Annotated in this window: 53 protein-coding genes and 1 tRNA gene (1 of these 54 only partly in view); 24 read left to right on the forward strand and 30 right to left on the reverse strand. The window is 63.8% G+C overall.

The window, feature by feature from the left end; all coding sequences use genetic code 11:
* Positions 1–1029: the 5' portion of an acetyl-CoA carboxylase biotin carboxylase subunit gene (locus HXS66_RS02600; RefSeq protein ID WP_176502790.1), read on the reverse strand. Its footprint begins 387 nt before the window's first position; 1029 of the gene's 1416 nt are visible here — the first part of the coding sequence; its start codon is at positions 1027–1029; the stop codon falls past the left edge of the window.
* Between the two features lie 186 nt (positions 1030–1215).
* Here HXS66_RS02600 and HXS66_RS02605 point away from each other — a divergent pair, with 186 nt between their 5' ends.
* The gene (locus HXS66_RS02605; RefSeq protein ID WP_077371939.1) at positions 1216–2205 is read left to right on the forward strand and encodes a LysR family transcriptional regulator; all 990 of its coding nucleotides are present in this window, start codon (positions 1216–1218) and stop codon (positions 2203–2205) included.
* Between the two features lie 87 nt (positions 2206–2292).
* On the opposite strand, the gene lipA is transcribed toward HXS66_RS02605, so the two are convergent.
* The 12 genes from lipA to HXS66_RS02665 form a co-directional block, all read right to left on the reverse strand.
* Positions 2293–3285, reverse strand: coding sequence for a lipoyl synthase (gene lipA, locus HXS66_RS02610; protein WP_077371936.1), 993 nt, complete (start codon positions 3283–3285; stop codon positions 2293–2295).
* Entirely contained in the window at positions 3285–4010 is a 726-nt protein-coding gene (gene lipB / locus HXS66_RS02615; protein WP_084209158.1) for a lipoyl(octanoyl) transferase LipB, read from the reverse strand. The genes lipA and lipB overlap by 1 nt, the downstream gene beginning before the upstream one ends.
* Positions 4011–4067: 57 nt before the next feature.
* Positions 4068–4355 (reverse strand): YbeD family protein, encoded by a 288-nt coding sequence (locus tag HXS66_RS02620; RefSeq protein WP_077371930.1) that lies wholly within the window; start codon positions 4353–4355, stop codon positions 4068–4070.
* A gap of 163 nt (positions 4356–4518) precedes the next feature.
* Positions 4519–5721 carry a D-alanyl-D-alanine carboxypeptidase family protein gene (locus HXS66_RS02625; RefSeq protein WP_084209159.1) on the reverse strand — a complete coding sequence of 401 codons (1203 nt, stop codon included), beginning with the start codon at positions 5719–5721 and terminating at the stop codon, positions 4519–4521.
* A 98-nt stretch (positions 5722–5819) separates the two neighbouring features.
* A complete protein-coding gene (locus tag HXS66_RS02630) occupies positions 5820–6848 on the reverse strand; it encodes a septal ring lytic transglycosylase RlpA family protein (RefSeq protein WP_176502791.1) in 1029 nt (342 codons plus the stop codon).
* Positions 6845–7885, reverse strand: coding sequence for a lytic murein transglycosylase B (gene mltB / locus HXS66_RS02635; protein WP_077371920.1), 1041 nt, complete (start codon positions 7883–7885; stop codon positions 6845–6847). Before mltB ends, HXS66_RS02630 begins: the two co-directional genes overlap by 4 nt.
* Before the next feature lie 73 nt (positions 7886–7958).
* Positions 7959–9110: a rod shape-determining protein RodA gene (rodA, locus tag HXS66_RS02640; RefSeq protein ID WP_371861119.1), complete on the reverse strand. Its 1152-nt coding sequence runs from the start codon at positions 9108–9110 to the stop codon at positions 7959–7961.
* Positions 9097–11049: a penicillin-binding protein 2 gene (gene mrdA, locus HXS66_RS02645; protein WP_084209161.1), complete on the reverse strand. Its 1953-nt coding sequence runs from the start codon at positions 11047–11049 to the stop codon at positions 9097–9099. The genes rodA and mrdA overlap by 14 nt, the downstream gene beginning before the upstream one ends.
* A 42-nt stretch (positions 11050–11091) precedes the next feature.
* Entirely contained in the window at positions 11092–11559 is a 468-nt protein-coding gene (rlmH, locus tag HXS66_RS02650) for a 23S rRNA (pseudouridine(1915)-N(3))-methyltransferase RlmH (RefSeq protein ID WP_077371912.1), read from the reverse strand.
* 159 nt (positions 11560–11718) lie between these two features.
* Positions 11719–12078: a ribosome silencing factor gene (gene rsfS, locus HXS66_RS02655; protein WP_077371908.1), complete on the reverse strand. Its 360-nt coding sequence runs from the start codon at positions 12076–12078 to the stop codon at positions 11719–11721.
* A gap of 92 nt (positions 12079–12170) precedes the next feature.
* Positions 12171–12806, reverse strand: a complete 636-nt coding sequence (gene nadD, locus HXS66_RS02660) for a nicotinate-nucleotide adenylyltransferase (RefSeq protein ID WP_077371905.1) — start codon at positions 12804–12806, stop codon at positions 12171–12173.
* A gap of 194 nt (positions 12807–13000) precedes the next feature.
* Positions 13001–14284 (reverse strand): glutamate-5-semialdehyde dehydrogenase, encoded by a 1284-nt coding sequence (locus tag HXS66_RS02665; protein WP_136938286.1) that lies wholly within the window; start codon positions 14282–14284, stop codon positions 13001–13003.
* Positions 14285–14575: 291 nt separating this feature from the next.
* Here HXS66_RS02665 and HXS66_RS02670 point away from each other — a divergent pair, with 291 nt between their 5' ends.
* From HXS66_RS02670 to HXS66_RS02685, 4 genes are all read left to right on the forward strand, one after another.
* Entirely contained in the window at positions 14576–15517 is a 942-nt protein-coding gene (locus HXS66_RS02670) for a hypothetical protein (RefSeq protein WP_136938287.1), read from the forward strand.
* The gene (locus HXS66_RS02675) at positions 15517–16479 is read left to right on the forward strand and encodes a diguanylate cyclase domain-containing protein (RefSeq protein ID WP_077371896.1); all 963 of its coding nucleotides are present in this window, start codon (positions 15517–15519) and stop codon (positions 16477–16479) included. The genes HXS66_RS02670 and HXS66_RS02675 overlap by 1 nt, the downstream gene beginning before the upstream one ends.
* Positions 16476–17930 carry a bifunctional DedA family/phosphatase PAP2 family protein gene (locus HXS66_RS02680; RefSeq protein WP_255303066.1) on the forward strand — a complete coding sequence of 485 codons (1455 nt, stop codon included), beginning with the start codon at positions 16476–16478 and terminating at the stop codon, positions 17928–17930. Before HXS66_RS02675 ends, HXS66_RS02680 begins: the two co-directional genes overlap by 4 nt.
* A gap of 83 nt (positions 17931–18013) precedes the next feature.
* Positions 18014–18892: a DMT family transporter gene (locus HXS66_RS02685; protein WP_176502792.1), complete on the forward strand. Its 879-nt coding sequence runs from the start codon at positions 18014–18016 to the stop codon at positions 18890–18892.
* Positions 18893–19049: 157 nt separating this feature from the next.
* On the opposite strand, the gene HXS66_RS02690 is transcribed toward HXS66_RS02685, so the two are convergent.
* The 3 genes from HXS66_RS02690 to mpl are packed head-to-tail and all read right to left on the reverse strand — an operon-like array spanning position 19050 to position 21814.
* Complete coding sequence (locus HXS66_RS02690) at positions 19050–19679, reverse strand: LysE family translocator (RefSeq protein ID WP_077371890.1); 630 nt, start codon at positions 19677–19679, stop codon at positions 19050–19052.
* Positions 19680–19721: 42 nt separating this feature from the next.
* Positions 19722–20375 (reverse strand): flavin prenyltransferase UbiX, encoded by a 654-nt coding sequence (locus HXS66_RS02695; protein ID WP_077371887.1) that lies wholly within the window; start codon positions 20373–20375, stop codon positions 19722–19724.
* Complete coding sequence (gene mpl / locus HXS66_RS02700) at positions 20372–21814, reverse strand: UDP-N-acetylmuramate:L-alanyl-gamma-D-glutamyl-meso-diaminopimelate ligase (protein WP_176502793.1); 1443 nt, start codon at positions 21812–21814, stop codon at positions 20372–20374. Before mpl ends, HXS66_RS02695 begins: the two co-directional genes overlap by 4 nt.
* Positions 21815–22006: 192 nt before the next feature.
* Between mpl and HXS66_RS02705 the strand changes: the two genes are divergently transcribed.
* On the forward strand, positions 22007–23269 hold the full coding sequence (locus tag HXS66_RS02705) for a 6-phosphofructokinase (protein WP_077371881.1): 1263 nt from the start codon (positions 22007–22009) through the stop codon (positions 23267–23269).
* 148 nt (positions 23270–23417) lie between these two features.
* Here HXS66_RS02705 and HXS66_RS02710 read toward each other — a convergent pair whose 3' ends face one another.
* On the reverse strand, positions 23418–25145 hold the full coding sequence (locus tag HXS66_RS02710) for a bifunctional protein-serine/threonine kinase/phosphatase (RefSeq protein WP_077371878.1): 1728 nt from the start codon (positions 25143–25145) through the stop codon (positions 23418–23420).
* Between the two features lie 329 nt (positions 25146–25474).
* Between HXS66_RS02710 and ppa the strand changes: the two genes are divergently transcribed.
* Positions 25475–26005, forward strand: a complete 531-nt coding sequence (gene ppa, locus HXS66_RS02715) for an inorganic diphosphatase (RefSeq protein ID WP_043331979.1) — start codon at positions 25475–25477, stop codon at positions 26003–26005.
* Between the two features lie 167 nt (positions 26006–26172).
* Here ppa and HXS66_RS02720 read toward each other — a convergent pair whose 3' ends face one another.
* Complete coding sequence (locus HXS66_RS02720; protein WP_077371875.1) at positions 26173–27276, reverse strand: DUF2333 family protein; 1104 nt, start codon at positions 27274–27276, stop codon at positions 26173–26175.
* A gap of 355 nt (positions 27277–27631) precedes the next feature.
* On the opposite strand from HXS66_RS02720, the gene dsbD reads away from it, so the two are divergent.
* From dsbD to purH, 8 genes are all read left to right on the forward strand, one after another.
* Positions 27632–29662: a protein-disulfide reductase DsbD gene (gene dsbD / locus HXS66_RS02725; RefSeq protein ID WP_255303067.1), complete on the forward strand. Its 2031-nt coding sequence runs from the start codon at positions 27632–27634 to the stop codon at positions 29660–29662.
* A 284-nt stretch (positions 29663–29946) separates the two neighbouring features.
* Positions 29947–30384: a type II 3-dehydroquinate dehydratase gene (gene aroQ, locus HXS66_RS02730; protein ID WP_077371872.1), complete on the forward strand. Its 438-nt coding sequence runs from the start codon at positions 29947–29949 to the stop codon at positions 30382–30384.
* 166 nt (positions 30385–30550) lie between these two features.
* Complete coding sequence (gene accB / locus HXS66_RS02735) at positions 30551–31021, forward strand: acetyl-CoA carboxylase biotin carboxyl carrier protein (protein WP_077371869.1); 471 nt, start codon at positions 30551–30553, stop codon at positions 31019–31021.
* Positions 31022–31040: 19 nt separating this feature from the next.
* Positions 31041–32381, forward strand: a complete 1341-nt coding sequence (accC, locus tag HXS66_RS02740) for an acetyl-CoA carboxylase biotin carboxylase subunit (protein WP_077371866.1) — start codon at positions 31041–31043, stop codon at positions 32379–32381.
* A 184-nt stretch (positions 32382–32565) separates the two neighbouring features.
* Positions 32566–33480, forward strand: coding sequence for a 50S ribosomal protein L11 methyltransferase (gene prmA / locus HXS66_RS02745; protein ID WP_077371862.1), 915 nt, complete (start codon positions 32566–32568; stop codon positions 33478–33480).
* A 168-nt stretch (positions 33481–33648) separates the two neighbouring features.
* On the forward strand, positions 33649–34683 hold the full coding sequence (gene dusB / locus HXS66_RS02750; protein WP_077373125.1) for a tRNA dihydrouridine synthase DusB: 1035 nt from the start codon (positions 33649–33651) through the stop codon (positions 34681–34683).
* Positions 34680–34976 carry a DNA-binding transcriptional regulator Fis gene (gene fis, locus HXS66_RS02755; RefSeq protein ID WP_043331993.1) on the forward strand — a complete coding sequence of 99 codons (297 nt, stop codon included), beginning with the start codon at positions 34680–34682 and terminating at the stop codon, positions 34974–34976. Before dusB ends, fis begins: the two co-directional genes overlap by 4 nt.
* A gap of 62 nt (positions 34977–35038) precedes the next feature.
* Entirely contained in the window at positions 35039–36616 is a 1578-nt protein-coding gene (gene purH, locus HXS66_RS02760; RefSeq protein ID WP_176502794.1) for a bifunctional phosphoribosylaminoimidazolecarboxamide formyltransferase/IMP cyclohydrolase, read from the forward strand.
* A 110-nt stretch (positions 36617–36726) separates the two neighbouring features.
* Here the strand turns inward: purH and HXS66_RS02765 are convergent, their stop codons facing one another.
* Positions 36727–37818: an amidohydrolase family protein gene (locus HXS66_RS02765; RefSeq protein WP_176492920.1), complete on the reverse strand. Its 1092-nt coding sequence runs from the start codon at positions 37816–37818 to the stop codon at positions 36727–36729.
* A 62-nt stretch (positions 37819–37880) separates the two neighbouring features.
* Positions 37881–38120 carry a DUF2061 domain-containing protein gene (locus HXS66_RS02770; protein ID WP_176502795.1) on the reverse strand — a complete coding sequence of 80 codons (240 nt, stop codon included), beginning with the start codon at positions 38118–38120 and terminating at the stop codon, positions 37881–37883.
* A 211-nt stretch (positions 38121–38331) separates the two neighbouring features.
* Between HXS66_RS02770 and glsB the strand changes: the two genes are divergently transcribed.
* A complete protein-coding gene (gene glsB / locus HXS66_RS02775; protein WP_240499580.1) occupies positions 38332–39330 on the forward strand; it encodes a glutaminase B in 999 nt (332 codons plus the stop codon).
* 606 nt (positions 39331–39936) lie between these two features.
* Here the strand turns inward: glsB and HXS66_RS02780 are convergent.
* The 6 genes from HXS66_RS02780 to HXS66_RS02805 form a co-directional block, all read right to left on the reverse strand.
* Entirely contained in the window at positions 39937–41394 is a 1458-nt protein-coding gene (locus tag HXS66_RS02780) for an NAD-dependent succinate-semialdehyde dehydrogenase (protein WP_084209170.1), read from the reverse strand.
* A gap of 91 nt (positions 41395–41485) precedes the next feature.
* Complete coding sequence (locus HXS66_RS02785) at positions 41486–41851, reverse strand: hypothetical protein (protein WP_176502796.1); 366 nt, start codon at positions 41849–41851, stop codon at positions 41486–41488.
* Positions 41852–41886: 35 nt separating this feature from the next.
* On the reverse strand, positions 41887–42312 hold the full coding sequence (gene folX / locus HXS66_RS02790) for a dihydroneopterin triphosphate 2'-epimerase (protein ID WP_176492918.1): 426 nt from the start codon (positions 42310–42312) through the stop codon (positions 41887–41889).
* An 86-nt stretch (positions 42313–42398) separates the two neighbouring features.
* A complete protein-coding gene (gene folE / locus HXS66_RS02795; protein ID WP_077371842.1) occupies positions 42399–42950 on the reverse strand; it encodes a GTP cyclohydrolase I FolE in 552 nt (183 codons plus the stop codon).
* 269 nt (positions 42951–43219) lie between these two features.
* The gene (locus HXS66_RS02800; RefSeq protein WP_373996117.1) at positions 43220–44203 is read right to left on the reverse strand and encodes a serine/threonine protein kinase; all 984 of its coding nucleotides are present in this window, start codon (positions 44201–44203) and stop codon (positions 43220–43222) included.
* A 215-nt stretch (positions 44204–44418) separates the two neighbouring features.
* Positions 44419–45036 carry a ComF family protein gene (locus HXS66_RS02805; RefSeq protein WP_139345415.1) on the reverse strand — a complete coding sequence of 206 codons (618 nt, stop codon included), beginning with the start codon at positions 45034–45036 and terminating at the stop codon, positions 44419–44421.
* A gap of 328 nt (positions 45037–45364) precedes the next feature.
* On the opposite strand from HXS66_RS02805, the gene bioB reads away from it, so the two are divergent.
* The 6 genes from bioB to HXS66_RS02835 all read left to right on the forward strand — a co-directional run bounded on the left by bioB (position 45365) and on the right by HXS66_RS02835 (position 50539).
* Positions 45365–46543 carry a biotin synthase BioB gene (gene bioB, locus HXS66_RS02810; protein WP_077371834.1) on the forward strand — a complete coding sequence of 393 codons (1179 nt, stop codon included), beginning with the start codon at positions 45365–45367 and terminating at the stop codon, positions 46541–46543.
* Between the two features lie 18 nt (positions 46544–46561).
* Positions 46562–47887, forward strand: coding sequence for an 8-amino-7-oxononanoate synthase (locus HXS66_RS02815; RefSeq protein ID WP_176502902.1), 1326 nt, complete (start codon positions 46562–46564; stop codon positions 47885–47887).
* Positions 47884–48705, forward strand: a complete 822-nt coding sequence (locus HXS66_RS02820; protein WP_176502797.1) for a hypothetical protein — start codon at positions 47884–47886, stop codon at positions 48703–48705. Before HXS66_RS02815 ends, HXS66_RS02820 begins: the two co-directional genes overlap by 4 nt.
* A 1-nt stretch (position 48706) precedes the next feature.
* Positions 48707–49534, forward strand: coding sequence for a methyltransferase domain-containing protein (locus HXS66_RS02825; protein WP_176502798.1), 828 nt, complete (start codon positions 48707–48709; stop codon positions 49532–49534).
* Positions 49535–49572: 38 nt separating this feature from the next.
* Positions 49573–50364, forward strand: coding sequence for a dethiobiotin synthase (gene bioD, locus HXS66_RS02830; RefSeq protein ID WP_176502799.1), 792 nt, complete (start codon positions 49573–49575; stop codon positions 50362–50364).
* 90 nt (positions 50365–50454) lie between these two features.
* A tRNA-Leu gene (locus HXS66_RS02835) sits at positions 50455–50539 on the forward strand.
* A gap of 391 nt (positions 50540–50930) precedes the next feature.
* On the opposite strand, the gene HXS66_RS02840 is transcribed toward HXS66_RS02835, so the two are convergent.
* Both HXS66_RS02840 and HXS66_RS02845 read right to left on the reverse strand, forming a co-directional pair.
* Entirely contained in the window at positions 50931–51197 is a 267-nt protein-coding gene (locus HXS66_RS02840) for a hypothetical protein (RefSeq protein WP_176502800.1), read from the reverse strand.
* 332 nt (positions 51198–51529) lie between these two features.
* On the reverse strand, positions 51530–51856 hold the full coding sequence (locus tag HXS66_RS02845) for a YnfA family protein (protein WP_077371819.1): 327 nt from the start codon (positions 51854–51856) through the stop codon (positions 51530–51532).
* A gap of 216 nt (positions 51857–52072) precedes the next feature.
* Here HXS66_RS02845 and HXS66_RS02850 point away from each other — a divergent pair, with 216 nt between their 5' ends.
* Positions 52073–52525: a nucleoside diphosphate kinase regulator gene (locus tag HXS66_RS02850; protein ID WP_176502801.1), complete on the forward strand. Its 453-nt coding sequence runs from the start codon at positions 52073–52075 to the stop codon at positions 52523–52525.
* A 232-nt stretch (positions 52526–52757) separates the two neighbouring features.
* Positions 52758–53303, forward strand: coding sequence for a DUF962 domain-containing protein (locus tag HXS66_RS02855; protein ID WP_205632710.1), 546 nt, complete (start codon positions 52758–52760; stop codon positions 53301–53303).
* A 150-nt stretch (positions 53304–53453) separates the two neighbouring features.
* Here the strand turns inward: HXS66_RS02855 and HXS66_RS02860 are convergent, their stop codons facing one another.
* Together HXS66_RS02860 and cobA are read right to left on the reverse strand one after the other, a co-directional pair.
* Entirely contained in the window at positions 53454–55283 is a 1830-nt protein-coding gene (locus HXS66_RS02860; protein WP_176502802.1) for an acyl-CoA dehydrogenase C-terminal domain-containing protein, read from the reverse strand.
* Between the two features lie 328 nt (positions 55284–55611).
* A complete protein-coding gene (gene cobA / locus HXS66_RS02865; protein ID WP_255303086.1) occupies positions 55612–56409 on the reverse strand; it encodes a uroporphyrinogen-III C-methyltransferase in 798 nt (265 codons plus the stop codon).
* Between the last annotated feature and the right edge of the window lie 590 nt (positions 56410–56999).

Below are 56999 nucleotides of genomic sequence, written 5' to 3' on the forward strand. Positions count from 1 at the left end.
CTTGGGGTCCTCGGCATTGATGCGGAACTGGATGGCATAGCCGTGATGGCGGATGTCTTCCTGACGGAAGGCCAGCTTGTGGCCCCAGGCGATGCGGATCTGCTCGCGCACGATGTCCACGCCGGTGATCGCCTCGCTGATGGTGTGCTCCACCTGGACGCGGGTGTTCATCTCCATGAAGTAGATCTCGTTGCCCTTGACCAGGAACTCCACGGTACCGGCATTGCGATAGCCCACGGCCCGCGCGGCGCGCACCGCCATCTCTCCGACGTAGGAGCGCTGCTCCGGCGTCAGCTGAGGGCTGGGGGCAATCTCGATCAGCTTCTGGTTGCGGCGCTGGATGGAGCAGTCACGCTCGAACAGATGGATCACGTTGTCGTGACTGTCGGCCAGAATCTGGACCTCGATGTGATGCGGGTCGACCACGCAGCGCTCCAGGAAGACATCCGCACTGCCGAAGGCCTTGGTAGCCTCCGAGATCACGCGACCCCAGGCCTGCTTGAGCTGCTGGGCATCATCACAACGCCGGATACCCCGCCCCCCACCACCTGAGGTAGCCTTGAGCATCACCGGATACCCCACCTGCTCCGCCACGCTCAAGGCTTCCTCGATATCGGCCAGATTGCCCTTCGAGCCCGGCGTGACCGGCACGCCAGCCGCTTTCATGGCGGCGCGGGCTTCGGTCTTGTCTCCCATGCGTGCGATGACATCACTGGACGGGCCCACGAAGGCAATGCCCGCCGCTTCGCAGATTCTCGCGAACTCAGCATTCTCGGAAAGGAAACCATAGCCCGGATGAATGGCATCACAGCCTGTCTCGCGGGCCAGATCCACCAGGCGACGGGGGTCCAGGTAGCCGGCCAGCGGGTCTTCGCCGATGAAATGCGCTTCATCGGCACGCTTGACGTGAAGCGAGAAACGATCGGCTTCGGTGTAGACCGCGACAGAGCGGATGTCCATCTCGGCACAGGCGCGTACAATGCGCACTGCGATTTCCCCTCGGTTGGCGATCAGCAACTTGCGGAACATGGTGACTCTCCCTGACGGAACGCGGTGATCTTGTTGTTGACGGCTTGCGTCTGACTCTCCTGCAACCCTGGAGGCTTGCGAGGGCAGTCATGTTCTCAGGCTTTCCACGCTACCCAGCGAGAGACCAATAGAAAAGTTGATATTTTTTTGCCAATCTATAAGTAAAACCTTATGACTGGGTGTGTCATGTCGCGTCCAAATCTGCTAAACCGATTAACTTTCAGACAGTTACAGGTATTTCAGGCCGTCCATCGCCAGCAGTCCTACTCGCGTGCGGCTGAGCAACTCGGACTGACACAGCCCGCCGTCAGTGCCCAGATTCGCCAATTGGAGCAGGCGCTCGAGCAATCGCTGTTCAAATATGCCGGCAAGACGCTGCATATCCTGCCGGCGGCGGATGCGCTGGCAAGCTCGGTACAGTCGATCTTCGGGGAAGTCTCGAGCCTGCAGATGGAGCTGTCGGAAATCGCCGGCACCATCCGTGGCGAGCTGAATCTGGCGGCCGTGTCCACGGCCCAGTATGTGGTGCCCCACATTCTGGCGCGCTTTCGTGCCCGCTACCCGGAAGTCTCGGTGCGCCTGCGCGTCTGCAATCGCGGCCAGGCACTGGAACGCCTCGCCGAGCGACGCGATGACCTGGTGATCATGGGCATGGTGCCCGATGACGCCAACCTGGCCTTCATGCCGATCCTGGACAACGAGCTGATCCCCATCGTCTGGCCCGGCCACCCGCTGCTGGACGTCAAGGGCGTCACGCTGGAGGATCTCGCCCAGTACTACATGCTGATGCGCGAGCCTGGCTCCGGCACGCGTACCGCCTTCGAGGAATTCGCCGCCCGCGAGCGCGTCTCGCTGCGCCATACGCTGGAGCTGGGCTCCAACGAGGCCATCAAGCAGGGCGTGATGGCGCATCTGGGCGTGGCGATCCTGCCGCGGCTGGCCGTCCAGCTGGAGCTGGCCTCCGGCCTGCTGGCCTCGCCGTCCCTGCCGGGCTTCCCGCTCAGACGCTCCTGGTGCACGGTCTATCCCAAGGATCGCTACCCCACGCCGGTCACCGAGCTGTTCCTGCGTTTCGTGCGCGAGCTGCTGCCGGAGCTCAACGCACACTTCAGCGCGCCGATGGAGCCGATTCCCGGGCACAGCGTCGCCTGCCTGCCGCTGGCCACGGAGCAATGACGCTCCACCACACGCCCCTGTGCTCATGAACCAAAAAAACCGCCGCGGAGATGATCTCCGCGGCGGTTTTTTTTGGGCCAGTCCGGCTTATTTCACTTCCACACCATGCGCCTGCTTGTCGGCGTGATAGGAAGAGCGCACCAGCGGACCGGAGGCGACATGCGAGAAGCCCATCTCGCGCGCCTTCTGACCGAGCCAGTCGAAGGTATCCGGGTGGACCCAACGATCGATCGGCAGGTGGCTGCGTGACGGCTGCATGTACTGCCCGAGGGTCAGCATGTCGACGCCGTGATTGCGCAGGTCCTGCATGACCTCGAGCACCTGCTCGTCAGTCTCGCCCACCCCCAGCATCAGACCGGATTTGGTCTTCACTTCCGGGCGGCGCTCCTTGTAGCCCTTGAGCAGATCCAGCGACCACTGATAGTCGGCACCCGGACGCACGCGGCGGTACAGGCTCGGCACGGTCTCCAGATTGTGGTTGAAGACATCCGGCGGTGTCTGCTCGAGCACGTCCAGCGCGACCTGCATGCGGCCACGGAAGTCCGGCACCAGCACTTCGATCTCGGTACCTTCACACTTCTCGCGGATCTCACGGATGCACTCGGCGATGTGGTTGGAGCCACCGTCACGCAGGTCATCACGGTCAACGGAGGTCACGACGACGTAATTCAGGCGCATCTCGGCGATGGCTTCGGCCAGCTCACGCGGCTCGTCGGCATTCAGCGCATTGGGACGACCGTGGGCCACGTCACAGAACGGGCAGCGACGGGTACAGATATCGCCCATGATCATGAAGGTCGCGGTGCCGCCGCTGAAGCACTCGCCCAGGTTCGGGCAGGAGGCTTCTTCACACACCGTGTGCAGGCCGTGCTTGCGCAGAGTCTGCTTGATGCGGCTCACCTCAGGGGAGGCAGGCATGCGCACGCGCAGCCAGTCCGGCTTCTTCGGCAAGGTCTCGGTGGGAATCACCTTGACCGGAATGCGAGCGACCTTCTCGGCGCCACGCAGCTTCACGCCACGCTCCTTGCGAGCAGGAGCAGCGGAGGGAGCGGGCTTCGGGGTAGCGGTGGTCTCGGTCATCAGTTCTGTCCTGCTGTTCGAGAAATGTCAGCCAGTGCCGCGGGCAGCCCGCTCACCGGAGTCAGGGTCACGTCCCCCAGGCTTGCGCCCAGACAACGCACCAGGCGGTCACGCTCAGCGGCAAGATCCACCGGCTCGCGCGTCAGGTCGCGTAGCTGGGTCATCGCCATGCCGGCATAGCCGCAGGGATTGATGCGCCCGAAAGGCGCAAGGTCCATGTCCAGATTGATCGCCACGCCATGGAAACTGCATCCACGTCGGATGCGCAACCCCAGCGAGGCAATCTTGGCCTCTTCCATCGAGCGGCGCGGATCATCCATGCGCTGCGCCGATTTCTTCACGTAGACCCCCGGGGCATCGGGGCGTGGATACGCCTCGATGCCGTGCTCGGCCAACGCCGCCACCACCGTCTCTTCCAGCGCAGTCACCAGCTGGCGAACACCGATGCCGCCACGCTTGACGTTGAGCAACGGGTAGAGCACCAGCTGGCCGGGGCCGTGATAGGTCACCTGGCCACCCCGGTCGGTCTGCACCACCGGGATATCACCCGGCATCAGCAGATGTTCCGGCTTGCCAGCCTGTCCCTGGGTAAAGACGGGGGCGTGCTCCACTACCCACAGCTCATCCGGGGCCTCCGGCGAGCGGGTATCGGTGAAGTCACGCATCGCCGACCACACTTCCTCATACGGCAGCACGCCGAGGTGGTGGACGTGAATCGTGTTCATGCATGCGCTCCTGTGCTCATGGCGCAAGCCAGTGAAGTCGCTCGTCTCACGCGAACGTCACAATACCATGTGGATGCGACCGGTGGCCTTGAGGTCACGGTGCAAGGCATCCAGCTGGTCGGTTCCGGTGGCTCGGATCACCACGCGGATGCTGCGATAGTTGCCATTCTTGCTGTCCTGCCAGGTGATGGCCGTGGCGTCGAAGCCGGGCGCATGCACTTCCAGGACATTGCAGACCACTTCGACGAGATCTTCGGCGGCATTGCCGACGATCTTGAGGGAGAAATCGCAGGGGAATTCGATCTTGGGGGGTGTCTTCTCACCCGCTTTTGGCGTGTTGGCCATGGGAAAGCCCTTCCAGTGATTCTATTTCCGACCATTCTACTCAACGAAGGGCGATCCGTCAGCCGGATCGCCCTTCGTGAAAGACGCATCCCCGGGTTTCAGGGGCGCGTGGCGGGCACCGTCGCATCATCTTGCTCGCTGGCAAGGGCGGACGGCACCAGCCTCAGTTGAACAGGCCGTGGAAGAACAGCATCAGGGCGTCCCACAGACGCTTGAAGAGACCGCCCTGCTCGACTGATTCCAGGGCGACCAGCGGCTCTTCCGCCAGCACCTTGTCCTCGAGCTTGATCTGCAGGGTGCCGTACTGCTCGCCGACCTGCACCGGTGCCTTGATGGTGTCCTTCAGATCAAGACGGGCGGTCAGCTTGTCGGCCTGGCCACTCGGCAGGGTCAGATAGACTTCCTTGGCCATGCCAAGACGCACCTGATCCTTCTCGCCGCCCCAGACACGGGCCTGATTGAGCACGGCACCCTTGTCATAGAGCTTCTTGCTCTCGAAGTAGCGGAAGCCGTAGGTCAGGAGCTTCTGGGATTCCTGGGCACGCGCCTCTTCGGAGCTGGTGCCCATCACCACGCTGATCAGACGTGTGTCTTCCTTCTTGGCAGACGCCACCAGGCAGTAACCCGCTTCATCGGTATGACCGGTCTTCAGGCCGTCGACGTCCTTGTCACGCCACAGCAGCTTGTTGCGATTGGGCTGCTTGATGCCATTCCAGGTGAAGTACTTCTGGGAATAGATCTGATAGTGATCCGGATAGTCGCGGATGATGTGACGCGCCAGAATCGCGAGATCATGTGCCGTGGAGTAGTGCTCCGCGTGCGGCAGACCGGTGGCGTTCATGTAATGGGTATTGTTCATGCCCAGACGCTTGGCGTGCTGGTTCATCAGGTCGGCGAAGGAGCCCTCGCTGCCGCCGATGTGCTCGGCAAGCGCGACGCTGGCGTCATTGCCTGACTGGATGATCACGCCGTGCAGCAGATCATCGACCGAGACACTGGTGCCCTCGCGGATGAACATGCGCGAGCCGCCGGTCTTCCAGGCGTTGACGCTGATACGCACGTTCTCGTCCGGCGTCAGCTTGCCGTCATCGATTTCATTCTCGACCAGATAGGCCGTCATCATCTTGGTCAGACTTGCCGGCGGCAGACGCTTGTCGGCATTGTGCTCGACCAGGATGCGACCGGAATTGGCATCCATCAGAATCCAGGAGGACGCGGCCAGTTGCGGCGCCGCCGGAATCAGGGTGTCGGCCTCGATGGCCCGGGCCGGCGTGGAGGTGACGCTGGTCAGCAGCGCGATACCGCTGGCCGCCATCAGCCCGGCAAGACGGCGCCGCAATGGAAGAAGTCTGGCTTTCAGGGACATGTTGAAATCTCTTTGACACTCATGCGTTAGCCGGGGCACAAGCCCCGGCCATGTTGCACCCTCGTGGGATGCATGATGGATGCGCCAGATCACCGCCGCTAGCGCGGTGCCTGTACGCTGAAGGCGCCGGAGAAGCCGGCATCGGCGATCGCGGACTTGAGCGACTCGATACGCACGCTTTCTTCAAGCGGGCCCACCTGCACCTTGTAAAGATTGCCACTGCCCAGCACTCGGACCGGGCGATCAAGCGCCGCGCTGACGCGCTTGCTGATGCGGTCTGCCGTTTGCAGGTCACTGACCGCCGCCACCTGCAGGAAGCTGGCATCAGCGCCGCTGGCCGTAGTGTCGGTCGCGCGCGCCGCAGAGGCTACCACGGGCTTGGCGGCAACGCTCGTGCTGGACGTCTTCGCCGCCACGGAATCGCCGGTTGCGCCCATTTCCTCAAGCCCTGCGATGCCCTGCTCGCGACGCACCGCCTGACTGCGTGCCAGCAGGCGCTCGGACTCGGCCGTGCCCTGGGTCGGGCTCGGCCCCGGCCGCCAGGTGCTGGCATCCAGCGTCTCGACGCGCACATGACCGGTACCATGGCCAAGCATGTCGAGACGCCACGCCGCACTGTAGGACAGGTCAATCAGGCGATCATCATGGAAGGGCCCACGATCGTTGACCTTGACGATGACCTGCTTGCCGTTGTCCAGATTGGTGATTCGCGCGTAGGTCGGCAGCGGCAGCGACTTGTGGGCCGCCGTCATGGTGTACATGTCATAGATCTCGCCGCTGGCGGTGGCGTAGCCATGGAACTTCTTGCCATACCAGGAGGCGGTACCTTCCGCCACGTAGCCGCGCGGGTCATCCATCACATGATAGGTCTTGCCCCACACTTCATACTCGCTGCGGTTGCCGCTGCGCGTATAGGGCTCGGGCTTCGGCACGGCATCCGGCACCGCGGAGACGTCCGGCGCGTCGTCGGGATAGGCGTCCGAATCCATCTCGTAACGCCCATTCTTGCCCGCCTTCTTGCCCGTGCTCGGCGAAGCACCGTCGCTGACCGTGGTGCCACCACTGCTGGCACAACCGGCCAGCAGGGCAAGCGCCAACGTCAACGGCAGCGCGCGTGACCAGCTCATCCGGCACCCCCATCCTCGAGACGGCGCTTGATCGCCTGGGACAGCTCATTCACGGCCATCGCATACAGATGGCTGTGGTTGTAGCGAGTGATGACGTAGAAGTTGTCATAGCCCACGGCGTAGCGATACCCCTGCTTGAGGTCCAGCGCCAGCGGGATGATCTGGGTATTGCCTGCCACGCCACCCGCGACCTCGACCCCTGCCGCCTCAAGTGCCGAGACGCTCATGTAGGGCTTCTTGGTCTTGTTGAAGGTGACGGAAGACGGCGGAGTACCGGGGCCATCGGCTGCGCTGACGACCGGTGCACCGGCCTTCCAGCCGTGACGGGCGAAATAGTTGCCGACACTGCCGATGGCATCGACGGGGTTGTGCCACAGGTCCCGCACGCCATCGCCATCGAAATCGACGGCATAGGCCTGATAGCTGGTAGGGATGAACTGTGGGTAGCCCATCGCACCGGCATAGGATCCCTTGATGGAGAGCGGGTCGATGCCCTGCTCCAACGTCAGCTGCAGGAAGGCGGACAGCTCACCACGGAAGAACTTGCCACGACGCGGATGATCGAAGGCCAGCGTGGAGAGTGAGTCGATCACGCGGTGGGTGCCGGTGTGCTTGCCGAAGAAGGTCTCGACGCCAATGATGGCGGCGATGACTTCCGGCGGCACGCCATATTCGGCCTGGGCGCGATCGAAGGTCTCGCGATGCTCGGCGATGAACTTCACGCCGGCTTCGATGCGAGATTCCTTCATGAAGATGGCGCGGTACTGGTCCCAGCGCAGGTGCCCTTCCGCCGGGCGCGACATGGCATCCAGCACTTTCTGGCTGTAATCGGCCTGATTCATCAGCTCGGTCACGCGAGCGCGATCCAGCCCCTTGGCCACCAGCTCATCCACCAGCTTGGCCGTCTCCGGGTGAGTTGCGGGAGCAAAGCCATCCGGCGCCGCCATGGCCGCCCCTGACATGCCCAGCAACGGCGCGATCATCAGGGCTGCGCCCCAGTGCTTCAGACGCCGCCCACGTGCGTTAATCACCGTCATCGACTCTCTCCTTGCCTGTCTGCGGGCGTCGGCCCGCGAATGTCCTTGCCATCCGGTAGCTGCAAAGGCCGCGTCAACGCGACAGCAGGCGCCGGTGGGTATGAATGCTCATGAGAATACCGAAGCCCGCCAGCAAGGTCACGCTGGAGGTCCCACCATAACTGACCAGCGGCAGCGGAACGCCCACCACCGGGAGAATGCCTGACACCATGCCGATGTTGACGAACACATAGACGAAGAAGGTCAGGATGATGGCTCCCCCTGTCAGGCGCGCGAAGCTGTCCTGACCATGGTTGGCCATCACCAGCCCGCGCAGCACGATCAACACGTAGAGGGCGAGGAAGAAACTCATGCCCAGAAGCCCGAGTTCCTCCCCGATCACCGCGACGATGAAGTCGGTATGCCGCTCAGGCAGAAATTCCAGCTGCGATTGGGTCCCCAGGGTATAGCCCTTGCCCAGCAAGCCTCCGGAGCCGATGGCGGTCTTGGACTGGATGATGTTCCAGCCGGCACCCAGCGGGTCGGACTCCGGATTCAGGAAGGTCAGCACACGCCGGCGTTGATAGTCATGCATCACCATCCACAGAAGCGGCAGCGCCGAGGCGATCAACGCCCCGAAGAAGGCGATCAGTTTCCAGGAGAGTCCCGCCAGCAGGATGACGAAGACCCCGGCCGCCGCGACCAGCAGCGAGGTTCCCAGGTCCGGCTGCCGAGCGATCAGCAGCACCGGCGTGACGATGATCACCCCACAGATGACCAGATCGCGCCAGCGTGGCGGCAGCGGCCGCTGCCCCAGCCAGCAGGCGACCATCATCGGCATCGCCAGCTTCATGAGCTCCGACGGCTGGAAGCGCACGACGCCGGGAATCACCAGCCAGCGCTGGGCCCCCATGCCGACATCCCCCAGCACCTCCACCGCCACCAGCATCAGGAAACCGCCGCCATAGGCGACAGGTGCCCAGCGATACAGCGTGCTCGGAGAGAGCTGCGCAAGGCCGATCATGACCCCCAGCGCCAACGCCTGACGTGACGCCTGGCGCAGCGTGAAATCGATATCCTGACCGCTGGCGCTGTAGAGCACGATCAGACCGCACCCCAGCACGATCAGCAGCAACAGCAGCAGCCAGGGGTCCAGATGGATCCGCTCCCACAGACTGGTGCGACGCCGGCGATTGAGCTCGCCTCCCACGCTGCGCATCGAGCGCTGATAATCAGTCGGCATCATTGACTCCTGCAGGGGTTTCGCTCTGCTCGGCCTGCGCCGCCGTCTCTTCCAGGGCCGCCGCCAGCGTCAGGGCGGCATCACGGGCGACAGGATCAATGCGCGGCAACAACCAGTAATCCGTGATGGCACGTGCCATGGGGCCGGCCACCGAGCTTCCGCCCTGACCGTTCTCCACCACCACGGACACGGCGATCTCGGGATTCTCGACCGGCGCGAACGCCGCAAACAGGGCATGGTCGCGCAGACGCTCCGCCAGCTCGTGACCGTTGTACTTCTGGTCCTGCCCCAGGGTGAAGACCTGCGCCGTACCGGACTTGCCGGCCATGCGATATTTGAGCCCGGGACCGACGTACTTGCGCGCCGTGCCCTCGCGGCCATTGACCACGTCCTCAAGCGCGCCGATGACCTCGTCCCACCAGGCAGGATTCTCCACCACCACGTCAGGCTTCTCTTCGCTGCGCGGCAACAGCACCGTCTCATCGCCGATGCGCTTGGCCAGATGAGGCGTCACATGCCGGCCACGATTGGCCAGCACCGCCTCGGCGGAGGCGAGCTGCAGGGGCGTCGTCAACCAGTAGCCCTGGCCGATCCCGATGGAGATGGTCTCGCCGGGATACCAGGGCTTGTCGTAGCGATTGCGCTTCCATTCCTTGGACGGCATCAACCCCGGCAAGGCACCCTGCACGTCCAGCGCGGTCTGCTCACCGAACCCGAACTTGTGCATGTACTCGCTGATGCGATCGATGCCCAGTCGATAGGCGACATTGTAGAAGTAGGTGTCATTGGAGACGGCGATACCGCGCCGCATGTTGACCCGTCCATGCCCCCAACGCAGCCAGTTGCGATACTTGTGGCTGTCATTGGGCAGCTGGAAATACCCCGGGTCGAAGAAGGTGGTCTGCGGCGTGATGACGCCATTGTCCAGCCCCGCCAGCGACATGAAGGGCTTGACCGTCGAGGCAGGCGGATACTGTCCACGTATCGCCCGATTGAACAGCGGCAGGTCGATGTCGGACTGCAACGCACGGTAACTCTTGACGCTGATGCCGGTGACGAACTCGTTGGAATCAAAGCCCGGCACCGAGGCCATGGCGAGGATCTCGCCGCTCTCCGGCTCGATGGCCACGATCGCCCCACGGCGCCCCTTGAGCAGACGATAGGCCAGATCCTGCAGGCCACGGTCGATGGTCAGCGTCAAGTCCTTGCCGGGCTGCGGGTCGATACGCGACAGCTCACGCAGCACGCGGCCGCGCGCATTGGTTTCCACCTTGCGCAGCCCGGCCTGACCATGCAGCGCCTCTTCATAGAAGCGCTCGATCCCGGTCTTGCCGATGAAGTGCGTTCCCGAATAGTTGCCCTTGTCGAGGGTCTTGAGCTCCGCCTGGTTGATGCGCCCGACATAGCCCAGCGTATGCGAGAGCGGCTTGGCATCCGGGTAGTAACGCAGCAGCTGGGCCTCGACCTCAACACCCGGCAGGCGATAGCGATTGACCGCCAGACGCGCGATCTGCTCCTGGCTCAGTTCACTCATCAACAGGGCTGGCTGATAGGGGCGCTGTCGCTGACGCGAGCGTTCCTTGAAGTCTTCGATTTCATCAGGGGGGAGATCGAGAATCTCGACCAGACGCTCAAGCGTCGTCTCCAGATCACCGGCGCGTTCGCGCACGATGGTCAGGTTGTAATTGGGACGATTCTCGGCAAGCAGGCGACCGTTGCGGTCATAGATCAGGCCGCGCGTCGGCGGCAGGGGTTCGACACGCACACGGTTCTTGTCCGAGCGCGTGGTATAGATATCGTGTTCCACGACCTGAAGAAAGACCAACCGTGCCAGCAGGCAACCGGCCAGCACCAGCACCAGGCCGGCGGCCACGATACTGCGAAGGCGAAAGATCCGCACTTCCTGTTGGGGATTCTTGATCGTCGCCCGGCGTTGGCGCATGGCGGGTCTCGCAACTCGTGTCTTGTCGCAAGCGGCAGGCGCTTAACGGTGATAAGGATGCCCGACCAGCAGTGTCCAGGCGCGGTAGAGCTGCTCCGCCAATACGATGCGCACCAGCGGGTGCGGCAGGGTCAGCGCGGAGAGCGACCAGCGCTGATCCGCGCGGGCCAGCAGGCGTGGATCGAGCCCGTCAGGACCGCCGATCAGGATGGCCACATCGCGACCGCCCAGGCGCCAGTCATCGGCGTGCTGAGCCAGCTGCTCCGTGCTCCACGACTTCCCTAGGACATCAAGGGCGACAACATGTTCATTTCCCTTGAGTTTTTCCAGCATCCGATCACCTTCACTGGCCATGGCACGGGCAATATCCGCGTTCTTGCCACGGTTTCCGGGCGCCAGTTCGATGAATTCGAGGGAAAAGTCTCTTGGCATGCGCTTGAGATATTCCCGGCTACCCTTCTCCACCCAGTCAGGCATCTTCTGCCCGACCGCCAGTACTCGGATCTTCATGTCCTGTCCCGTGTCGTCAGTGGCCAACGGGCATGCCCGCTGACCCTCTCCTTCCGTCCAACCACCACGGGCCCGCCCTGTCAGCATGCTGCCCGCAACCGGCGCCGGTGGCACCGCCGTGCCGCATCACTCCGCCTCTTGAGGCAGGCAAGAGCGGAATCAGCTGCGCTGTTCGAACTCTTCGCTCGTCTCGCGGGGCAGATCGCTCCACAGGCGCTCGAGGTCATATAGGGCACGGGTTTCGGCCAGCATGACGTGGACGACGACATCGCCCAGATCCAGCAACACCCAGTCGGAACCGTTGTCGCCTTCGCAACCCAGCGGCTTGACGCCGGCTTCTTTCACCGTGACCTGCACATTGTTGGCCAGAGCGGCGATATGACGGCTGGAAGTCCCCGTCGCGATCACCATGACATCGGTGACGCTGGTCAGCTTGGAGACATCGATCTCGCTGATTTCCTGGGCCTTGAGGTCGTCAAGGGCGTCGATCACCAGGTTTTTAAGAGCTTCGGTCTGCATGATTCCTCGGAAGTTTGTTCGGCAGGGGGCGCATTCTACCCGTTGGTGATGCGCTCGCCTATGGGCATCGTCAATCTACGCGTCACGAACCCTCACTCACAGGGCGGGCAGTAAAGCGACCGGGCCTCGATATGGCGGATGACCGTCTCGGGCAGCAGGTAGCGCACGCTATCCCCCAGCGCGAGCCGCTCGCGCACGAAGGTCGCGCTGATCGCCATGCGGGTCGGCAATGACAACCGCAGCAACAGGCCGCCGGGACGCGCCATCAGCTCGGCCACCGTCTGCACTTCCCGCCCCTCGATCAAGGCCTTCAACGCCTCTGGCAGAGGAGCATCATGATCAGGCCGCTCGATCACCACGACATGGGCATCATCGAACAATCGCTCGGCGGCATGCCATTCGCCAAGCTTGAGAAAGGCATCATGGCCGATGGCCATCACCAGCCGCGCCTGAGGGCCATATTCGCCGCGCAGGCTCGCCAGGGTGTCGGCACTGTAGGACGGCCCATCCCGGAAAAGCTCGCGGGCGTCCGCCTTGAGCCCCGGCTCACCGGCAATCGCGGCCTCCAGCATGGCCAGACGCTCCTCGCTGCTCACCCCGGGTGCGGCACGATGTGGCGGCTGATGGCAGGGAATCATCAACACATGATCCAGACCCAGCGCCTCACGCAGTTCGATGGCGCTGCGAAGGTGCCCGTGGTGTACCGGGTCGAAGGTGCCCCCGAGCATCGCCACCCGGGGGACCGGCCCGAGACAGCCCTCGAAGCCGGGCTGTGGCTTCTCGTCAGGCAGAGTGTCGCAGGCCTCCCCACCCGGCTGTGCGGCAGGTTCGCGCTGCGCGGCGTCGCCGTCGACATTCAGCGGGCGCTGGCTATCGTCCAGCGCCCGTGGCGATGCGCTGACCGAGGAAGGGTCTGGAGATCTCACTGACGAATCTGCCCATCGCCGAACACGACATACTTACGTGTGGTGAGCCCTTCCAGCCCCACGGGCCCGCGAGCGTGCAGCTTGTCGGTGGAAATGCCGATCTCGGCACCCAATCCGTATTCGAAGCCATCGGCAAAGCGGGTGGAGGCATTGACCATCACGGAGCTGGAATCCACTTCGGCCATGAACCGGCGCGCCAGCGCATAGTTGTCGGTGATGATGGCTTCGGTATGCCCGGAGCTGTGACGCTCGATATGCGCCATCGCCGCTTCCACGCCCTCGACGACCCGAATCGCCAGAATCGGTGCCAGATACTCGGTATCCCAGTCCTGATCCGTGGCGGCCACGGCCTCGGACAGGATGTCACAGGTGCGTTCACAGCCACGAATCTCGACCTCATGGACCGCCAGACGCTCGGCGATGCGCGGCAGCACCTCGGCCGCGACAGCCGCATCCACCAGCAGGGTCTCCATGGTGTTGCAGGTACCGTAACGGTGTGTCTTGGCGTTCTCGGCGATGCTCACCGCCATGTCGAGATCTGCCGTGGCGTCGATATAGACGTGGCAGATACCGTCGAGATGCTTGATGACCGGCACGCGCGCCTCATTGGTGATGCGCTCGACCAGACTCTTGCCCCCACGCGGGATGATGACATCGACGTACTCGGGCATCGCGATCAGACGGCCCACCGCGGCACGGTCCGTGGTGGCCACCACCTGCACCGCCGTCGCCGGCAGCCCGGCCGCCACCAGCGCCTCGCGGATGATCTCACCCAGCGCACGGTTGCTGGACGCCGCTTCGGAACCACCACGCAGGATGCAGGCATTGCCGGACTTGAGGCACAGGCTGGCGGCTTCGATGGTGACGTTGGGCCGTGATTCGAAGATGATGCCGATCACGCCCAGCGGCACACGCATGTGACCGACCTGGATGCCGCTGGGGCGATATTTCAGGCCATCGATCTCACCGACCGGGTCCGGCAGGGCCGCGACCTGCTCGAGCCCCTCGATCATGGCGTCGATACGCGCCGGCGTGAGGGCGAGGCGGTCGACCATCGCCTCCGACAGGCCATTGTCACGCGCTCGCGTCAGGTCATCGGCATTGGCGGCGGTCAGCGACTCGCGGCGCTCGTCGATCAGTCGTGCCATGATCTGCAGCGCCCGGTTCTTGAGGCCGCTGTCGACACGACGCATCACCACGCTCGCCGCGCGGGCATCGCCGCCCAGACCGTTCATGTAAGCCACGACGTCCGTGGTGTCGTGCTTGCCCAGCTCGCTCATGTGCCTTGTCTCATTCGTAGAAAGATGTAGGAAAGTGCCTTCCGCCCGCTCTGGCGACTGTGGATCAGCCGAGGGAGGGGCGAAGCGAAAGCGCCGGATCACCTCGACACTTCGGAAAATCATGGTTTGGGGTATGCTGGCCCGTATCAGCGCCCGGCAGAGCCGGGACAGGCAGGCGGCATCACGCTCGCACATCCTGTCATGGCATGGCTCAATGCGCTGCGCCCCATCCGACCGGGGAGTCTGGTCGGATTCATGTCATCCACGGGAAAGGTGCCAATATAAGTCACCATGGAGATCAAGTTCAAAGTCCGGGTCAGTCAGTTCATCTGTCTGCTCGGCTCTGTGCTGTTGCTGCTGGAAGCGGCGCGCCAGATCAGCCTCGCCCTGACCATCACCGGACTGCTGCTGGCCATCGGCGGCACCTTGCTGCTGGTGGTCTCCCTGGCGCACGAACTCTTCACGCTGGGCTGGTTCCGGACCACGGCCATGCTCAGCGTGGCGGTGATCATGGCGCTGCTGGTGCTGCTGGCACCCGAGCAGCACATGATGTGGCTATGGGGGTTTGCCGTGCTGCTGCTCTATCCGCGCCCCGCGTGGCTGGCGCCGGCCTGCGCCATCATCGGGCTGATCACCACCTGGCTGGCACTCACGCCGCTGGGCAGTGACTGGCTGAGCCTTGGCATCGGCATCACGGCCACCTTGATGGCGCTGGGCGCCATCGCCGGGCAGCGTCAGCAGGAGGTCTGGCGTCAGCTGGAGCGGCGCGGTCGCCGTGACGCGAATCGTGCCATCTGGTCACAATACCAGCTGCTCCGGGATCTGCCGCGGGAAATTTCCCGGGCAGATCGTGAAGGCATCCACATCGAGCTGATCCTGCTGGAGCCAGCCACGCCCACCCGCCTCACGCGTCGCCGTCTGCTGAATACGCTGGACAGTGCGGCGCTGCCCCATGAGACACGCTATCAGCTTGACGACGGCTGCCTGGCGTTGCTGTTGGTGGCACGCAGCGAACACGCCGCCAACCTGCGGCGTCGGCAGCTCATGGAGCATCTCGCCATGCCAGTGCGGGCACGGGTCCAGCCGCTGAACGATACCGAGGCCGACCATCTCGACCTGCAGGCGGCGAGCGCCAACCTCAGCGAGGAGCGCGAGCCGATCACTCACCTGCCCGCACTCCCCTCCCGAAAGGCGGCACTCGCCGACACCCCCCAGGCGGAGGCTGAAGACTGATGTCCTCGTCAACGACGGCCACGCGCGCCAGAGAGCGCCGCCGGCTGGCCAATCGCAAGACCCTGATCATGCTGCTGGCGACCCTGGTGCTGGCCACCTACGCGCTCTGGCGTTATCTGGTCGGGGACTACTCCCACATCCTGACACCGGTGCTGGCCACCTTGCTGATGGGGATCGCGACCGCTCTGCACCTCCTGGATGAAGAGCAGCCGCTTCCCGCCTATCTGGCGCTGATCGGCGGTTATCTGATGCTGGCGCTGGAGGCCCCCAGCGCGCACATCGGAATGTCGCTGTGGCTGGGATTGCCGAGCATCCTGACACTGCTGCTGCTGCCATTGGCGCCGGCGATGCTCTTGAACGTGGTACTGGCCCCGCTGTGGCTATGGCTGCTGGGTCAGCCGGATGACAACTTCGGCGAGGTACTGCGCTATGTCTGCCTGCTGCTGGTCGCCAGCCAGCCCTTCGTGATCAACAACCTGCAGTCAGGTGTCATGCGCATGACCGCCAGCGAGGAAGTCGAGTGCAATGCCTACAATGCGCGCACCGGCCAGCAGCGGCTGACCAGCGAGGCCGCACGCGCCAGTGCGCTGGAGCAGCCGTTGAGCATCCTGGTCATCTATCTGCCGCAGCTGGAGATGCTCGGTGAGCAATTCGGGGAAGACCGCCGTATCGAGTGTCTCTCCTCGGCTTGCGATGTCATGCAGGGCATCTCGCGTCAGGGCGATCTGTTGTGTCGCAGTGACAAGGCCACGTTCTGGCTGATGCTCCCCAATACCGGCGAGGCCGGCGCCCTGATCATGCGTGAACGCCTGACGGCCGCCCTGGCGGCGACGACACAGCCCGAGACCGGCTCGATCATCGCTCACGCTCGTCTCGTCAACTACAAGGCGGGCGACACGGTACAGAAACTCGAACAACGCCTGCTGGCCGCCCAACTCACCCTGATGGACCTCAATGAATGAGCAACACCCTTGCCACACTGACTCACTGGCTGGACCCCACCTCCCTGATGGCCACGCTGAGCGAGCACCCCGTGGCGCTGATTGTCATCATCGGCTTCATCTCCCTGCTCGAATCCCTCGCCATCGTCGGACTGCTGGTCCCCGGCGTGGTCATGCTGACGGCCGGCGCCTCGCTGGCGGGGCATCTTGAGCTTTCCCTGCCACTGGTGCTGCTTTCTGGTGCGCTGGGGGCCGTGATCGGCGATGGCGTGAGCTTCTGGCTCGGCGTCCATCATCGGGATCAGTTACCGCAGCGCTGGCCCTTCTCGCGCCACCCCGAATGGATCGAACACGGTCAGCGCTTCTTCCATCGCCATGGCAGCTGGTCGATCGCCTTCGGGCGTTTCGTCGGCCCGGTACGCCCGATCATCCCGCTGGTCGCGGGCATGCTGGACATGCCGGCCTCGCGCTTCTTCATGGTCAATGGTCTCTCGGCACTGGCGTGGTCTCCCGCCTATCTGCTGCCGGGCTACCTGCTGGGCCAGACCTGGCAATCACTGTTCACGCTGCCACCGGGCGCCAACGGCCTGCTGATCGGCCTGGCCAGCGGCCTGATCGCCTGCGCCTTTGCCTTCTCCTTTCTGCGCCGCCAGCTGGGCCGCGAAGGCCGCCTCTATCACTGGCTGGCGCGCCGCATGCGTCGCTCGGCATCCGGCCGTCGCCTGTGGTGGCAGCTGCGCCACCCCGACCCGGAAGGCGAGTTCCCGCTGGCCTCGATGGCACTGCTGGTCTTTGCCGTCATCAGCGTGCCCGCGATGAGTCTGGCGGCACTCGCTCACCCCGGGCCCTGGCAGATCGACGTCGTCGCGGCCTCGCTCGCCGACAGACTCCACACCCTGCTGCCCGAGAACCTTCTGCACCAGGCCAGCCTGTGGCTGTCGCAGCTCGGCGATGGCACGGGGCTCGCGGCACTCGTGGCGCCCTGGCTCGTGTGGCTGGCACTCACGCGCCGCCATGCGATATGGATCCATCTGAGCGCCGCCTGGGTCGGCATCGCCTGCGCCAATACCGTGCTCAAGTATCTGATCCAGCGCCCCCGTCCGGACACTCCCGCCTTCCTCGAGGGCTCGATGTCGTTCCCCAGTGCCCACACGGCCGGTGCCGTCGCGGTATTCGGCCTGGCAGCCGCCTTCATCGCCGAACGGCAACCCTCTCCACGCCGACGCTGGATCTATTGGAGCGCCATCATCGCCTGTAGCGTGATCGGGCTGTCTCGCATCTTCCTCGGCGTGCACTATCTGAGCGATATCCTGGGCGGCGCCTGCCTGGGACTGCTGGCGTGTGCTCTGGTGCGCATCAGCTACCCTGCCTTCGTCCAGCAACCCTGCCCCTCGCCGACCGCCCCCGTGGTGTGGTTGAGCCTGGCGAGTCTGGGTCTGCTGACGGCGCGCCTGCTGTGGCTGCCGCTCTAGCCCGTCATTCACGATCGACCCTCAAGGTGATCGCTGCACGTCATCACCACCGCCACCTTCGCCTTCTGCCCAAGAGGATACCCATGCCCGGTCCTGCCGCTCCCCCTGCCAACCAGCCCCAGGCGCTCATGTCGATTCATCTCGGCATCGCGCTGCTCGGCGGCACGGCGCTGTTCTCGAAGGGCCTGCCACTCTCGGCGCTCGACATCACCACTTGGCGCAGCCTGCTGGCCGGCCTGTTCCTTCTGTGGATCGCACGGCTGAAGTGGCAGGTCTCGCTGCGCCTGAGCGGCCGCGACTGGGCGCTGATGGGCGTGGCCGCGGCGCTGATGGCCGCTCACTGGGTCAGCTACTTCCACGCGATGCAGGTCTCGTCCGTGGCCACCGGCATGCTGGCACTGTTCACCTATCCCATCTTCATCGTGCTGCTGGAACCCTGGGTGGAGGGCACGCGTCTGAAAGCCGGGGATCTGGCGGCAGCGGGGCTGGTGTGCATCGGCGTCTGGCTGCTGGTTCCCGGCGGCGGCAACAGCGCGCAGGGCGATAGCCTGGCGGGAGTGTTGTGGGGCGTGTTCTCGGGCCTGCTGTTCGCGGCGCGCAATCTGCTGGTGCGCTACCGTCTCAGCCACCTCAACCCGGTGCTGTCGATGAGCCTGCAGGCGCTGGGCGTGGTGGTGCTGACATTGCCGTTCGCCTCCGGCGAGATCATGGACGCAAGCCCGGGAACAGGCATCGCCATGCTGGTACTGGCCGTCGTGTTCACGGCCACCCCCCATGCCCTGATGACCTTCGCCCTGGGTGGCCTCAGGGCCAAGACCGTCGGCATGATCGGCTGTCTGCAGCCGGTGTATGGGGTGCTGCTTGCCTGGTTGATTCTCGGCGAGGCCCCCACCTGGATGACGCTGGTGGGCGGCAGTTTCATCGTGGCGACGGCGGCACTGGAGACCCTGCGACGCAATTGACTCGCACACCACCGTTGAGACAGCTGCCGGCGTTGCGCCAGCCGCCCCGATAGTCCCCGTCGTCGCGGTTGCTTCAGCCGGCGAACACACGAAGGCCCGCCATTGGCGGGCCTTCGTGTGTTCGGGGTGTGTCGGTCAGCGCCTTGGCATGCCGAGGTCAGCCGGTGGCGAGCCAGATGCCCACCCCGACCATCAGGGTCCCCGCGACCCGGTTCATGAGCCGCACGCGCGAACCACGACCGAGCCAGCGCGCCAGTCCACTGCCGCCACCGGCATACAGCATCAGACAGCTGAATTCGAGCGTGAGAATGATGCCCACCAGCGCCACCAGCTGTGGCGTCATCGGCAGGCTCGCGTCCAGAAACGGTGGCAGCAGCGCGATGAAGAACGCCCAGCCCTTGGGATTGGCGATGGCGGTGACGAAGCCCTGTGCCGCCAATGTCCGCCGCGAGGCTCGTGGTGCAGCACTGGCCTCGCCCACGGCCCCCAGCGCCAGGCGCCCTCGCGAGCGCCACATCTGGATGCCGAGCCACACCAGATAGGCGCCCCCGGCCAGCTTGAAGGCCGAGAACACCAGCGGATAGCGCAGCATGATGGTCGCGACCCCGATCACGGCCGAGACCGCCACCAGCCCGACCCCCAGCAGCTCGCCCACCATCATCCACAGGGTGCGGCGCACCCCTTGCGTCATCCCCAGGGTCATGGCCAGCGTCATGCACATGCCCGGTGTCAGCGACACCAGAAAGAAGGTCGGCACGAACACCGACAACAATGACCAATTCAGCATTCCCCGCTCTCCCTGCACAATCCGATGATCAAGATGACGACACTAGTCACCACTGACATGCCCTTCGCCCCAGCGCGGCATCAGCGCATGCGCGATTCCCAGCTGATTGAGAATGCGCGCGACGATGAAGTCGATCATGTCATCGAGTGTCTGCGGGCGGTGATAGAAGCCGGGGGCGGCGGGCAGGATGACGGCCCCCATGCGCGTCAGGCTCAGCATGTGTTCGAGATGGATCGCCGAGAACGGCGTCTCGCGCGGCACCAGGATCAGCGTGCGACGCTCCTTGAGGGCGACGTCGGCGGCGCGTTCGATCAGATTGTTGCTGGCGCCGGTCGCGATGGACGAGAGCGAGCCGGTGGAACATGGACATACCACCATGGCACTCGGCGCGCCGGAGCCGGACGCCACGGGCGCCATCCAGTCCTCGCGGCCGAAGCAGCGAATCTGACCGGGCCTGGCGGCGTAGCGCTGGGTGAGCACCTCGGTGAGGCGAGCCGGGCGCGCCGGCAGTTCTTCATCGGTCTCGGTGGCGATCACCATGTGGGCGGCCTTGGAGACCATCACCATCACCTCATGACCCGCCGCGACCAGGCATTCGATCAGCCGCAGGCCATACTGGGCACCCGAGGCCCCGGTCAGCGCGACGGTGACCGCTGACTTGAACTCCCCTTCGGGGGCTTTCGCTTGCTGGCTCATGCCTCACCTTCCCGTGCTGCCAGTGCACTCAACAGACGTTCGTGGATACCGCCGAAACCGCCATTGGACATCACCACCACCCAGTCGCCGGCGCGGGAGTCATTGGCGATCTTGGCGATCAGGGCGTCGAGGTCCTGCTCGACATCGGCTTCAACGCCGAGGGCACGACACTCGCTGACCGTCTCGTCCAGTGACCAGCCCAGTGTCGGGCCCGCGAACCAGCTGACCCGATCCGCTGCGGTGACCGCTGCCGGGAGGCGCGCCTTCATGGTGCCAAGCTTCATGGTGTTGGAACGCGGCTCGATCACTGCCCACAGACGACCGCCCTGCCCTTCGGCTGCCACGCCCGGCGCCAGGCCCTCAAGCGTGGTGGCGATGGCGGTCGGGTGGTGCGCGAAGTCATCGATGACCTTGACGCCGGCCACCTCACCGCGCAGCTCCTGACGGCGCCTGGGCGGCGCGAAGCGCGCGAGCGCCTGCAGCGCCGCCTCGACACTCACGCCGCACTCGACGGCAGCGGCCACCGCGGCACAGGCATTGGCCACGTTGTGGCGTCCGCGCATCGCCCACTGGCACTCGACGAAGCGGTCCGCCTCGCCGGACACGGCGGCCGGCGCCGCCAGCGCGAAGTGGCTGCCATCGGCACTGATCAGACGATAGCGCCAGTCGCCACCGGCGTTCTCGATGCCACCTTCATCGCCGAAGCGTGTCACCGGCGTCCAGCAGCCTTGATCCAGCACGCGTTCCAGCGCCTCGGCACCGGCGACGGCGTCCGCCGCGACCACCAGCTTGCCGCCAGCCGGCACGGTACGCACCAGGTGATGGAACTGCCGTTCAATGGCCGCGAGATCCGGGAAGATGTCGGCGTGGTCGAATTCGAGATTGTTGAGCACGGCGATGCGCGGACGGTAATGCACGAACTTGGAGCGCTTGTCGAAGAAGGCCGTGTCGTACTCATCGGCCTCGACCACGAAGGGTGCCTGCGGGTCGCCGATACGCGCGGAATCGCCCAGCTGCGGCGGCACGCCCCCGATCAAATAGCCCGGCGTGAGGCCCGCGCATTCGAGAATCCAGGCGGTCATGGTCGCGGTGGTGGTCTTGCCGTGGGTGCCGGCAATGGCGACCACCGGTCGTCCCGTCAGCACCTCGTCACACAGCCATTGCGGGCCGGAGGTGTAGGCCAGGCCGCGCTCGAGCAGCGCCTCGACTTCAGGATTGCCGCGCGAGACGGCATTGCCGACCACCGTGAGCTCTGGCGCGGGCTCGAGATTGTCGGCGGCATACCCTTCCATCAGGGTGATACCGGCCTCGGCCAGCTGTGTGCTCATGGGCGGATAGACATTGGCATCGCTGCCGGTGACGCGATGGCCGCGCGCACGCGCAAGCAGTGCCAGAGAGCCCATGAAGGTACCGCAAATACCGATGACGTGAAGGTGCATCTGTTTCTCCAATCCGGAAGCCCGAGCAGCCTAGCATGCCCGCCAGGCGGCGAGTAGCACGGGCGTGTCGGGGCAGAACGACAGACACGTGACATCCGGGCGTCGTGCAGGGGTCATGTCTTTCGGATATGATGCGGCGGGTAAGCGCCAGCCCGTTCAAGACCATGACAAGGAAGCAGAGACGAGAAGCCCATGCCCCAGCACAATGCCTTCTACGCCCAGTCCGGTGGCGTTACCGCCGTCATCAATGCCAGCGCCTGTGGCGTGATCGAAGCCGTGCGTGAACACGGCGACCAGATCGGCAAGCTCTACGCCGGTCACAACGGCATCATCGGCGCCCTGACCGAAGATCTGATCGATGTCAGCCAGGAAAGCGACGAGAACATCGCCGCCTTGCGCCACACCCCGGGCGGTGCCTTCGGCTCCTGCCGTTACAAGCTCAAGAGCATCGAGGATCACCGTACCCAGTACGAGCGTCTGATCGAGGTGTTCAAGGCCCACGATATCCGCTACTTCTTCTACAACGGTGGCGGCGACAGCGCCGATACCTGCCTGAAGGTCTCCCAGCTGGCCGAGACCATGGGCTACCCGATCCAGGCCATCCACGTGCCCAAGACCGTGGACAACGACCTGCCGATCACCGACAACTCGCCGGGCTTCGGCAGCGTGGCCAAGTACATCGCCACCTCCACCCGCGAGGCCGGCCTCGACATCGCCTCCATGTGCGCCACTTCCACCAAGGTGTTCATCCTTGAGGTCATGGGACGTCACGCTGGCTGGATCGCCGCCGCCGGTGCCCTGGCTGGCGAAGATGCCACCCAGCCGCCGCACATCGTGGTCTTCCCGGAAGTCGCCTTCCACCGCAAGGACTTCATGGCGCGTGTCGACCAGTGCGTCAAGGACCACGGCTACTGCGTGGTGGTGGTCTCCGAGGGTGCCCGCTATGAAGACGGCACCTTCCTGGCCGATGCCGGCAACACCGATGCCTTCGGCCACCGTCAGCTGGGCGGCGTGGCGCCGACGCTGGCCGGCATGGTCAAGCAGGACCTCGGCTACAAGTATCACTGGGCCGTGGCCGATTATCTGCAGCGCGCGGCACGCCACATCGCCTCGAAGACCGACGTCGAGCAGGCGTACGCCACGGGTCGTGCTGCCGTGGAAATGGCCCTGGCCGGCAAGAACGCCGTGATGCCGGCGATCCGTCGCCTCGGCGATGGCGCTGACTACGCCTGGGACATCATCGAGGCACCGCTGGAGCAGATCGCCAACCATGAGAAGTTCATGCCGCTGGAGTTCATCAGCGAAGACGGCTTCTACATCACTGACGCCTGCCGCCAGTACCTGTCACCGCTGATCCAGGGCGAGGACTTCCCGCCCTTCGTCAATGGTCTGCCGGCGGTCGCCCGCCTCACGCTGGCCAAGGTCGAGAAGAAGCTCACGCCGTTCTCGATCTGATCGATCGCGCTGCCCATTTCCCGGGCAGCGCTGTGCCAACGCCGTTGCGGCACCCATGAGAAAGCCCCGCACAGATCACTGTGCGGGGCTTTCTCGTTCATGACGCGAGGCTGCTCTCGACAACCGCACGCCACCGACACACGCAGGGCTATTTGAGCAACCAGGACAGCACCAGCAGCAACAGCAGGATGCCGGCGACGCCCTGCCAGAAATTGGCTGGTTCGCGCATGGCCTCGGATGGCGTGATGGCCTTGCCGGGGTCCTGCTGTGGCAGGCGCAGTGCATAGAGCAGCTCCGACAGACGTCGGAAGCGCAAGGTGCGCTGAGGGTCCAGCGCACGCCTCAGGGCATCGTCCAGCATCTGGGGAACCTGCGGGTTGCGCATGCGTGCCGGCTGATACTCCAGCAGCTCGAGATCCGTCTGGGTGCGCAGCTGATCCATCGACTGAGCGTAGGGCTGCATGCCGGTCAGCAGCCAGTAGATCACCGACGCCAGCCCGTACTGATCGCTGCGGCGACTGACCTCGGCCCCCAGCGCATATTCCGGCGCACTGTGCTCGGTCAGCCCGACCTGGCGCACCAGGGGACCGGCACTCTCGTGCCCATCCCCTTCGCGCAGATGACAGGCCCCGAAGTCCACCAGCACTACCTTGCCGTGACGGTCGATCATCACGTTGTCGGGGTGGATCAACTGATGCAGCACTTCACGCCGATTGAGTGCGTGGACCGCCTTGCCCAGCTGGCGGGCGATATCCAGGCGCTGCTCGAGATTGGCCTGGGGATGCTGGCGCGCCCAGTCGGTCAGCGTCTGCGCCTCCAGATGCTCGAGCAGATAGTAGAGGTGATCCCGCGGACGCGAGGGTTCCACCACCTTGACGACAAAGGGCGAGTTGACGCGATCCACCACCCACTGCTGGAGCAGGAAGTGCTCGAGATAGGCGTTCTTGAGCGAGAGCTCCGGACTCGGCGCCTTCATCACCATCACGCGCCGGCTCTTGAGATCCCGGACCTTGTAGACGCGCACCCGCGCACTGCGTGACATGACTTCCAGCACTTCCAGCCCATCGATGCGATCCCCCGGCTCCAGCTCGCGCGGCACCGGCAGATCCCCATAGATGCGCCCCGGCGTGTCTTCGCTGGCACTGGCCAGGCGATCGATACGCACCAGCTGGAAGCAGAACTGATCCGCGGTATAGCCACGTTCGTCGGCACGGTCCGCAGCGGCATGCGCGAGACGCTCGCTGGCGGCGTCCAGATCCGAGACATCGTCACGAATCAGTGACACGAAGTCCGAGGGCAGCAAGGTGCCGCGCACCGCCTGGGTGGTCAGCAGGAAGATGTCGCCCTGCTTGAGCGGCAATTCGATGTAATCGATGTCGAGACTGACATCCATGCCCAGTGCCCGTGAGGGATAGCGATAACCGCCCAGGTCCGTGACATGATCACGCGAGATCTGTTCGAACTCGCCACCACGCAGACGGAACACCACGGTATCGCCGGCATGGAACAGATGCGCCGACTGGCCACGGAAGATGACCGCGGAAATCGAGGTGACGTAACTGCCGCCACGCACGAAGCGACTCTGGCTGTAGCACCAGCTGTTCAGCGCTCGCAGCACACGAGTCGCGGAATACTTGACGCTCCAGTTGTCGGGCGTGGCGAAGTAGTCGGCCAGAAAGCCACGCACGGCCAGATCGCCCGCCTGCTTGGCGATGGCGTTCTTGCTGGTGGTATCCGCGATCAACGCACAGCCGCCCTTGGTCGCCAGCGGGCCACGCTCGACAGGAATTTCCAGCGACATCGAGCTGCGGTGGCGCTTGCGGTCCGGTGCCACGAAGGCCTGACCATAACTGAGTGAAAGCTCTGCATCCGCCAAGGCGGTCTCCTTGCATGTCTGTCCTGCGGTGACGACCCTGCTGGTGCATGCCGGCCACGACAGGCCTCGTCACAGTGTCTGCACGGCACCGCGAGTCGCGCGGCGATCCTTGAACAACGGGCACACCATCGGCCAGAGTGTCGATGGATGGCCTCCACATGGGCTCGCGCGCTGCCAAGTGTTACCCGAGTCAGCCTGCAGTGCCACCACTCGTTGGTGCAACGCAAGGCGATCGAGCGTGGCATAATGGCAAAACGGTCTGCCAGTTCGTATAATTCAGCGGAATTTTGACCCGCAGGCCTTCAACCCGCAAACCCAAGGACTCGACAATGAGTTTCGACAAGATCCCCGCTGGCAAGGAATTGCCGAACGACGTCTACGTAGCGATCGAGATTCCGGCCAATCACGCGCCGATCAAGTACGAGATCGACAAGGACATCGATGCACTCATGGTGGATCGTTTCATGGCCACTCCGATGTTCTACCCGGCCAACTACGGTTACATCCCGAACACCCTGGCTGACGATGGCGATGCCCTCGACGCGCTGGTCGTGACTCCGTATCCGGTCGCGCCGGGCAGCGTCATCCGTGCGCGTCCGGTCGGCGTGCTCAACATGAGCGACGAAGCTGGCGAAGACGCCAAGCTGGTCTGCGTACCGCACCAGAAGCTGACCTCCCTGTACGACGACGTCCAGGAAGTCACTGATCTGCCGGAACTGCTGCGTCAGCAGATCGCGCACTTCTTCGAGAACTACAAGGATCTCGAGAAGGGCAAGTGGGTCAAGATCGATTCCTGGGACGGCGCTGATGCCGCGCGTGCCGCGATCGAGAAGGCAGCAGCTGCCTACCAGAAGGACTGATCCTTCCCGTGACGGTCGCCAACTGACCCTCATTTGCTGACCGCTCATGAAAAAGCCCCCGTCATTGACGGGGGCTTTTCGTTTTCTGGGCTCAGCCCGATCCAGCTCAGGCTGACGAGGCTGGCGGACATGACCTCCGTCAGGGTCCGCCAGCCTCGCGTCAGACTTCAGCCCTTCTCGAGCAGGCTGCGCAGGTCACTGATCGCGGAATTGGCGCGTGCGATGTAGTTGGCCATGACCAGCGAGTGATTGGCGAAGAAACCGAAGCCGGAACCGTTGAGGATCACCGGGCTGCCGATATCGGTCTGGGTCGACTCCAGCTCACGGATGATCTGGTCGATGGAGGTCAGCGCGTTCTTGTCTTCCAGAACGCCCTGGAAGTCATGACGCACCGCCTTGAGCAGATGGATCAACGCCCAGGAGGTGCCGCGCGCCTGATAGAAGACATCGTCGATCTCGAGCCACGGCGTCTTGATCTCTTCTTCCGTCTGGGTGCTCTTGGCCGAGGTCGCGTTCTTGTCACCGGCCAGACTCAGATTGAGCTGAGACTTGCCGACGCTCGCGGACAGTCGCTGTGACAGGGAACCGAGACGATTCTCGACATCCGACAGCCAGGCCACCAGATTGTCGGCGCGCGCATAGAACTGGCCATTGTTCTGGGTGTCATCGCTCAGACGCTTGAGGTAGTCCCCCAACTGGCGGTTGGCATCGGCATATTCATGCTCGGCTTCCGGCAGCATCCAGGCATTGGCGTCGATGAACAGCAGCGATTCCGCCTTGCCCAGCGCCTTGTCATCACTGGACTGGGACTGTGAACGACTGAATTCCTTGCGCAGCTCGCGCGTCATGTCGCGCACCTGCACCAGCACCCCATATTCCCAGTTGGGCATGTTGTCCAGCCACAGCCCCGGGGGTGCCACGTCATTCTTCAAATAGCCACCGGGCTTGTGCAGCAGGGTATCGTTGAGTTTCATCAGGGTCGCGACGGTCGCCGTGCCCGTCGGCAGCACCTCGAAGGCCGGTGCCGGCTGCTCGCCATCGACACTGGCAACGGGTGCCGCCAGCCCATGTACGCGGGCCAGTTCGGTGCGCGTGGCCTGGTCGACATTGAATTCGTCCGGCTCGCTGCTCCAGTAGATCCCAAGGCCAACGCAGACCAGCAGGTAAATGACGAACAGCCCGACCAGTGGTTTCCAGATCCAGCCATACTGAGGTGTTTCCAGCACGTCGCGACCCGCGCCACGCTTGCTGCCTTTACCGAATAGGGCCATGCGTTCTTCCTTGTATGAAGCCTTGTAAAAAGCCGTGTGAAAAAAGACGAGTCAGAAGACCGTGAACCGGTGTCGATACCCGCGTTGCCTCCAGCGCCGGTACTCATGACGTACGTCCTATCCTATCATGCGTCCCTGCGTGTGCCAGTCGCGCTCATCGCGACGTCAGAACCGGGGGGAGATCATCGCTACATGGTGGCGCATTCATCCTGGTGCAAGTCGCGACCCGTGATCATCGTGGGCATCATTGCCGGCCCTCTTTCCGTGACGAACACCTCAAGCGAGCTGATCGCGCAGAGGGCACAGGCACTCGCAAGATCGGCTTCTTCTCCCGGCACTGCAAAAGGATGCCTTCGTGCTTCGTCCGTTTCCCGCAAATGACGCGATCTCCCGCCAGATTCGCGCCAGTCTCGCCCTCGCCCGACCGATGCGCCCCGGGGTGCTGCTGGTCATTGTGCTGCTCCTCAGCCTGACCACTTTCGCCCTGCCAGCCCATGCCGGGCTGTTCGGCAGCAGTCCGGCCGCCTCCTCCAGCAGCGAATCGTCTACCGGGCTGTTCACGAGACAGGCATCCAGCAGCGACTTCCTGCCGGTCAACGAGGCCTTTACGCCCCGCGCATGGCGTGAAGGCGACACCCTCTATGTCGGCTTCACCAGTGCCGAGGGCTATTACCTCTATCGCCATCAATTCGACTTCGCGACCTCCCGTGACGATCTCCGGCTCGGTGCCGCGGACCTGCCCCCCGGCGAATTCAAGCAGGACCCCTATCTGGGCGACGTGCACGTCTTCCATGACCCACTGGTCATTCGCCTGCCTCTGACAGCCGCAGACCGTCAGAATGCCCCGGACGAGGCGTCATCGATCAGTGGTCCGGTACCGATATCCATCACCTTCCAGGGGTGTGCCGACGCCGGCCTCTGCTATCCCCCCGAGACCGTCACGCTCGAGGCCGGTGAACAGAGTGCGCCCGACGCCTTTGCCCACCTGATGCCTGATGCCGCCACCCTGGAGAGCGGCGCTGCCGACGACACTGGCGAACATCGTGCCGGCGAGCCCACCGCTATCCCGGGGACGGATGGCAGCTTTCGAGCATTGTTCACGGATGCCGGCCTCGTCACCTTGCTCGGGCTGTTCTTCCTGGCAGGCCTCGGGCTGACCTTCACGCCCTGCGTGCTGCCGATGATCCCGATTCTCAGCTCGATCATCGTCGGCCAGCGCCCCAGCCGCCCGCGCGCCTTGCTGCTGTCGTCAAGCTACGCCCTGGGCATGGCGCTCACCTACGCCGCGGCCGGCACGCTGATGGGTCTGTTCGGCGCCGGCCTCAACCTGCAGGCCCAACTGCAATCTCCCGTCGTGCTGATTCCCTTTGCCGCCCTGTTCGTGCTGTTCGCGCTGGCCATGTTCGGCGCCTTCAATCTGCGCCTGCCCGGCCGCCTGCATTCGCGCCTCGACACGCTGCAGGGGCGCCTGATGAATGCCGGCCCGGGGGGATTGGCGCTGGCAGGCGCGTTATCGGTACTCGTGGTATCGCCCTGCGTCTCGGCACCTCTGGCCGGTGCGCTGGTCTATCTCTCCGCCAGTGGCGATGCCACCAGCGGCGGGTTGGCGCTGTTCGCGCTCGGGCTCGGCATGGGGGTGCCGCTGGTACTGGTCGGCACCTTCGGCGCCAGTCTCCTGCCCAGGGCCGGCGGCTGGATGGAAGGCATCAAGCAGGCCTTCGGCATTCTGCTGCTGGGCGTGGCGCTGTGGCTGGTAGAGCGCTTGCTGCCGGCCTCGCTGGCGGTGCTGGGCTGGGCGGCATTGGCCATCGGCACCGGGGTGGCGCTCGGCGCGATCAGCTCCTCAAACCACGGCTGGGCCCGCGCCCGTCAGGCACTGGGGCTGCTGGCACTCGGCTGGGGAATGATCAGCCTGCTGGGCGTGGCCGGCGGCGCAAGCGACCCGCTACGCCCATTGGCCCCCTTCACCGGAGGCGGAACTGCCACGGGACAGGCAACCGAGCAGACGCTGGACTTCACCACCGTCACCGACATGGCTGCCCTCAAGCGCGAGCTGGCACTGGCTGACCGTCGCGGGCAGCCGGTCTTCGTCGATTACTACGCCGACTGGTGCATCTCCTGCAAGGTGATGGAGCGCGAGGTCTTTCCGCGCGTCGCGAGTCAGCTGCGACAGTTTCATCTGATTCGCGCCGATGTCACCCAGACGGATGCCACCACCCGTGAGCTGCTGTCATCGTTCGGCCTCTTCGGACCGCCCAGCCTGCTGTTCTTCGCAGGACAACAGGAAATGACCGAAGCGCGGATTCAGGGAGAGGTCGATGCCGAGCAGCTGGGCGAGCATCTCGACGAGGTACTGCGTCACCATCGCACTGCCGCGGGTGCATGATCTGGCGGGAGTCAGCCATGCCGGACACCGGCAGATGACGTCGCGATGTTGACGGGATGGCAGCGCGGGAGAGTCGGCGTGGCAATCAGGATAAAAGCGGCAGGAAATCCGGTTCGGTGCCAAACTGGACAGCGTTCGAGAATTTCGGCAGAATCCGCGTCACTGCGACAACAGTCTAGGCTCAATAGGTAAACGTCGCGGATAGTGACGGTATCTTTGCATTTTCACCCAGGGTTAACAGCTCAGCGAGTCACGCACTTGCTTCCGCTGACAAGAGGACTTTCATGGCGCGCATCCTGGTACTCAACGGCCCCAACCTCAATCTGCTGGGCACCCGCGAGCCCGAGGTGTACGGCACGACCACCCTGGAAGATATCCGCTCACGTCTGGAGACACGGGCCAGCCAGGCTGGCCACCAGCTGGACTGGCTGCAATCGAATGCCGAGCATGTGCTGGTAGATCGCGTGCATGCGGCCCGTGAGGATGGCACCGCCATCATCCTGATCAATCCCGCGGCCTTTACCCATACCAGCGTAGCGCTGCGCGATGCCCTGCTGGGGGTCGCACTGCCCTTCATCGAGCTGCACCTGTCCAATACCCATGCCCGCGAGGCGTTCCGCCATCATTCCTATCTTTCCGATGTGGCACGCGGCGTGATCATGGGGTTTGGCGCTCGAAGTTACGACATGGCGCTTGATGCCGCCCTGGCCGATCTTGCCTAGCAGGAGAGTCCCGGCGCAGCCTTCAGGCACGGCAGGCCTCATAGCTGCCTGAGACAAGGATTGACCGGCCCATCGGTCGGGACAGCCAATATCGCTGTCACCCGCAACCATTGACGTCTCGGTTGCACACCCCATTTCCAGCCACCTTTATATCGGGATGAATTTCATGGATATCCGCAAGGTCAAGAAGCTGATCGAGCTGCTCGAAGAGTCCAACATCAGCGAAATCGAGATCCAGGAAGGCGAAGAGTCCGTTCGCATCAGCCGCCATCCGCAGGGCTTCGCCCAGCAGCCGATGATGCAGGCCCCGATGATGATGCAGCAGCAACCGATGCAGCAGCAGGCCGCACCGGCAGCCGGCAGCGTCGAGGCACCGGCAGCCGCCGCTCCGGCAGCGCCGCAGGGCCATACCATCAATTCGCCGATGGTCGGCTCCTTCTATCGCTCTCCGGCGCCGGGCTCCAAGGCCTTCATCGAAGTCGGCCAGAGCGTCAAGAAAGGTGATACCGTCTGCATCGTCGAAGCCATGAAGATGATGAACCAGATCGAAGCCGACAAGGATGGTGTGGTGGAAGCCATTCTGATCGAAGACGGCGAGCCGGTTGAATTCGACCAGCCCATGATCGTCATTTCCTGATCCCAACGGACACGTCACCATGCTCGACAAGGTACTGATTGCCAACCGCGGCGAGATTGCACTTCGCATCCTTCGCGCCTGCAAGGAACTGGGCATCAAGACGGTAGCGGTGCACTCCAAGGCCGACCGCGATCTGATGCACGTCCGCCTGGCCGACGAAGCTGTCTGCATCGGCCCGGCCTCCTCTGCCAAATCCTATCTGCACATTCCGGCGCTGATCGCAGCCGCCGAGGTGACGGACGCCGACGCCATCCATCCGGGCTACGGCTTCCTGTCGGAAAACGCCAACTTCGCCGAGCAGGTCGAACGCTCCGGCTTCGCCTTCATCGGCCCGCGCGCTGACACCATCCGCATGATGGGTGACAAGGTCGCGGCCATCGAAGCGATGAAGCTGGCCGGCGTCCCGACCGTACCGGGCTCCGATGGTCCGGTGCCGCAGGATGAAGACGAGATGTTCGCCATCGCCGAGCGCATCGGCTACCCGGTGATCATCAAGGCCGCCGCTGGCGGTGGTGGTCGCGGCATGCGTGTGGTGCACTCCAAGGCCAGCCTGCTGTCCTCGGTGAGCATCACCCAGGGTGAAGCCGCCGCGGCCTTCGGCGACGGCACGGTGTACATGGAGAAATTCCTCCAGAACCCGCGTCACGTCGAAGTCCAGGTGCTGGCCGATGGCCAGGGCAACGCCATTCACCTGTATGACCGCGACTGCTCCCTGCAGCGTCGTCACCAGAAGGTGCTGGAAGAAGCGCCGGCACCGCAGCTGGATGAGGAAGCCCGTGCCAAGGTCCTCAAGTCGTGCACCGATGCCTGCATCGAGATCGGCTATCGTGGCGCCGGCACCTTCGAATTCCTGTACGAGAACGGCGGGTTCTACTTCATCGAGATGAACACCCGCGTTCAGGTCGAGCACCCGGTGACCGAGATGGTCACGGGCGTCGACATCGTCAAGGAGCAGCTGCGCATCGCCTCCGGCCTGCCGCTCTCCATCAAGCAGGAAGACGTCAAGCTGCGTGGCCACGCCTTCGAATGCCGCATCAATGCCGAAGACTCGCGCACCTTCATGCCGTCTCCGGGCAAGGTCGAGCTCTATCACGCGCCGGGCGGTCTGGGCGTGCGCATGGACTCGCACCTGTACTCCGGCTACACCGTGCCGCCGCACTACGATTCCCTGATCGGCAAGCTGATCACCTGGGGCGAGAGCCGCGAGATCGCATTGACGCGCATGCGCAATGCCCTCGACGAGCTGCTGGTGGAAGGCATCAAGACCAACACTGACCTGCAGAAGGATCTGGTGCGTGATGCCGGCTTCCAGGAAGGTGGCGTCAACATCCATTATCTGGAGAAGAAGCTGGGCCTGTAATCTGCCCTGCTTGAGACTGGCAGCATCGGTCGACACATGACAGAAGGGTGGCCTCGGCCGCCCTTCTGTCGTTTGCGCAGGGGCCCTTGAGTGCGCTCAGGGTCATGCCGGCATCCGAGCGCCCCTGCCCCCACTGCCGCTTCGTCTATTCTCTTCACTCCCTACCTATTCGACAGGAGCCACCATGTCCTGGCTGCAACTCAAGGCGCGTATCGCCCCCGACCACGCCGAGATTCTCGAGCATCTGCTGATGGAAGAAGGTGCCTGCGCCATCACCCTGCAGGACGCCGAGGATCAGCCACTGTTCGAGCCGGACCTCGGCAGCACGCCGCTGTGGAGCGAGACAGTGCTTACCGGCCTGTGGGATGGCACCGAAGGCATCGAGACCATGCGCGAGCGGGTCAAGGCCGGCTGGGCGGCACTGATTCCCGATGAGCCCTGCCCGGAGATCGAGGTCGAGATTCTCGAGGACCGCGACTGGACACGTGAGTGGATGGACGGCTTCGAGCCGCTCAAGATGGGCCAGCGGCTGTGGATCGTGCCCAGCTGGCATGACGCGCCGGAACAGGACGCCGTCAACCTGATGCTCGACCCGGGCCTGGCCTTCGGCACCGGCACTCACCCGACCACCGCCCTGTGCCTGGAATGGCTCGATGGCCTGGCCGTGGAGGGCAAGCTCGCCCGGCACAGCGTGCTCGACTTCGGCTGCGGCTCCGGCATCCTGGCCATCGCCGCACTCAAGCTCGGCGCGGTGGATGCCATGGGCACCGATATCGATCCCCAGGCCCTGCAGGCCTCCCGCGACAACGCCCAGCGCAACGAGGTCAGCGACAGGCTGACACTGTGCTACCCGGACCGCCTGCCGGATGCGGGCTATCAGATCGTGGTCGCCAACATCCTGGCCGGCCCGCTGGTCGAGCTGGCCCCGCAGATCGCGGGCAGTGTGGCCCCGGGTGGCCTCCTGGCGCTTTCCGGCATTCTCGCGCCCCAGGCGGGAGACGTGCTCGAGGCCTATCGTGAGGCCGGCCTGATCATGGAAGAGCCCACCGAGCGCGATGGCTGGGTGCGCCTCAACGGCCAGCGCCCGCTCGAGGGCTGAGCCACGCGATACCATGAGTGCCGCAGCGCAGGGAATCCACGGCGCAAAGGAAGACCTCCGGAACGCGCCACGGATGAAATAGCCCTTCAAACCCTGCGGCGCTCTAGGTATCATGACGCCCCCGTGATGCCTGCATCGCGCGCCACCCCACTGCATGACACGAGCCCCATGACCGAGACATCCCTTCACGCCGAGCTCCCGCGCATCGGTGTGCACCAGTTGCCCAATCGCGTGATTCTGGCCCCGATGGCCGGCGTCACCGATCGCCCGTTCCGACAGCAATGTCGTGAGCTGGGCGCGGGGCTCGTGGTCTCGGAGATGGTGACCAGTGACAAGCGCCTGTGGAACACCGTCAAGTCGCGCACGCGCATGAATCATGCCGGTGAACCCGGCCCGCGTGCCGTGCAGATCGCCGGGGGCGATGCCGCGATGCTGGCCGAGGCCGCCGCGCTGAATGCCGAGATGGGCGCCGAGATCATCGACATCAACATGGGCTGCCCGGCCAAGAAGGTCTGCAACAAGGCCGCCGGGTCTGCCCTGATGCGCGATGAGCGTCTGGTCGGCGAGATTCTCGAGGCCGTGGTGCGTGCCGTGAAGGTGCCGGTCACGCTGAAGATGCGCACCGGCTGGTGCGAGGAAACACGCAACGCCATCACCATCGCGCGCATGGCCGAGAGTGCCGGCATCCAGGCGCTCTCCGTGCATGGTCGCACCCGTCAGCAGAAATATACCGGTGAGGCCGAATACGACACCATCGCTGCGGTGAAGGCGGCAGTCTCGATCCCGGTCTTCGCCAATGGCGATATCGACAGCGGCGAGAAAGCGCGACATGTGCTTGACTATACGGGCGCCGATGCCGTGATGGTCGGCCGTGCGGCCCAAGGCAACCCCTGGATCTTCCGCGAGATCAATCACTATCTGGCCACTGGCCAGGTAGCTTCCGGCCCGAGCGATGCGGAGCGTGCCCAGGTGATGCGCACCCATCTCGAGGCCCTGTACGAATTCTACGGTGACTACATGGGCGTGCGCATCGCGCGCAAGCATGTGGGCTGGTACCTGGCGACCCGCGAGGATGGCAGTGAGTTGAAGCGCAGCTTCAATCCTCTCGAGGAGCCCGATGAACAGCGCCAGTTCCTGACCCGCCTGTTCGGCGAGCCGGAAGGCATCGCCCGCACCGAGACGCAAGGAAGTCACGCAGCATGACCAGCAGGCACCCTCTATCCCCTGACGACGCAAGCCAGGCCACGCTGATGACGCCCGTTCGGCACCATCAGACCCTGCGCGAAGCCGTCGAGCATTCCATGGCGCGCTACTTCGCCCACCTGGATGGCGAGCAGGTCACCGACCTGCATGCCATGGTGATGGCCGAGGTCGAGGCGCCGCTGCTGGAAGCGGTGATGGCCCACGCCCAGGGCAACCAGACCCGCGCCGCCGATATGCTGGGCCTCAATCGAGGCACGCTGCGCAAGAAGCTCAAGCAGTTTGATCTGATCTGACCCCGCCGGGGCATCCTCACAGGTGCCCCGGCGTCTTTTTGTTGATCCACGAGTGGAGCATCATGCAAGCCAAGCCCCAAGCCATCCGTCGCGCCCTCCTGAGCGTTTCCGACAAGACCGGCATCGTCGAATTCGCCCGTGCCCTCGACGCCCGTGGCGTCGCCCTGCTGTCTACCGGCGGCACCTTCCGTCTGCTCAAGGACAACGGCCTGGCCGTGACCGAAGTCTCCGAGCACACCGGCTTCCCGGAAATGATGGATGGCCGGGTCAAGACCCTGCATCCCAAGATCCACGGCGGCATTCTCGGTCGACGCGGTCAGGATGATGCGGTGATGGCCGAGCACGGCATCGACCCCATCGACATGGTCATCGTCAACCTGTATCCGTTCGCCGCCACCGTGGCCAACCCGGATTGCTCGCTGGAAGACGCCATCGAGAACATCGATATCGGCGGCCCGACCATGGTGCGTTCCTGCGCCAAGAACCACGCGCACACCACCATCGTCGTCAACGCGGCCGACTACGACCGCGTGATCGCCGAGATGGACGCCAATGACAATGCCGTCAGCGACGAGGCGCGCTTCGACCTGGCCGTGGCAGCCTTCGAGCACACCGCCGCCTACGACGGCGCCATCGCCAACTGGCTGGGTCAGCGGGTCGAGGGTGGCAGTGAAGGTCTGCCGCGTCAGTACAACGTCAGCCTGAGCAAGAAGCAGGACATGCGTTACGGCGAGAACCCGCATCAGCAAGCGGCCTTCTACGTCGAGGACGGTGCCACCGAGGCCAGCGTCGCCACGGCCGTGCAGGTCCAGGGCAAGGCGTTGTCCTACAACAACGTCGCCGATACCGATGCCGCCTTCGAGTGCGTCAAGGCCTTCGACGAGACCGCCTGTGTCATCGTCAAGCACGCCAACCCGTGTGGCGTCGCCATCGGCGAGTCTGCCCTGGCCGCCTACGAGCGCGCCTATCAGACCGACCCGACCAGCGCCTTCGGCGGCATCATCGCCTTCAACGTGCCGCTGGACGCCGAGACCGCGCAGGCCATCGTCTCGCGCCAGTTCGTCGAGGTGATCATCGCCCCGGGAATCAGCGACGAAGCCGCTGCCATCGTCGCCACCAAGGCCAACGTGCGTCTGCTCGACGTCGCGGAGGCCTGGGCGGCCGAGCGTACCGGCGGTCACGACTTCAAGCGCGTCACCGGCGGTCTGCTGGTGCAGGACCGCGATCAGGGCATGGTCGGCCGTGATGAACTCAAGGTCGTCACCGAGCGCGCGCCGAGCGAGCAGGAACTCAACGACCTGACCTTCGCCTGGAAAGTGGCCAAGTTCGTCAAGTCCAACGCCATCGTCTACATCAAGGATGGCCAGACCATCGGTGTGGGCGCCGGTCAGATGAGCCGCGTCTATTCGGCCAAGATCGCCGGCATCAAGGCCGCCGATGAAGGGCTCAAAGTGCCGGGCTCCGTGATGGCCTCCGATGCCTTCTTCCCGTTCCGTGACGGCATCGACGCCGCGGCGGCGGCCGGTATCACGGCCGTCATCCAGCCGGGTGGCTCCATGCGTGATCAGGAAGTCATCGATGCCGCCAACGAAGCCGGCATCGCCATGGTCTTCACCGGCATGCGTCACTTCCGTCACTGATCGACGGCTCTGACACATGATGTGTGAGCCTCTCTGACGCTCACGAAAAAGCCCCCGCCAGCGAATCGCTGACGGGGGCTTTTCGTATGCCGGGGCATCAACGCCTGCCCCTATTCGACAGGCAGTCTGACCAGGCGCAGGAAGTTGTCACGGGCGACATTGTGCGCCGTCTGTGGCGACAGGGCATCGAGGAATGGCGTGTAACTTGCCAGGATATCGCCCACCGAGCCGAAGCGCCCGACCACGTCACTGCCAAGCACGAAGCGCTGTGGGAAGCGCTCGACCAGCTTGACCCAGCGCGGGCGCGGCTGGCCCTTGTCATCCAGCAGATACGGCTCCAGCACTGACCAGGACAGGTCGATATTCAGGTTGGGATAGGTTTCCAGCATGCGCTCGATCTCGCCGTGCAGCCATGTCATGCGCCCCAGGCGACGATTGAGCTCGGCACTGGTACCCGCATGTGCCCAGATGAAGGTCGTGTCCGGATTGTCGCGCACCGCACTCTCGAATTCCTCGAGATACAGCCCCTCATGCCCCTCACGCTTGCTGGTGACATTGGAATGCACCATCACCGGCAGGCCCTTCTCCGCCGCCAGCGCATAGACCTTTCTCAAGGCGGGATGATTGGCTCGTGGCGTCTCGCCCTCGGTCAGGCGCGTCAGGTCATCATGACGCGTGAAGACCTCGCCGATGCCTTTCCAGAAGCCGGGATAGATCGCCATCAACTGGCGAATCTCATCGGCAGCATTCAGATCAGTGGGGTTGAAGCCGGTGATGAACGGCGAGAAACGCGCCTGGACCGGCTCGGGAGCGCGAGTCAACGCCTCGGCCAGAATGTAATCGGTACCGGAGTACCAGTAGACCGGCCCATCATCACCCATGTAGTAACGCGGCTTCTTGGGCGCGTCCTGCTGCCATTTCTTGGCGACACCGATGCCCGTGATCAGGGCATGATCCACCTGCGCCTCATCCATGGCATCCAGCAAGGCCCCCAGGCCATCGCCCTGCTGGAAGAAGTCGACGAAGTGCAGGTGGGCGTCGCTGTAGTGATAATCGCGTGTCTCATCGGCAGCCACGGGCTCGGCGACAGCCATGCTGCCGGCAAGCCCCAACAGCAACGCCAGCGCCCCCTGGAGGAGAGGACGCTGGCGCAGACAGGACAGGCGAGAGAAACGGACGGGGCGAGAGGCAAGCTTCAGCATGGGTGGCTCCGAGGAAAGATCGCTCGATTCTGCGGTGCCCACCCTTGCCGGCGCAAGTGTCCTCAGCTCGCCAATACCGCACCATTCATGCCGGAGGGGCGGCTTCCCTGCCGTTCAGCTGCCTGCTGACGACGGGCAGTCACACGATTCCAGACCTTCTCGTGGAAGAAGAAGGCGACGGTGTTGACCGCAGGCTCGACGATGGCGACCAGACCGCCAACCACGATGTCACCGGTCAGCAGGTAGGTGACACCGAAGGCGATGGAGAAGTGCATGCTGGCAAAGGTCAATGTCTTGATCATGTTGGCTGCCCTCCGGGCGGTCTGTGCTCAGCGAGACGCTGAACCCCAGCGCGTCGCGTGTCTCTTGGTGGGCAACCTGTTGTTGCCTCGATGCAATGAATGATAGTGAGTCTCATCTGCAACTTGAAATCACTTTGCCCTACCCCGCTGATAAGGGCTGGCTATCAAGCGCTCGGATCACCACGCGCCACAGCCCACAGGATTGGGTAGAATGCGCAGCCGTACCATGCAATTGCATTCCCATCCACTCTGTCTCCTCAAGGTCGCCATGACGCCGCCACTCGACTCTGATGCCCTCCAGACGCTGCTTGAACGCCTGTCCAATGATGCCAGCCGCTGCTTCAACGAGGGCAAGGTCGCGGATTACATCCCGGCCCTGGCGCAGGTGGACCCGGATCAGTTCGGGATTGCCGTCTGTCATGTCGATGGCCGCGTCCAGTATGCCGGGGATGCACACACGCGCTTCTCGATCCAGTCGATCTCCAAGGTCCACGCACTGGTACTGGCGATGCAGCGTCTGGAAAGCGACGAGATCTGGTCACGCGTGGGACGTGAACCCTCTGGCCAGGCGTTCAATTCGATCATGCAGCTGGAGGTCGAGAACGGCATTCCACGTAACCCGTTCATCAATGCCGGGGCACTGCTGATCACGGACCTGCTGGTCTCGCGCATCGTCTCGATCCAGAACACGCTGCGTGAACAGCTCAGACGCCTGTCCGGCAGCCCCGACATCGGCTTCGACGAGAAGGTGGCGCGCTCCGAGATGGACCACAAGGCACGCAATGCCTCGCTCGCCTACCTGATGCAGGCCTATGGCAACGTGCACTCCGATGTGGATGACCTGCTGGACACCTACTTCCACAGCTGTTCGGTATCGATGAACTGCGTGGAGCTGGCCCGCAGCTTCGCCTTCCTGGCCAATCGCGGCGTCAACCCACTGGATGGCAAGGAAGTGGTCTCACCCTTGGAGACACGCCAGCTCAATGCGCTATTGCTGACCTGTGGGCTCTATGACGCGGCGGGAGACTTCGCCTGGCGCGTGGGCCTGCCGGGCAAGAGTGGTGTCGGCGGCGGCATCATCGCCATCCTGCCGGGACAGATGAGCATCTGTGTGTGGTCGCCGCGCCTGGACGGCTATGGCAACTCGATTGCCGGCCGGCATGCATTGGAAGGATTGGTGGCGGGAATGGGGCTGTCACCGCTGGGCTGAGGAGTGAGGAGTGAGGGCTGAGAAGGGAGAACTGAGAAGTGCGGGCTGACAATACTGAGCTGGGAACCGGCCATAAAAAAGGGCAAGTCGCGTCCGCCACGCCACTCGCCCTGTCTTCAATCCTTGAAGACTATCACCACAGGTCCCGCTCTTTGACTGTAGCGTAAATAAGCATATCCACAAGTAAGAGAATGCCGACAAAGCACACCTGTCTTTGTCCCTGATCCGCGGTAAAAGACAGCGGCATACCGCTTTGGTCTGACACGCGCAGCGCGATCAATGCCCAAGACACCTCACCTCTACGACCAATGACGCATGGGCCTCTTGTCGCGAGATTGCCCCCTCTCGCGCATGCCGCTCTCTTATCAGCAGCGAAAGATCGCTCTCAGCAGCAGCGAAAACTCCATAGGTTGCAGACACGCTTGGCGGCAACAGGCCGAATGACTGAATGACATGAAAAAGCCCGCCCGGTGTCCCGGGCGGGCTTTTTGGCATCTGATGTCATGTCCGGTCATTGCCTTGAGCGCTGGCCATCCATCGACGATGCCACGTTCAAGGATGCAGGCTCATGCAGGGATCGACGGCGCAGACCCGATAACGAACGGCTCAGCCAAGTGAGAGACACAGATACTTGGTTTCCATGTACTCCTCGAGGCCATACTTGGAGCCCTCACGGCCCAGCCCCGATGCCTTGGTGCCGCCGAAGGGCGCGGCGGCGTTGGAGATCAGTCCGGTGTTGATACCGACCATGCCGTAATCCAGACCTTCCGACACGCGCCAGACACGCTTGAGATCCGTGCTGTAGAAATAGCTGGCCAGCCCGAACTCGGTATCGTTGGCCATCTCGATGGCCTCTTCCTCGCTCTCGAAGGGGAAGATGGCTGCCAGCGGCCCGAAGGTTTCCTCACGTGCCACCTTCATCTCCGGCGTCACCTGCGAGATCAACGTCGGGGTGAAGAAGCTGCCACCCAGCGGATGCGGATGACCGCCCAGCAGCAGCTCGGCCCCCTTGTCGAGAGCATCCTGCACGTGATCCGTGACCTTCTCGACGGCGTCACCATCAATCAGTGGGCCGACCTTGACGCCCTCTTCCATGCCGTTGCCCACGGTCAACTCGGCATTCATCGCCGCTGCCAGCTTCTCGCTGAAGGCATTGACCACGCTAGACTGCACCAGGAAACGGTTGGTGCAGACGCAGGTCTGGCCGGCGTTGCGGAACTTGGCTGCCATCGCGCCTTCCACCGCCGCATCGAGATCGGCGTCTTCGAACACCAGGAAGGGCGCATTGCCGCCAAGCTCGAGCGAGATCTTCTGGATATGCTGTGAGGCATTGGCCATCAGTCCGCGGCCAACTTCGGTGGAGCCGGTGAAGGTGACCTTGCGCACGAGACGCGAATCGGTCATCGCCTTGGCGATATCCCTGGCCGAGCCCGGCACCACGTTGAAGACACCACGCGGCACACCAGCGCGCTCCGCCAGCACCGCCAGCGCCAGCGCCGAGAAGGGAGTCTGACTGGCAGGCTTGACCACGATGGGGCAGCCCGCCGCCAATGCGGCACCCGCCTTGCGGGTGATCATCGATGACGGGAAGTTCCACGGCGTGATCGCCCCCACGACACCGACGGGTTGCTTGAGCACCATGATGCGCTGATCACGCTTGGCTGCCGGAATGGTGTCACCGTAGACTCGCTGTCCTTCCTCGGCGAACCAGCGCAGGAAGCTGGCGGCATACTGGATCTCACCGGCAGATTCGGCGAGTGGCTTGCCCTGCTCCAGGGTCATGATCTGCGCCAGGTCATCCTTGTGCTCCTGCATCAGGGCGTACCACTTCATCAGGATGTCGGCACGTTCCAGCGCGGGGGTTTCCTTCCAGTCAGCGAAGGCATTCTGGGCCGCCTCGATGGCACGCTCGGTTTCCGCATAGCCCAGGCGAGGCACTCGGCCGATGATCTCGCCGGTGGCCGGATTGTCGACCTCTATCTGCTCACCGGAATCCGCGGCGACCCAACCACCATCGATATAGGCAAAGGGGCGAAAGAGACTGGTATCGTTGAGATGTTCCATGAAGACTCCAGAGGCATGCAGGTGGATCGAGGCGGCGTTGAGCGCTAGCCGAGACTATTCAAGACTAGCCTAATAGAACCTAGATGCGGGTTCAGTGCCAGAACCACAACCCTGCCAGCACCAGTGCTGCCATGGCCAGCCCCGTGATCACACGCCCCATGGGCCACTCGCGTCGGCCGGATGGCTGCTTGCCGGCCTCGACAGACGACGGCGGTACCTCACCGAGCTCGCACTCCGGCGGCATCGACACGACACGCCGCGCCTTCTGCTGCTTGACCCGCGCATTGAACACCTGGCTCGCACGCCCGTCACGCACCTCGAAATCCACCGCCAGTCCCGGCCCCGGGAGACCGCGACCGCGCCAACCGACAAGATCGAACACGTACTCGGCGCCCTTGTCATCCGTGATGACACCCTCCTGGGTGGCATCATCGAACCGAGTGATCTCTCCGATCATGCTGCCCCTCCTGACATCCCGTCTCTCCTGACTGTCTAGCGTCCGACACTTGCCGTCTGGATATGGTCTTCCCGGCTGTCCGACAGGGTGATGGACACCGAATCGGAGAAGCGCAGCGCATGCGGCTTGTCGATCTCGACCTGAGCCGTCAGCACCTGCTCATGCTGCATCACGATATCCAGCACTTCCCGCGTCATGCGCTCGAGCAATGCGAAACGCCCATCCTCGACATGCGCGATCAGCTGCTTGGTGATGGTGCGATAGTTGAGGGCTTCGCTGATGTGGTTGAACTGAACCGCACGCGCGGCGCGGTAGCGGATCACCACATTGATCACGACATCCTGACGATTCTGGATCTCGTCCTCGTTGATCCCGATATAGGTGCGCAGACGCAGGTTCTTGATGCGAATGGTGGCAAGATCGTGATCGAGATGTTCATCGTGCAAGGCATGCATCGGCATCGACGGGGACTCCTGGACAAGAGATGTCAGACAAACGACTCACAGACGACGACGCCGCCTCGAGAGGCGGCGTCGTGGCTATCGGATCAGCTGATCAGGGTCAGGAATTCCTGACGGGTCGGCTGATTCTCGCGGAAGGCCCCCAGCATCACGGAGGTCTTCATGCTGGAATTCTGCTTTTCCACGCCACGCATCATCATGCACATGTGGCGCGCCTCGACCACCACCGCCACACCCCGTGCGCCGGTCACCTGCTGGACCGCCTCAGCGATCTGCTTGGTGAGGTTTTCCTGGATCTGCATGCGGCGCGAGTACATGTCGGTGATGCGCGCGAACTTGGACAGCCCCAGCACCTTGCCCGCCGGCAGATAGGCGATATGGCACTTGCCGATGAACGGCAGCATGTGATGCTCGCACATCGAGTAAAGCTCGATGTCCTTGACCAGTACCATCTCGTCGGTGTCCGAGGTGAAGACGGCGCCGTTGACGATCTCCTCCAGCGACTGATGATAGCCATGGGTCAGGAACTGCATGGCCTTGGCAGCACGCATGGGCGTGTCCTGCAGGCCCTCGCGCTGCGGATCCTCACCCAATGCAGTGATGATCTGGCGGTAATGGTTGGCAATCTCTTCGGTCATCCGTCTGCCTATGGTATCGGTCAGGGGCGCGCATGAGCGCACGCATAGCAGGGGTAAAGCACATAACTTATACAATATCTTAACGTTGAATTGATCTTGTACAAGTTAGTGTTCAATGTCAGCGCAGATTCTACCTCAGGCCTGCCTCCAACGCAGGCCTGATCACGTCTTTCCCGCAAGGCCGCAACGACGACGCCCTCAACGCAAGGCGTCAAGGGCGTCGGGTCATGGGACTCAAGAATGGCCCACCGGTCTCCGGCGCGGGCGGCTCACGCCAGCCAGCGAGGAGCATCAAGCACGACTCGCTGCTGCTCAAGACTGCGGATGTGGTCATCCCAGTACCCCAGGCTCGCGACATGCGAGAAGGCCTGCGGGAAGGCGGGATCCGTCCAGCGCCGTACCACCCAGGCACTGTGACGCACCATGCGCAGCGTACGCAGTGTCTCGATCCACTTCAGCTCCCCGCGATTGAAGTCGCAGTGCTGCTCATATCCTTCCAGCACCTCGGACAACTGCATGTGGAGCTCGGGGTCACTCTCTCCCGTCAACAGCATCCACAGATCCTGAATGGCAGGCGCATTGAGACAATCATCGAAATCCACCAGCGCGAAGCTGTCATCCCGCCCCAGCATGTTGCCGATATGGCAGTCACCATGCGCACGCAGCAAGCCACTCTGCGGCCAGCTCTGCTCCGCCACCAGGGGGCGCAACGCCTCGATGACACGCTGATAGCTTTCACTCTGACGCTCACTCAGCCAGTCGGAGGCCAGCACGCTGTCACGACTCTCGTCGAGGATGCGCAGTGGCGTGAGCGTTTCACGCTCCTGGAAGAGGCCTTGACGCCCGACGGCGTGCACGCGACCGATCAGCTCTCCCAGATGGTAGAGGTGCTCGGGAGATTCGAGTTCGGGAGCCCGCCCGACCACATGGGGAAACAGCGCGAAGTCGAAGCCTTCGTGATGATGCAAGGTCTCACCCCTGGCATCCGCCCAGGCGGGCGCACCGGGAACGCCCTCGGCTTCCAGCTCGGCCAGAAAGGCGTGCTCCTCGAGGATCTGGGCGCGGCTCCAGCGATCCGGACGATAGAACTTGGCGACCCAGCGCCGCCGGTCATCATCGGCCAGGTGATAGACCCGATTCTCGTAACTGTTGAGCGCGAAGGGCTCGCCGGGCAACCAGAAACCAAGCGACTCGACGGCGGCCACGACACGATCCGGCGCAAGCGCATCAAAGGGATGTGAACGCTTGTCCAGTTCGCCTTCCCGGGATGACGCAGCCTCCCAGGTGTTGCCGTTGGCGCGCTCATCAAGCTCGCGCGAGGTGCCGGATGATTGCGAATCAGCAGGTGTAACAGGATCAATAGGCATGGCAATTCCTCGGGCATGGACCAGCAAACGGCTGCCGGACCTTGCATGCTATGAGATTAGACCCTCACACCGCCAGTCCCTCAGGCCATAGACCAATAGCATCATGGCGAACCAGGCGGCGTACGCGCCAGCACACAGGCGACGACCTCTCGAGCCCCCGCCCGCTGACAGGCCTGCGCCAGGCTGTCGAGGGTCGCGCCACTGGTCATGACATCATCGATCAACAGCACGCTTTCCGGCAGAGGAGCGCTGATGTCATAACGTCCGCGTTGCGCCTTCAGACGTCCGCGCCGCCCCCGCAGGCGCTGATCCTCATCGGCCGCATGTCCCGAGCGAATCCGCACCACGTCGCCGCGTTGTCGTTCACGCACCCGCAGACCACGCGTCAGCTCCACCAGCACCTCATGCCCCCGCGTTCGTCGCCGTCGCGAATCCCCCGGCACCAGGATGACCCATGCCTCGGGACGTGCTGCCAGCCACTCCCGACAGAACGGGGCCAGCTCTCGCGTCATCAATTGGCGCAGCAGGAGCCCGGCACGCCTCTGATGCTGGTCCTTGTAACGCTGGAAGAGACCCGCGATCAGCCCCTCATAGCGCAATGGAGCGTACACGTGCTGATAGGCCGGTGGCGTCCGCAGACACCGTGCACAGGCCACCTGACTCAATGCCTCGGAGGCCACCGGCTCGGCACAGCACGGGCAGGCATGACGATTGCGCACGATCCGCTCTTCACAGGCCTCGCACCAGTCGCCATGGCGTCCCCTCGGGCGCCTGCCATGCGCATGCCCTCGTTGCTGCTGCAGGCAGAAGGCACAGGGGCGTGACACACGCCTCCTGTCAACCAGCAGACCTTCCAGCGTTGACAGCACTCGCGAAAACTCTATCATTTCAGTCAACCCTCATTCATAAATCGCGTTGACTGACCGACAGCCGTCGCTCGCGGGACTGGATGGCGGCGTGCGCCTGACCCGAAGACACTGGCGATCGTCCGGCGCTGACTGCCACCTGACGCGTCTCACTGCCTGCCTGAAGAAGGATCTCACTCCCATGACCGTAGAAGCCCCGAGCGTGACCACACAAACCTCGCACGACGAACGGACCAACGCAGATGGCGAGGTACGTCACGACTGGCGCGTCGAGGAAATCGAAGCGTTGTTCGCCCTGCCCTTCAATGACCTGCTGTTCCGGGCCCAGCAGATCCACCGCCAGCACTTCGATCCGAATGCCGTCCAGGTCTCGACCTTGCTGTCGATCAAGACCGGCGCCTGCCCGGAGGACTGCAAGTACTGCCCGCAGTCAGGCCACTACAACACTGGCCTGGGCAAGGAAAAGCTGATGGAGATCCAGAAGGTGGTCGAGCAGGCCCGCGCCGCCAAGGATGCCGGTGCCAGCCGTTTCTGCATGGGCGCCGCCTGGAAGAGCCCGCGGGAGCGCGATCTCGAGGTGGTCACCGAGATGGTGCGTCAGGTGAAATCACTGGGACTGGAAACCTGCATGACGCTGGGAATGGTCGATACCGATCAGGCCAGAAAGCTCGCGGATGCCGGCCTCGACTACTACAACCACAATCTGGACACCTCACCGGAGTACTACGGCGAGATCATCACCACGCGCAGCTACAGCGAGCGCCTGGACACCCTGGCCAGCGTGCGCGAAGCCGGCATGAAGGTATGCTCCGGCGGCATTCTCGGCATGGGGGAAACCACCACGGATCGTGCCGGCCTGCTGCGCCAGCTGGCCAATCTGCAACCACAGCCGGAATCGGTGCCGATCAACATGCTGGTCAAGGTGGCGGGCACACCGCTGGAAAATGTCGAGGATCTCGACCCCATCGAGTTCATCCGTGCCATCGCCGTGGCGCGCATCATGATGCCGAAGAGTCACGTGCGCCTGTCCGCCGGTCGCGAGCAGATGGACGATTCCACCCAGGCGCTGGCCTTCCTCGCCGGTGCGAACTCCATCTTCTATGGCGAGCGTCTGCTGACCACCGGCAATCCGCAGGCCAACCGTGACCGCGAGCTGTTCGAGCGCCTTGGCCTGCACCCGGAAACCCGCCAGGAAGTCGCCAGTGACGATGTGCGGGAAGCGGCGCTCAAGGCGGCCATGGAAGAACAGGCGCGCGCCAACGTCGAAGGCAGCCTGTTCTACGATGCCACCCGCGAGGCGACGCCCGCCAGCGATGAAGGCCACGTCCGTGAACGCAAGCCCTGCGGTCTGGTGGTCTGATCTCACGTGGCCACCGACATGCGCGCGCGCTTCAGCCCTCAATCCAGCGCCAGCTTCACGCATCTGGATAGCCTGCTCACTCAGCGTAAGCAGGCCGGGCGCTATCGCCGGCGCCTGACACTGGATTCGCCACAGGGCCCCCACGTCAGCCTCTCCGGGCAGGCAGCAGGTGAAGAGGCACGTCCGCTGCTCAACTTCGCCGCCAACGACTACCTGGGGCTGGCCAACCACCCGGCACTGGTCGAGGCCGGCTGTCGTGCAGCCCGGAAATTCGGTGTCGGCAGCGGCAGCGCTCACCTGGTCAATGGCCACCAGCGCGCTCACCACCAGCTGGAAGCCCGTCTGGCCAAATTGACCGGACGCCCGCGTGCGCTGCTGTTCTCCACCGGCTTCATGGCCAATCTCGGCGTGATCGATGCGCTCGCGAGCGCCTCGCGCGAGGCCGGGCGCACTCTCGAGATCTTTCATGACCGTCTCAACCACGCCAGCCTCCTCGATGGCGCGCGGCTGGCATCCTCCGGCAACTCAGCCGTGCGCTCGCGCCGCTTCCATCATCGCGACCTCGAGGATCTCGAGCGCCAGCTGGCACGCTCACAGGCCGATGACAGGCTGGTGATCAGCGATGGCGTGTTCAGCATGGATGGCGACTGTGCCGATATCACGGGCCTGGCTCGGGCATGTGCTCGCCATGGCGCCTGGCTGATGATCGACGATGCGCATGGGGTGGGCGTGCTGGGCGAGCACGGCGAAGGACTGGTCGGACGGGACACTCCGCTGGCCGAAGTGCCGGTATTGGTGGGCACGCTGGGCAAGGCCCTGGGCAGCGCTGGCGCCTTCGTCGTCGGCAGCGAGGCATTGATCGAAAGCCTGATCCAGCTGGCCCGCCCGTATATCTACACCACGGCGCAACCCCCGCACGTCGCTGCCGCCACCCTGGCAGCGCTGGATATCGTCGAGCAGGAACCACAGCGACGCGAGCACCTGGCAGCGCGCGTACGACAGTTTCGCGAGGGGTGTGCAGCTCTGCTGGCAGGCAGTGGTCTGGCGCTCGGCCTGCCCCCGGTGACGGCAGGCACCCCCTCCCCCCTCACTGACCCGATGACACCGATCCAGCCACTGATACTCGGTAGCGAAACTCGTGCCCTTGCCTGGAGCGCGGCACTGCGCGAGCGCGGCATTCTGGTATCTGCCATTCGCCCCCCGACGGTCCCTGCCGGCAGTTCACGCCTGCGCTTCACCTTCAGTGCCGCGCACAGCGAGAACGATGTCGAGACTCTGCTGGCCGCCCTCAGGGAGGTGCTGGAATCGAGCACTACCAGACCCACCACGGGGGCCGAGACATGACGCGATTGACACGTCTGGTGCTGTTCAACGGCTGGGGTATCGATGCCCGCATCTGGCAACCCTTGAAGACGCGACTGGCCGAGCGACAGCAAGCTGCCGAACGAGAGCGGACTGCCGGACCTGCGCCACGCCCGATCGAGATCGTGACGGCAGACTGGCCCCTTGCGGCGCCTGACGATCCCGAAGCAGCTCCTTCGCACCTCGGCGGAGCGGACACGCTGTGGCTGGGCTGGTCATTGGGTGCGCTACGCGCCGAGGCACTCGCGACTGCGCTGCCGATGGACCAACGGCCCGCGGCACTCATCGCGTTGGCCATGGGGCCGGCGTTCATCACGCCGGATCACGCGACTCCCGAGACGACTCTTGCTCATCGCAGGTCCTCGGCGCCCCTTCCGGCACTGCCCAGCACCACGCTCACCACTTTCCAGACAGCCTTTGCCCGCTCTCCGCTCGCCAGCTGGCAGCATTTCCTGCGCTGGCAGGCCAGTGGCGAGCCTGACCCGCGCGACTGCCTGCGGCAGTTGCGTGAATTGATCGGCACTCGCCCTGAAAGCTCTGTCGATGCACTCTCGGCAGGGCTCGAGGAGCTGGCCACGCGGCGAATGTCACTGACACGAGCAGGTCCGAATCTCGAATTCTGGCTGGGCCGGGATGATCCATTGCTGGCACCGGGACTTGCCGAGGCACTGCGTAATCACGGCCATCAGGTGGTGGAATATTGCGGCGGACATTGTCTGCCACTGAGTCACCATGATGACCTGACCGATGCCCTGCTGACTCGCATGGGCCATGTCGTCGTTGCAAGGGAAGAAGACTGAGATGCAGATGGTGACCCTGCCCCACGCGTCGTCGCGCCAGCGTATCGCTCAGGCCTTCGATCGCGGCGCGAGCGAATACCTCACCCTGGCACGCGCCCAGCATGTCATGGCCAGCCGATTGTTCGAGACCTTGCCGACAACGCTTCCGGATGCTGCGGTGGTGCTGGATCTGGGGTGCGGCCCCGGCCAATGGACACGCGAGCTGGCGAGCCACTACCCCACCGCACGTTGCCTAGGGCTGGATCTGTCGATGGCCATGCTCAGAGAGGCCTCGAGATCCCCCGACACGCCGCCTCGGCACTTGACACCAGGCAACGTGCAACCTCCTATCCACTGGTTGCGCGGCGATGCCGAGCGCCTGCCAGTGGCCGACAACAGTCTGGACCTGGTGTTCTCGAGCCTGGCAGTGCAATGGTGCCCCACCCCCCGCCACTGGCTGGGGGAGCTTGCGCGTGCACTGAAGCCGGGTGGCAGGGCGCACATCAATACGCTCGGACCAGGCACACTGGCAGAGATCCGCCATGCCTGGCAGCGACAGGATGACTCGGTCCGACACTTTCCCTCCCGAGAGCAGCTGATCGACTGGGCACGGCGCACTGGCCTCAAGGTGCATTGCCAGACACATCGTCATGTCTTCCATTATCCTGACGTCTCGGCCGTCATGCGCTCCATCAAGGGAATAGGCGCCCAGACAGCGAGCGGGTATCGCCTGACACGTACGGATCTGGCCCAGGCGACCGCCCGACACGAGGCGCTTCGCACATCGCAAGGATTGCCTGTAAGCTATCAAGTCATTGAACTTGTCATGGAAAAATCAGTCATAGACTGACAGACGTCAACGCGAACACTTTGCAAAAAGATAACGAAATGCCATCAGCGCACTTGAACAACACCAGTCAGCCTTCCGCCTCCCATGCCATCCCCCACGGCATCGCGGCCTTCGTGACCGGCACCGACACGGAAATCGGCAAGACCTTCATCGCAAGCGCCTTGCTGGCTCGTGCCCGCATGCGGGGCCTGAGCACTCTCGGGCTCAAGCCCGTGGCGTCAGATTGTTTCGAGAGTCACGACGGGCTGGTCAATGCCGATGCCCTGTCGCTGCAGGCACAGTGCGAGCCGCCCGCGGATTACGAGAGCATCAATCCCTGGCGATTCGCTCCGGCCATCGCGCCGCATATCGCTGCACGCCAGGCAGGTGTGAGTCTCGAAGTGGCCAGGATCTCTCGACACATTCGTCACCAGCGCGAGACGGCCCCGCGTGACCTGACCTTGATCGAGGGAGCAGGCGGCTGGCGCGTTCCGCTCAATGACGAGGAAGATTTCTCGGATCTGGCCATCGCCTTGGGGCTACCGGTGATCCTGGTGGTAGGCCTGAGACTCGGGTGCATCAATCATGCACGTTTGACCCTGGAAGCCATCGAGCGCGATGGGCTTGAGGTGGCAGGCTATGTCATCAACCATCTGGAAGCCGACATGGAAGTCAGTGAAGACAACATGGCGACGTTGTCGCGCACGCTGAAAGCGCCCTGTCTCGGCGTGGTGCCTTGGGTGCGTGATGATGACCTCACTGACAGCCGCCATGCGGCAGAACGCGCCGCGAGCTATCTGCAATTGCCCTGCGGACTCGAGTCACGCAGCCAACATGGCCACCATGACTGACAAGCCGTCGCTGTGGCCTCCCTCAAGGGATAATTGGCCACAAGCGATTGACTTGAAAGGCATCGCAGGTAAAATGCACGCCAGCTTCTCGCGGAAGTGGTGGAATTGGTAGACACGCCAGATTTAGGTTCTGGTGCCGCAAGGTGTGGGGGTTCGAGTCCCCCCTTCCGCACCATCAGCACATCCTGCTGATGCCCTCTCGAAGCATCCTCTCTGTCTTTACTGATCTATCCCCTGCTCCATCAGTCCGCTGTCCACATGATGCGACTTGCTGTGTGATGCGACCTTTCATGGGATACGACTTTCCATGTGCTTCTCACGCGTATCGCGATCTCTCGTCGTGGCTTGCCGCACGCTGCATTCCCATGGCGTCGGGCTTGTGTACTCCGTCATTTCCCCTTGCCGTTCTCGCTAGCCGTTTCCCCCTGGCTTCTCCCTCTGTCGTCACACTCCAGTCGTTTCCCTGTCGGATTCAGCGCCCCCTTTCAGCGCCCCCTTTCAGCGCCCCCTTTCAGCGTCCAACCGCTTGCATCGAGGAAACGACATCCTCTCTGTTCTTGTCTGGCTCAACGAGGCCTTAGCCTGTCCTGCAGCGTCGCCAGCGTCAGGCGCGCGTCGTCCAGAAGTGCCTGTTGCTCATGACGATCATGATGCGCCTCACCGGCCGCTGCCAGTTGCAGATTCAGATACTCGACACCGCTGGTGAAGCGATAGAACGCCTTGTGCGAGGCCACGGCACGGAATGCCTCGAGCTGATCTCCGGGCACCTCAAGCGGTCTGCCGGCGATGACCTCGGGCTCAGCCTCGCGAAGTGTCGCAAGCAGTGACCTCACGGCAGCATTCCACTCGTGACGACGCGGTAGATGGCGTGCAAGCAAGAATCCGACGAGGCCGCCAAGCACTATCCCACCAAGGCCCCACAGCAGTTCACTTGTCATGTTGGTGTCTCGGTGCATCCATCAGTGATCCAGCATCCTGGTAATAAAGCATGAGTCCTTCTGATACTAACGCGCTGGTGCGCACGGAGTGTAGCGCCTTGACGGAATCCTCCATTCCCGACATCCGTCATGGGACCTTCGTCCTACAAGATCGGCCTGCTGCAGCGGACGATCACGCCATCAGCGCCAGGCGTTCAGGGACCGGCTCAGCGAGCCCGCCCGCGGACTCACTGCGCCCGCCCTCCCCACAGAATCAGCGCACTGCCCAGCAGGCAGACCAGCGAGCCGAGCAGATCCCAGCGACCCGGCACCTGTTGCTCCACCAGCCAGAGCCAGAGCAGCGAGGTGACGATATATACCCCACCATAGATGGCAAAGGCTCGCCCCGCCTGATCGACATCCACCAGCGACAGCAACCAGGCAAACGCACCGAGGCTCATCATGCCCGGGATCAGCCACAAAGGGCTGCGATCCAGTTTCCACCACGCCCAGAAGGCGAAACAGCCGGCAATTTCCGCCAGTGCCGCCAAGGGATAGATCCATACGATTGCCATGACGATATCCTTGCAGGGAAAGATGACAGCGCCTCATCACCTGTCGTGATCAGACGACTCCCCTGTACGAGAAAAAGCGAATAGGATTGACCTGCGGCTGACAGGAACCTCGGGGCCACCCGGACGCCAACCGCTTCCCACGAAAACAATGCCAGGATTGGCGACGTCTTGCGGCGCAGCATAGCGCGACGCGACGTGATGACAAGGAACCTGCAGATGACTCGGCCACGTCTGATCATCAACCGTCTGGATGCGGATCGCATTCAGCGCCTGATCGATAGCCAGCAGCATGATGACGAGCTGGCAACCCGCCTGGAAAGCCGCCTGATTCAGGCGGAGATCGTGCCACCGGATGACTTCCCGAACAATCACGTCAGCATGCGCAGTCATCTGCGCCTCACCGGCTCTCGCTCTGGCCATCATGAACTGATGCTGCGTTATCCAGACCCCGCAAGCGAGGAGTGCATTCCGTTCGCCTTCGGCTCCACCGCGCCTTCCCTCCAGTCGGCCATAGCCCCGCTGTGCATCATGTCCCCCCTGGGGATCGCCCTGCTGGGACTGGCTGTCGGCGAGCAGATCACCCTGCCCTACGAGGATGGCCTGAGCGACATCATCCGTGTCGATGCCATCCTGCATCAGCCAGAGGCCTGTGGTCAGTTCCACCTCTGAATTCGCCGCCAGCGCTGTCGCCTTCTCGCCCGCGCTGGCGCGGCAGACCCCAGACCGGCCAGGCTGACAGCCGCCCTGTGCCCTGCCGGCCGACACGATACGCTATGATGAAAGTCAGCAGGGTTGCCGGACCTTGCTGCATCACGCCAATGCTCTCTGACCTCCCCACGCCACCTATCCCGCTGCGCACGCGCCAGCCGGGCACTCATCATGTCTGTCAGGAGATCTTCACATGGGCATCTCATCGCACTCGCACATGGGTCTTGGCGCTCAGGCGCGCCTCAAGGAATCGCTGGCCCACTACTCGGCCAGCCATCGGCACCCCGACAATATTCGTCTGCATCTCATCTGTGTACCGCTCATCTTCACCGCGACGCTGATCCTTGTCTGGCGGCTGCTGGGGGGCCAGGGGATGTCCAGCGAACCCGGCGCGGGACTGTGGATGCTGCCCGGCGGCCTGCTGACCCTCGCTGCGCTCGGGTTCTATGCCCGACTCTCGTGGCGCGCATCGCTGGTGATGCTGGTCTGGAGCCTGATCAGTCTTGCCGCGATGTTCGCGATGCTTGGCCTACGCTGGCCAGTGGTCCCGTTGATGGTGGCAATCTTCCTGCTTGCCTGGGTCGGTCAGATCATCGGCCATCGGCTCGAGGGGCGAAAACCCGCATTTCTCGATGACCTGCGCCAGCTTCTCATCGGTCCGCTGTTCGTACTTGTCGAACTGTTTCCCGACCTGCGCGACTGGCTTCTCGCATCCAAATCCTCCTCTGACGACGCCTGAGTCCGCCCTCTGCCCTGCAAAGATCTGCAATGCAAAGGCCTGAAACGCAAACGCCCAGCGATCCGGAAGGATCGCTGGGCGTTTGCGTTTCAGAGTGTCACGAATGAGCCGTTGCCCGAATCATCGCATGGCTCGCCGTACCGGCACGGCTCACTGCGCCGGATCGAAATCCTCGAGACGGAAGGCCATCAGCGGTGCAGCACCTGCCGCGATCTGGTCTTCCAGCGCGACGGCGCGCGGCAAGACCCGCTGGACGAAGTAGTTGCCCATGGCCAGCTTGCGACGGTAGAAATCCTCCCCGCTGGCACCCGATGTCGCCAATCCCTGTACAGCGGCACGCGCCATGCGCAACCACAGATAGCTGTAGACACACAGCCCGGCCAGGTCGAGGAAATCGCAGGCCGCCGCCCCCAGCTCCTCGGGATTGTCATCCGCGCGGGCCAGCAACTGCTCGGCGACACGCTCCAGACGCGCCAGTTCCTGCTGGCACGCCTCGGCGAACGGCCGGGTCCGCTCGTCGTCATCCTGTCCCTCAAGCTCGGCCCTGACCTGCTCGGCAAAGCGTGCCACGTACGCCCCGCGATTGCGGTAGAGCTTGCGTCCGACCAGATCCATCGCCTGGATCCCATTGGTGCCTTCGTAGATCATCGCGATGCGAGCATCGCGCACGTACTGCTCGGCACCCCACTCCACGCAATAACCATTGCCGCCATAGAGCTGTTGCGCCATGACGGTGGCATCGAAGCCACGATCCGTCAGCAGCGCCTTGGCGATCGGCGTCAGGAATTGCACCAGTGCATCCGCATCAGCCTTCACCGCTTCATCGGCGTGATACTTGACGCGATCCAGCTGCTGACCGACGAAGACGGCAAAGGCCCGCCCGGACTCATTCCAGACACGGGTTTCCAGCGCCATGCGGCGAACATCAGGGTGAACCAGAATCGGATCAGCCGGCTTGTCTGGTGCCTGTGCGCCCGTCGGTGCGCGGCTCTGCAGACGTTCAGCAGCGAAATCCATCGCACTCTGATAGGCCACTTCCCCCAGTCCCAGCCCTTGCAGGCCGATGGAGAGGCGCTCGTAGTTCATCATGGTGAACATCGCCGCCAGCCCCTGGTGCGGCTCGCCGATCAACACCCCTTCGGCACCATCGAAGTTCATCACGCAGGTCGCGCTGCCCTTGATGCCCATCTTGTGCTCGATGGACCCACAGCTGACCGCATTCGATGCCGCGGGCTGTCCCTCGGCATCGAGCAGTTGCCTGGAGACCAGAAACAGCGAGATGCCGCGGGTGCCGGAAGGCGCATCCGGCAGCTTGGCCAGCACCAGATGCACGATGTTGTCGACCATGTCGTGCTCGCCACCGGTGATCCAGATCTTGGTGCCGGTAATGCGATAACGTGGCAGCCCCAGCAGTGGGTCATCACCCTCGAGGGGCTCGGCACGAGTGCGGATCATGCCCAGGTCCGTCCCGCAGTGAGGCTCGGTCAGACACATGGTGCCCAGCCAGTCGCCGGCGTACATGCGCGGCAGAAAGACCCGCTTGACGGATTCAGGGGCATGACTGTCCATCGCCAGACAGGCCCCGGCATTCAGTGCCGGGTAGAGCGCGAAGCTGGTATTGGTGGCGTAGAGCATTTCCTCGAAGGCCACGGTGAGCATCTTTGGCATGCCCTGACCGCCGTATTCAGGGTTGCCACCCAACCCCATCCAGCCACCCTCGGCGAGCACCCGATAGGCTTCCTTGAAGCCCTTGGGCGTGGTGACACGCCCCTCTTCGAAGCGCGCGCCCTCGGCATCACCACTCAGGTTCAGCGGCAGCAGCTCTGCCTGGGTCACGCGCGCGCCTTCCTCGAGTATCGCCTCGGCCAGTTCCGCATTCACCTCGGAAGTGGCCTCCATGGTCGCCCATTCCTGCTCGGCCGCGAATACCTCGTTGAGCACGAAACGTGCATCCTTGAGCGGTGCCTGATACTTGGCCATGTGACTCTCCTTGCAGGTCTCTTCCGACGACGTCTTGCAACGGCGTGGTTCGTGATGGCGTGCTGTCGGCCGCGAGCCTTCCGTCGTGACACTGCAATACCGTGACACTGCGCCGCTGGAGCGCTGACAGGGTCCGACCCGCGATTCAAACGATTGCTTGAAACAATAGGCGCAATCGCTGTCTGCGTCATCTCGACCTTGGCCCAAGGCGTACCGCGCGACGCTCGCTGCGAGCCACGAGACCTCATGACGCAAGACGCCGCCCCGGCAGGAACCGGGGCGGCGTCTTGAGTACTTGATTACTTGAATGCTCGAAGCCTCACCTCTCTCAGGCAGTGTTCACCTGGGCCAGCGGCGTCGGGTGCTTGCCATCTTCCCAGCCAAGGCTGCTGTCGGCCGTCGGCGAGAACCACTTGAGGGAATCATGCAGCCTGACGACATCCCCGACGATGATCAACGTCGGCGGCTTGAGCCCCTGCCCCGCCACCTGTGCCGGCATCTCCGCCAGAGTCGCCACATGCACGCGCTGACGCGCGGTAGTGCCCTGCTCCACCAGCGCGATCGGCGTGCTGGCCGCCAGACCATGGTGGATCAGCTGCTCGCAGATCAGCGCCAGACTGCCCAGCCCCATGTAGAACACCAGGGTCTGGGCGGGGCGTGCCAGCGCCTCCCAGTCCAGGTCACAGCTGCCATCCTTGAGGTGCCCGGTGACGAAACGCACCGACTGGGCATGATCGCGGTGGGTCAGCGGAATCCCGGCGTAGGCGGCGCAACCGGAGGCCGCGGTGATACCTGGCACCACCTCGAAACTGATCCCGGCATCCGCCAGCGTCTCGAGTTCCTCACCACCACGCCCGAAGATGAAGGCATCGCCTCCCTTGAGGCGCACGACGCGATGGCCAGCGCGCGCATAGTCCACCAGTGCCTGATTGATGCCTTCCTGGGGCACGCTGTGGTCACTGCGCGCCTTGCCGACATACAGCCGGCGGGCTTCAGGCCTGGCCAGTGCCAGAATCTCGTGACTCACCAGCCGGTCATGGATGATCACGTCGGCCTGCTGCAGATGACGCAATGCCTTGAGGGTCAGAAGCTCCGGGTCGCCGGGGCCGGCGCTGACCAGCGCCACCTGACCATGCGTGCCGGTGAAGCGATCCTCCTCCTTCACCGGCAACACCGCCTCGCCCGCGACCAGCCGGGGCGGAAGACGCACGCTGGAGTCCGCCGGATGACGCGGCGCAAACACCATGACATGCTGCTCACGCGCGTGGCGCAGGATACCGCGGTCCCGGCCCTCGCTGCCCGTGACGACCAGCCACAGCTGGCCGGGTGCAGGCACCGGCAACAGCGTATCGGCCACTTCCCAACCCTCTTGACCGCACAGTCTCTCCAGCGCCGGCATTCGGGCATCGCCGTAGACACACAGATCCGCCCCCAGGCCGGCAAAGCGCTCGGCCAGCGCCAGCGCCTCCTGGCCACCGCCGATCAGGCACAGCTGGAGTCGTGAAGGATCACAAGAGAGATTGAGAAATTCCATGGGCATATCCACAAACGGGGCGAGGCTGGGTAGCAGCCTTCGATGAACGGCATTTTAGAGCATAAGAAACACTCTCTAAAATAACCAATAAGCATAACGACCCCGAAGGCACGTTGTAGCAGAGCCGCAGACGAAAAACCCCCGCTTCCGGCCGGAAGCGGGGGTTCGGGGCGCGAGCGGAG

The organism is Cobetia sp. 5-11-6-3 (assembly GCF_013374055.1).
Taxonomy (GTDB): domain Bacteria; phylum Pseudomonadota; class Gammaproteobacteria; order Pseudomonadales; family Halomonadaceae; genus Cobetia; species Cobetia marina.

Bases quoted from the DNA above. Each gene is read 5' to 3' on its own strand.
- HXS66_RS02605 (WP_077371939.1), top strand. From the start codon at position 1,216: ATGTCGCGTCCAAATCTGCTAAACCGATTAACTTTCAGACAGTTACAG.
- lipA (WP_077371936.1), bottom strand. From the start codon at position 3,285: ATGACCGAGACCACCGCTACCCCGAAGCCCGCTCCCTCCGCTGCTCCT.
- lipB (WP_084209158.1), bottom strand. From the start codon at position 4,010: ATGAACACGATTCACGTCCACCACCTCGGCGTGCTGCCGTATGAGGAA.
- HXS66_RS02620 (WP_077371930.1), bottom strand. From the start codon at position 4,355: ATGGCCAACACGCCAAAAGCGGGTGAGAAGACACCCCCCAAGATCGAA.
- HXS66_RS02625 (WP_084209159.1), bottom strand. From the start codon at position 5,721: ATGTCCCTGAAAGCCAGACTTCTTCCATTGCGGCGCCGTCTTGCCGGG.
- HXS66_RS02630 (WP_176502791.1), bottom strand. From the start codon at position 6,848: ATGAGCTGGTCACGCGCGCTGCCGTTGACGTTGGCGCTTGCCCTGCTG.
- mltB (WP_077371920.1), bottom strand. From the start codon at position 7,885: ATGACGGTGATTAACGCACGTGGGCGGCGTCTGAAGCACTGGGGCGCA.
- rodA (WP_371861119.1), bottom strand. From the start codon at position 9,110: ATGATGCCGACTGATTATCAGCGCTCGATGCGCAGCGTGGGAGGCGAG.
- mrdA (WP_084209161.1), bottom strand. From the start codon at position 11,049: ATGCGCCAACGCCGGGCGACGATCAAGAATCCCCAACAGGAAGTGCGG.
- rlmH (WP_077371912.1), bottom strand. From the start codon at position 11,559: ATGAAGATCCGAGTACTGGCGGTCGGGCAGAAGATGCCTGACTGGGTG.
- rsfS (WP_077371908.1), bottom strand. From the start codon at position 12,078: ATGCAGACCGAAGCTCTTAAAAACCTGGTGATCGACGCCCTTGACGAC.
- nadD (WP_077371905.1), bottom strand. From the start codon at position 12,806: ATGCTCGGGGGCACCTTCGACCCGGTACACCACGGGCACCTTCGCAGC.
- HXS66_RS02665 (WP_136938286.1), bottom strand. From the start codon at position 14,284: ATGAGCGAGCTGGGCAAGCACGACACCACGGACGTCGTGGCTTACATG.
- HXS66_RS02670 (WP_136938287.1), top strand. From the start codon at position 14,576: ATGGAGATCAAGTTCAAAGTCCGGGTCAGTCAGTTCATCTGTCTGCTC.
- HXS66_RS02675 (WP_077371896.1), top strand. From the start codon at position 15,517: ATGTCCTCGTCAACGACGGCCACGCGCGCCAGAGAGCGCCGCCGGCTG.
- HXS66_RS02680 (WP_255303066.1), top strand. From the start codon at position 16,476: ATGAGCAACACCCTTGCCACACTGACTCACTGGCTGGACCCCACCTCC.
- HXS66_RS02685 (WP_176502792.1), top strand. From the start codon at position 18,014: ATGCCCGGTCCTGCCGCTCCCCCTGCCAACCAGCCCCAGGCGCTCATG.
- HXS66_RS02690 (WP_077371890.1), bottom strand. From the start codon at position 19,679: ATGCTGAATTGGTCATTGTTGTCGGTGTTCGTGCCGACCTTCTTTCTG.
- HXS66_RS02695 (WP_077371887.1), bottom strand. From the start codon at position 20,375: ATGAGCCAGCAAGCGAAAGCCCCCGAAGGGGAGTTCAAGTCAGCGGTC.
- mpl (WP_176502793.1), bottom strand. From the start codon at position 21,814: ATGCACCTTCACGTCATCGGTATTTGCGGTACCTTCATGGGCTCTCTG.
- HXS66_RS02705 (WP_077371881.1), top strand. From the start codon at position 22,007: ATGCCCCAGCACAATGCCTTCTACGCCCAGTCCGGTGGCGTTACCGCC.
- ppa (WP_043331979.1), top strand. From the start codon at position 25,475: ATGAGTTTCGACAAGATCCCCGCTGGCAAGGAATTGCCGAACGACGTC.
- HXS66_RS02720 (WP_077371875.1), bottom strand. From the start codon at position 27,276: ATGGCCCTATTCGGTAAAGGCAGCAAGCGTGGCGCGGGTCGCGACGTG.
- aroQ (WP_077371872.1), top strand. From the start codon at position 29,947: ATGGCGCGCATCCTGGTACTCAACGGCCCCAACCTCAATCTGCTGGGC.
- accB (WP_077371869.1), top strand. From the start codon at position 30,551: ATGGATATCCGCAAGGTCAAGAAGCTGATCGAGCTGCTCGAAGAGTCC.
- accC (WP_077371866.1), top strand. From the start codon at position 31,041: ATGCTCGACAAGGTACTGATTGCCAACCGCGGCGAGATTGCACTTCGC.
- prmA (WP_077371862.1), top strand. From the start codon at position 32,566: ATGTCCTGGCTGCAACTCAAGGCGCGTATCGCCCCCGACCACGCCGAG.
- dusB (WP_077373125.1), top strand. From the start codon at position 33,649: ATGACCGAGACATCCCTTCACGCCGAGCTCCCGCGCATCGGTGTGCAC.
- fis (WP_043331993.1), top strand. From the start codon at position 34,680: ATGACCAGCAGGCACCCTCTATCCCCTGACGACGCAAGCCAGGCCACG.
- purH (WP_176502794.1), top strand. From the start codon at position 35,039: ATGCAAGCCAAGCCCCAAGCCATCCGTCGCGCCCTCCTGAGCGTTTCC.
- HXS66_RS02765 (WP_176492920.1), bottom strand. From the start codon at position 37,818: ATGCTGAAGCTTGCCTCTCGCCCCGTCCGTTTCTCTCGCCTGTCCTGT.
- HXS66_RS02770 (WP_176502795.1), bottom strand. From the start codon at position 38,120: ATGATCAAGACATTGACCTTTGCCAGCATGCACTTCTCCATCGCCTTC.
- glsB (WP_240499580.1), top strand. From the start codon at position 38,332: ATGCGCAGCCGTACCATGCAATTGCATTCCCATCCACTCTGTCTCCTC.
- HXS66_RS02780 (WP_084209170.1), bottom strand. From the start codon at position 41,394: ATGGAACATCTCAACGATACCAGTCTCTTTCGCCCCTTTGCCTATATC.
- HXS66_RS02785 (WP_176502796.1), bottom strand. From the start codon at position 41,851: ATGATCGGAGAGATCACTCGGTTCGATGATGCCACCCAGGAGGGTGTC.
- folX (WP_176492918.1), bottom strand. From the start codon at position 42,312: ATGCCGATGCATGCCTTGCACGATGAACATCTCGATCACGATCTTGCC.
- folE (WP_077371842.1), bottom strand. From the start codon at position 42,950: ATGACCGAAGAGATTGCCAACCATTACCGCCAGATCATCACTGCATTG.
- bioB (WP_077371834.1), top strand. From the start codon at position 45,365: ATGACCGTAGAAGCCCCGAGCGTGACCACACAAACCTCGCACGACGAA.
- HXS66_RS02815 (WP_176502902.1), top strand. From the start codon at position 46,562: ATGCGCGCGCGCTTCAGCCCTCAATCCAGCGCCAGCTTCACGCATCTG.
- HXS66_RS02820 (WP_176502797.1), top strand. From the start codon at position 47,884: ATGACGCGATTGACACGTCTGGTGCTGTTCAACGGCTGGGGTATCGAT.
- HXS66_RS02825 (WP_176502798.1), top strand. From the start codon at position 48,707: ATGCAGATGGTGACCCTGCCCCACGCGTCGTCGCGCCAGCGTATCGCT.
- bioD (WP_176502799.1), top strand. From the start codon at position 49,573: ATGCCATCAGCGCACTTGAACAACACCAGTCAGCCTTCCGCCTCCCAT.
- HXS66_RS02845 (WP_077371819.1), bottom strand. From the start codon at position 51,856: ATGGCAATCGTATGGATCTATCCCTTGGCGGCACTGGCGGAAATTGCC.
- HXS66_RS02850 (WP_176502801.1), top strand. From the start codon at position 52,073: ATGACTCGGCCACGTCTGATCATCAACCGTCTGGATGCGGATCGCATT.
- HXS66_RS02855 (WP_205632710.1), top strand. From the start codon at position 52,758: ATGGGCATCTCATCGCACTCGCACATGGGTCTTGGCGCTCAGGCGCGC.
- HXS66_RS02860 (WP_176502802.1), bottom strand. From the start codon at position 55,283: ATGGCCAAGTATCAGGCACCGCTCAAGGATGCACGTTTCGTGCTCAAC.